The sequence below is a fragment of the Natrinema versiforme JCM 10478 genome (genome assembly GCF_000337195.1).
Classification (GTDB): Archaea; Halobacteriota; Halobacteria; order Halobacteriales; family Natrialbaceae; genus Natrinema; species Natrinema versiforme.
Window position 1 is genome coordinate 1 of sequence record NZ_AOID01000001.1, and the last position, 42,624, is coordinate 42,624.

Below are 42,624 nucleotides of genomic sequence, written 5' to 3' on the forward strand. Positions count from 1 at the left end.
CCCCGTTTCGCCGCCACCACTCATATCGACCAATCCGGTCGAATTTCGATTCCGATAATGGTCTGACGGCGGTTCGATTCCGCCGATCGGCATTACAGCGGCCACAGTGGCGAGGTTCCTCCCGTACCCATCCCGAACACGGAAGATAAGCTCGCCTACGTTACGGTCAGTACTGGAGTGGGCGACCCTCTGGGAAATTCGTTTCGCCGCTTCCACTCATACTTNAACACGGAAGATAAGCTCGCCTACGTTACGGTCAGTACTGGAGTGGGCGACCCTCTGGGAAATTCGTTTCGCCGCTTCCACTCATACTTTCAACCTTCACAGTAGCTACTGTGCGGGTTTTTCGTATTTGTTCCTCACAGCGCTATCTCTACTCGAGTCTAAAAGAAAATGAAAAAGCGAAGTACCGCAGTTAACTGGTTTAGACGAGCTCGAGGATGTTGCCGTTCGAGGTGACGTGGAGATCACGTCCGAGTTTGTATCCTCGGTTGGACGCTAGATCGACGTATCCCGAAAAGCCACTCATGTTCTGGTGGGCAGGAACGATGTGCTCGGGTTGGAGCGCATCGAGCATTTCGTAGTGGCCCTCCTGACAGAGGTGGCCGGAGACGTGGATGTCATCGTAGATGCGTGCGCCCTGCATGCGGAGGAGCTTTTCGGCCTGGTAGCGCTGGCCCTCGTTGGTCGGCTCCGGAATGACTCGTGCCGAGAAGACGACCTTGTCACCTTCCTCCAGTTCGTAGGGGGTTTCGCCGCGGCCCATTCGAGTGAGCGTTGCACGGGGTTCGCCCTGATGACCGGTGACGACGGGGAGGAAGTTCTCCTTCCCTTCGTTCATGATGCGCTCGAACGTCTGCTCGATGGACTGGCGATAGCCGACCATCTCGACGTCGGAGGGGAAGTCGATCCCGATCTGTTTTGCGGTCCCGGAGTAGGTCTCCATCGAGCGGCCGAGGAGGATCGGCTGGCGGCCGATGTCGCGAGCGAACTCGATCAGCGATTTCACGCGCGCGATGTGACTCGAGAAGGTGGTCGCGACGATACCGCCGTCGTAGTCTTCCATGCTGTAGAGGACGTCGCGGAGGTGTTCACGGGCGACGTTCTCGGAAGGGGTGCGCCCCTTCTTGTTCGCGTTGGTACAGTCTTCGATGTAACAGAGGACGCCCTCGCCTTCCCGACCGATCTCGCGGAATCGTTCCATGTCGATCGGGTCGCCGATGACGGGCGTGTGGTCCATCCGTTTGTCCAGTCCGTAGACGACTGCGCCTTCGGGCGTGTGGAGAACGGGGTTGATCGCTTGGACGATCGAGTGGGTGACATTGACGAACTCGAGGTCGACGACGCCGCTGTCGCCGATTGACATGGTTTCGCCGGCCTCCATTTCGACGAGGTCGTTGTCGGTGTTGAACTTCCCTTCTTCTTCGAGTTCGCCTTTGACCAGTTCGAGCGTAAACGGCGTCGCGACGATCGGTGCGTCGTATCGGTGTGCGAGTTTGCTGATCGCACCGATGTGATCAAGGTGGCCGTGGGTCGGCACGATGGCCTTCACGTCGCCCTCGAGGTCGCTCATGATCCGGTCGTCGGGGATGGCACCCATGTCGATCAGGTCGAGACTGTGCATCCCTTCGGTTCGGATATTGTCGTGAATGAGTACTTTCGACAGGTTCAGACCCATGTCGAAGATCACGATGTCGTCACCGGCGCGGACAGCCGTCATCTGTCGGCCGACTTCTTCGTAACCGCCAATTGTCGCAATTTCTATTTCCATTTGTAGGTCCGATCATAGCTGTCCTTCGGACAGTCTCCTGGCCGGAATGGCCACGGGAGCAGAAACGTCCTGCACGTGAGCGAGTTCTCGGTCACGTCCCTGGCGTCGAACGTTCCGTCCCGACTGCGCCAAGGACAGCGCCTATTTCGGTTAGTAGAACAACGACTCTCCCGACGTAAGTAGTTCTGGGTTTTGGAGAGGGAGCATCCGACTCGAGTGACAGTCACGAACAGAACGGGAGTTCCAGCGCAGAGTTGAGACGCGGGGTCTCATCTTCGGTGCCATCGGACCGGGATTGCTGTGTGTCGAGACCCCAAACCGCCGGGAAGAGACCACGACGGAGGGGCAACTCGCTCGAGTGGTCGTGGCTCGAACGGTTCGTTTCGACGAGTGGGGCCGAGGCTACAGATTGGCCGGGATGGGGAGAGCGTCCGAGAGAGTTCGTCGTCACGCCAGAGCTCCGGCAGAGACGAGACTGCGTTCCAGGGGACGGCACAGCCGCTACTGCTTCCGTTCCATCGGCGGAATCGGTAGCGAGCGGTCGATTACAGCGAGTCTCGAGGGGCCAGCATTCCTGTATCCGTCCCTAGAACCGATACTACGCGATAGTGAGAGTGGATATCGCAGGACGAGTCGGACGGTTAGTCCTCGATGTACTGCTGTTCCCATTCGCGGCGCTCTTCGATGGTCTGCTGGCCGCGATCACTGATCTCGTAGTAATTGGTTCGCCGATCGAGCTGGCCTTTCTCGACGAGGTCTTTGTTGACGAGTGTATCGAGGTTGGGATACAACCGCCCGTGATTGATCTCACTGTTGTAATATGTCTCGACTTCGTCTTTTACGTCTTGGCCCGACGGTTGATCGGCTCCTGCGATCACGTACAGCAGGTCGCGTTGAAACCCGGTCAAATCGTCCATTTTGTACTCAGGTGGACGGACGGGAACCCGACTATTTGTTATCGATTTCGTATCAACTGTTTCCAGTACGTTCAGCGAAGCTAACAGAGTCATTCGTGGTACTGTCTGTCGTTTCGTCTGATAACCACAGCCTACATTCGGCAGTTCGCCCCCGTTTGCGCCGTCTCAATACGCCGGTCGACGAAATGAATGTATATCAGATAATATGGCCATGTTATCCGCCTCCACAGGACTCGAGAACCCAGCGAGCAGCGTTGTGACTACGGGCGAACTGTCCTACCCACGATCGGGGTGGGACAGCCGCCGCTAGTCAGGTAGTGCGCTGAAGAATGATAGTTGAAGTGTGAAACCCGTTACCGAACGTAAAAAGCCGTATTACAGGCGGGTGACGTTGGTGGCGCGGGGGCCCTTGGGGGCCTGTTCGATGTCGAATTCGATCTCTGTGCCTTCTTCGAGGTCCGGACCGCCAACGTCTTCCATGTGGAAGAAAACGTCATCGTCTGCGTCGTCCGTCTCAATGAAACCGTAGCCGCCTGTGTCGTTGAAGAAATCAACGTTTCCTTTCGCCATTGCAATTCAATCGAGGCCCGGGATACGTATAACAGTTGTGTTACGCATCGTCTATCGAAACAAACACAATTTCGTTTCGAACTCGACAATCGGCGGTCGAGGCTCTATGAAATCGCGGAATCGGTTCTGCACGTTCTCCGAGAAATCCCAGCGAGAAATCGGCCGTAGATCGTTCGAACCGGAGGTATAGTCGATTCGACGCTGTCGTTGCTCTGTATTTTTCTACGAGAGCCGGCATATACGGATTCAGCTCCGTGCTTCCCTTTGTCCTGAATCGACTGTTTGTCCAGAAGGGGTGGCGAGGGAACCCTGATCGCCGTCCTCGAGCCATGGTAACTCGAAACACGCCGATCGAGCATACTCGAGTCAGGGCAGACACATCGTCGAGTAATCGCCGAATAGCACCGCTTACGTGGATCCGATTGATACGCGGCTGTATGAGTCAGACACGGACCCGCGGTGCGCCGACGATCGCACAGGTCGCGCTGATCGGCCTCTTCGTCACGGCGCTCGTGACCGCACAGTTGACCGCCTCGAAGATACTCGCGTTCGAACTGCCGTTCGCGCTCCCGGTTACGGGCGCGCAACTCGCGTTGCCCGGTGCGGCGCTCGCGTACGCACTGACGTTTCTGGCAAGCGACTGCTACACGGAGCTGTACGGCCGTCGTGCGGCCCAGATCGTCGTCAACGTCGGGTTCGTCCTGAACTTCGTCGTCCTCGCGCTGGTCTGGTCGACGATCGCCGCACCTGCGGCCCCCTCGAGCGTCGATCCCGCGGCGTTCGAGACGGCCCTCGGCGCGTCCACGAACGTCGTCCTCGGGAGCCTGTTAGCGTACATTGTCAGCCAGAACTGGGACGTGCTCGTCTTCCACCGCATTCGATCCTACACCGGCTCGGAGAAACTGTGGCTCCGGAACATCGCGTCGACGGCGAGCAGTCAGGCGATCGATACCGTCATCTTCGTCTCGGTCGCGTTCGCGGTCGCGCCCGCGGTCCTCGGCGTCGGTACCGTCCCCCCGACGAACATCATCCTTTCGCTGATGGTCGGCCAATACGTGCTGAAACTCGCGATCGCGCTCTTGGATACGCCGGTCGTCTACGCGATCGTCTCGCTCGTGCGCTCGCGCGAGGGGCTGGCCGCGGACGACGCCCACGCAGCCTGAGTTTCGCGTTCCGAACGGGGACCGTTTAGTAGCCCGCTCGAGTGGGTGAGATATGGACGAACGCGTACGCGAACATGCCGACGTGCTGGTCGACTGGAGCGCCCGCGTCGAGGCGGGCGACGACGTCGTACTCTCGGTGGGGCCGGACGCTCACGAGCTGGCGGTCGCCGTCGCCGAGAAACTCGGCGAACGGGGCGCGAACCTGCTCGCGACCTACGGCTCCGGCGAGATCACGCGGGCCTATCTCAGGGCCCATGACGGCGACTTCGACGAGGACCCGGCCCACGAACTCGCCCTGGTCGAGAACGCCGACGTTTACCTCTCGCTCGGTGGTGGCCGGAACACGAGCGCGACGGCCGACGTGCCCGGTGACCAACGGCGGGCCTACAACGGTGCCAGAAGCGAGATCCGCGAAACCCGGCTGGGGACCCGGTGGGTGTCGACGGTCCACCCGACGCGGTCGCTCGCCCAGCAAGCCAACATGGCCTACGAGGAGTACCAGAACTTCGCTTACGACGCCATCCTGCGGGACTGGGAGTCGCTGGCCGACGAGATGTCGCAGTTGAAAGAGCTACTCGATGCCGGCTCCGAAGTGCGACTCGTCTCGAGGGACACCGATCTCACGATGCGAATCGAGGACCGGTCGGCGGTCAACAGCGCCGCGTCGGTCGCCTACGACTCGCACAACCTGCCGAGCGGCGAGGTCTTCACCGCGCCCGACGCGACCGAGGGCGAGGTGACCTTCGACGTGCCGATGACGCTCCGGGGCGAGTCCGTCCGGAACGTCCGCCTCGAGTTCGCGGACGGCGAGGTCGTCGACTACGACGCCGAGCAGGGCGCGGACGTGATCGGCGACATCCTCGAGACGGACACCGGCGCGCGTCGGCTCGGCGAACTCGGGATCGGCATGAATCGCGGTATCGACCGCTACACGGACAACATTCTCTTCGACGAGAAGATGGGTGATACCATCCATCTGGCCCTCGGCCGGGCCTACGATGCCTGCCTGCCCGACGGCGAGTCCGGCAACGAGTCGGACGTCCACGTCGATCTGATCACCGACGTCAGCGAGGACTCCCGACTCGAGATAGACGATGAGGTCGTCCAGCGGAACGGGCGGTTCCGCTGGGAGAACAGCTTTGACGGATAGAACGGCGACAAACGGTGTGAGTCGACGGTTTTTCATCGAATCTTTTGCGCGACGGGTTGCCGCCGCAACCCGAGCGGAAACAGTTCGGTGTCGATCGTCCAGCGCAACGGGACCTTCCGGTTCGAGGACGACGGGAGTTGAGTCACGCGGGAGCGGCGGTCTCACAGGCCGGTCGCGTAATAACCCTCTTCACGACCGGCGAATCGTCGATTTGGGTCGGGACACGTGCGACGAATCGATGTCACGGGGACGACAGCACCGGCGTTCGAACGCTGGTAAGAACCGCTTACACCCCGTCGAAGGCGTCCCCAAACTGGGGAAGCAATCGCATACTAATACAGACGGGGCGACATATTCCGAGCACCGCCGAACCGGTGGCGGTCAGTAACCGGTTGGGACTCCCCGTCCCGAGGAACGTCGTCAGTCGTCAGTTGTCTGCTCGCCCTGCCGGACTGCGCGTGCCGTCGGTCGGCCGGCGTCGCGGTCTCGCTCTCCCGGTCGAGACCGCCCGCCGCCGCCCGACGGGATATCCGGCGGTCACCGTTTTCGTCACGCTCTCGAGTCTCGAGCCCCAACCACGGGTATGCGCGATCGGCTCCGGGCGGGCGTCGCCATCTTCAACGACGGCCACTATCACGCCGCCCACGACGCTTGGGAGGACCGCTGGCTCGACCTCGAGTCCGGCAGCGACGACGAGCGCCTGCTCCACGGCCTCATCCAGTACAGCGCCGCGGTGTTCCACGCCCGGGAACACAACTGGCAGGGTGCCGTCGGGCTCGCCGAGAGCGCCGACGGGTATCTCGCGACGTTGCCCGCCGAGTATCGCGACCTTCGACTCGAGCCCGTCCGGTCGTTTCTCGCCCGCCTCGCGGCCGATCCCGAGATCGTCGAGCGCCGGCGGCCGATTCGAATTGAGCACGAGGGCACCGTTCCGACGCTGGCGGCTCTCGAGTTCGCACCGACCGCGATCGCGGCGGTCGTCCTCGCCGAGGAGTTCGGGTACGACGAGGAGCCGATCGTGCGGGCTCGCACGTACGCCCGACGGGACCTCGAGGACGGCGCGGACGACAGCAAGTTCATCACGCTGTTGTTCGATTTCGTCCGCGAAGACGCACACCGCGGGATCATCTTTCAGCGCCTCTCCGATCACGTCGGCAGACGCCGCGCTCGCGAGGAGGACGTGAAAGGGTTGTTCTAATCACGCATCGTCAGAGCCGCAGGCATCACTCGTGGCCCGCCACCGGCAACGGCTCGTAGGGTTCCTCGAGGTAGTCCATGTCCGACTCGGAGAGATCGATCTCGAGCGCCTCGACGGCGTCCTCCAAGTGCTCGACGCTCGTCGTGCCGACGATTGGGGCGTCGACCCAGTCCTTGTGGAGTAGCCACGCGAGGGAAATCTGCCCCATCGAGACCCCCTTCTCGTCGGCGAGTTCCTGTATCCGCTCGTTGATTGCCTCGCCGCCGCCCTGGAGATAGGACATCTGCTCGAGGTACTGGTCGGTTTGACCCCGCGTCGTCGACTCGATCTCCTCGTGGGGGCGAGTCGCGACGCCGCGGGCCAGCGGCGACCACGGGATGACGCCGATGTCTTCCGTGTCACAGAGCGGTAACATCTCGCGTTCCTCCTCGCGGTAGAGGACGTTGTAGTGGTTCTGCATCGTCGCGAACCGCTCGAGTGAGAGGGTGTCGCTGGTGTGTAATGCCTCGGCGAACTGGTGGGCCCACATCGAGGAGGTGCCGACGTAGCGTACCTGTCCGCGGCGGACCGCGTCATCGAGGGCGCGCAGCGTCTCCTCGATCGGCGTGTTGTAGTCCCACCGATGGGTTTGATAGAGGTCGATCGTGTCCATGCCCAGCCGATCGAGGCTCGCCTCGAGTTCCTGTTCGACCGCTTTGCGCGAGAGCCCGCTCGCGTTCGGGTTGTCGGGGTCCATCTCGCCGAAGACCTTCGTCGCGACGACCTGCGAGTCGCGGTCATAGCCCGCGAGTGCGTCGCCGAGAATCTCCTCGGACTCGCCCGTGGAGTAGACGTTGGCCGTATCGAAGAAGTTGATTCCGAGGTCGATCGCGCGCTCGATGAGTTCCTCGCTTTCCTCGGGCTCGAGCATCCACTCCCGACCGGTCCCGAAGCTCATACAGCCCAGACAGATGCGGCTGACTTTCATGCCCGTCGACCCGAGCGTCGTGTACTCCATGGGGCCAGTTGCGACGGCCGGCGACAAAACGTCGTGGCTCGTCCGAGTCGGTTGCCGGCTTTGCGAAAAACGCGCCGCGATCGGTCCCGCTGCCGTCCGCTGCCGTCAGTCGTGGTTCGCGGAGTTGTCCCGTGGCTCGTAGTCCAACACGTCGCGGGCCCGCTCGAGCGAGTAATATTTCCGATCGTTATCGGAGATGCCGTAGACGATTTCGTAGCCGTAGTCGGCGCGGATACAGCGATCGAAGAGGTGTGCACAGTCGCGGTAGGAGAGCCACATTGCCTGCCCGCGCTCGTAGTCGATCGGGGGGTGTCCTTCGGTGAGGTTCCCGATGCGAACGCAGACGACCGAGAGGTCGTGTTCGTCGTGGTAGTAGCGCCCGAGCGATTCGCCGGCGGCCTTCGAGACGCCGTAGAGGTTGCTCGGTCGAGGGAGTTCGGTGCCGTCGAGCAGGTAGTCGTCGTGCTCGCGGTACATCGCGGGGGTCCGATCGTCGGTCTCGTAGTTCCCGACGGCGTGGTTCGACGAGGCGAAGGCGACCTTCTCGACGCCCGCGTCGACGGCGGCCTCGAAGACCGTCTGCGCGCCGTCGATGTTGTTGGTCAGTACGCTGTCCCACGGCGCTTCCGGGCGCGGATCGCCCGCGAGGTGGATCACGACGTCGATCCCCTCCATCGCTTCGCGGACGGCCTCGTCGTCCGTGATGTCCGCGACGACGAACTCGCCCGGGTGGTCGCCCGTCGGCGGATCGCGATCCAGTAACCGCCACTCGTGGTCGTCCGCGAGGCCGCCGAGGATGGCCTCACCGACCCGCCCCGCAGCCCCCGTAAGCAGGACTGACTGTGCCATTCGTTCGGTGTGAGGGAAAGCGTCGATAAGTACCATGCGGTTCCGCCTCGGTGCGGTCGGTGGTGGCACGCATCCCCCGGAGAGCTATCCCCTTCTGCTCCGTCTCGTTCCTAATTGAGGATTCACGCCGCGATGGCGCGCGCTGGATCGCGGTTCGCCGATAACGGCGAACCGCGAGACGACTATGCGCGAGGGATGAGCGAGCGACTACTGGGAGCGAGCGAATCGGTTGGGGAGGCTGTGGTAATTCAGTGCCGCCAGCGTGAGCAGGACACTCGACTCCGCTGGCGCGAGTGACGAAGCATCCTATCCGCCACATCACAACCCCCTTCCCCTCCGCCCGCGAGCACTCGCATATGTCTCCGGACACGACACCCACCGACGCCGAAGCCGCCTGTTTCGAGGCCGGCATCAAATTCGGCACGCTCTACCACCAGTTCGCCGGCACGCCGATTTCGCCCGACAGCGCCGCCAGTCTCGCGACGGCGATGGAGGAATCGATCGAGAACCAGCCCCACTGTACCGAGGTGACCGTCGACGTTCGTCTCGAGGCACTCGAGTCCGAACTCGCCGACTCGACCGCCGACTACACCGAACTCACGGGCCGGTTCCTCGAGGTCGAGATCGTCGTCGACTACGAGGGCTGTGCGGTCCTCACCCGCATGGAAATGGAGGACGGCTATCCGCTGATGCGACTCGAGTCGGTTCGAGACGGCTGAATCCGGGCGATTCGGCGGGGTCGCTATCGGTCGCTCGAGACCGGTCGCGATCCCACGATCACTCGAGAACGGGGACGACGGCGAGTCCTTGTGAGTGCTCGCCAGTGACTTTTCAGTCGGGTCCGCATAGCGCGCTCGATGGGACCGGAACTCTCGATCGACGACGAGTGGAACAACCTCTACATCGACGGCGAATGGACGGCCTCGGACGGCGACGGGGAGATCGCCGTCGAGGATCCGTCGACGCGCGAGGAGGTCGCGCGCGTGCCCGCAGCCGTCGAGTCGGACGTCGACGCCGCCTACGAGGCCGCCGCGGGGGCACAGACGGAGTGGGAAAACGCGCCGCCGGCCGAGCGCGAACGAGTCGCGCAGGCGTTTGCGCGGGCGATTCAGGAGTATAAAGACGAGATTATCGAGCTGTTGGCCTACGAGGCGGGCGGCTCGCAAATCATGGGCGAGACCTCGGTCAGCATCACGACCGATCAGGCCAACGAGGCCGCGACCTTCCCCCGTCGGACGAAAGGCGAGCAGGCCGGCTCCAATATCCCCGGGAAGGAGAACTTCGTCCGCCGGGGGCCCCAGGGCGTGGTCACGGTCATCTCGCCGTGGAACTTTCCTCTCAACCTCTCGGGTCGGGCGATCGCGCCGGCAATCGCGACCGGGAACGCGGTCGTCGTCAAACCGGCCTCGAACACGCCGATCACGGGCGGGCTCCTGATGGCGAAACTCTACGAGGAAGCCGGGCTGCCCGACGGCCTGCTCAACGTCGTTCCCGGCCACGGCTCGGACATCGGCGACGCGGTCGTCGAACACCCCGAGAGCGACGTGGTCGCCTTTACCGGTTCGACGCCCGTGGGCCGCGGCGTCGCCGCGAAGGCCGGCGAGAACCTCTCCGTCGCGGCGATGGAACTCGGCGGCAACAACGCACACATCGTCACCGCCGACGCCGACCTCGAGGCGGCGGTCGACTCCGGGACGTTCGGGTCGTTCGTTCATCAGGGGCAGGTCTGTATCTCGATTAACCGCCACCTCGTCCACGAGGACATCTACGACGAGTACGTCGACTTACTCACGGACCGCGCGGCGTCGCTTCCGGTGGGGAGTGCCCACGACCCGGACACGGTCGTCGGCCCCATCATCGACGAGGGCCAGCGCGACGAGATGCTCGGCTACGTCGAGGAGACCGTCGACGCCGGCGCGACCCNGGACACGGTCGTCGGCCCCATCATCGACGAGGGCCAGCGCGACGAGATGCTCGGCTACGTCGAGGAGACCGTCGACGCCGGCGCGACCCTCGAGACCGGCGGTGAGACGGTCGATATCGAGGGCGTGGACGACTCGCTGGTCGTCGCGCCGACGGTGCTTTCCGACGTGACGAACGACATGTCCGCCGCGTGCAACGAGCACTTCGGCCCGATCGCGCCGGTCGTTCCGTTCTCGGACGTCGAGGAAGCGATCGAGCTTCACGACGATACCGAGTACGGCCTCTCCGGGTCGGTCCACGCGGGCGATGTCGGAACCGGGATGCAGATCGCGGAACGGCTCGACACCGGCATGGTCCACGTCAACGACCAACCGATCAACGACGAGGCCCACGTCCCCTTCAGCGGGACGAAGGCCTCGGGATCCGGCGGCTACAACTCCACCGAAATCCTCGACCGAGTCACCGAGAAGAAGTGGATCTCGGTCCAACACGATCGGCGGGAGTACCCCTTCTGACGGCGTCGACCGTCGGCACCGATTCGATGACCTTCCTTTCGAAATCCCGCCGTCGTTCGCCCGATATCGATCCGCTTCCGACGGATTTCACTTTCACTTTCGGGCTACCTTTTAACCTCGGTGCCCGCAAAGACGGTGACATGAGCCAAGCCACGCTCGGCGACGACGAGGAACTGTTCGGGGAAGCGGCCAACGAGATGCGCGAGGACGTCGAATCCTCGCTCGCGGACGCGTGGGAAGCACTTCCCGCTGCCGACGACGTCTGGGAGACCGACGCCGACAACGTGCTGGGCGTCCTCAACGGGCTCAACTCGGCGCTCGAGGCCGGCGACGCTGAAGACGACCTCCGCGATGCCAAGAAGTGGTTCACGATGGGCCAGCGCGCCGACGCCTTCGACGACGCCGAGGACCTCGAGGAGGAAATCGCGGACCTCGAGGACGCTATCGAAGACATCGCCGAGGCGGGCGAACAGGTCGGCGAACTCACGTCGACGATCCCGGCGCTCCGCGGCACGCTCCAGAACGCCGGTCCCGCGGACACTGCCGAAGACGAGGAGGAGGCCGACGATGCCGCGGACGAGGAAGCGGACGCCGATACCGATGCGGACGCAGCGGAAGACGAGGAGTAATTCGCTTCGATCGACCACTGCGTTCAGCAGTCAAACCGGCCGCGACCTATCGGTGCTCGGGCCGCGAAACGTCGCGCTCGGCGACAGCCTCGAGCAGCCGAGCCAGCGTCTCTGTCGCCAACTCGAGCAGTTCCTCGCCCCGTTCTTTGCTGCCCTCGCTCGGATCGCCGACGACGCCGTTTTCCGTAAACTCCGCCGCGTCGTAGGCCAGATTGACGTAGCTCGTCCAGTCGCCCCAGCCGTCGGCAGCGCCGGCTCGGGCCTCTTCGATCCGTTCCTCGGCGATTAGCTCCGGCTCGATGTGGCGCAGGAGCGCTGTCTCGAGCGGCCCCCCGTGACCCATGTCGGCCGTGTGTTCGCCGACCACCTCGAACCACGTGAAGGGGACGACGTAGGCCTCGCCCGCCCGCGTGAGTCGGCCGCCGACCTCCCGGAGGGCGTCGACGTTCCCGCCGTGGCCGTTGACGAGGACGATGCGGTCGAACCCGTGGTGGGCGAGGCTCGAGACGGCCTCGGCGACGTAGTCCCGGAAGGTGTCTTCGGAGACCCACATGGTTCCAGGGAACTGGCGGTGTTCCTCCGCGACGCCGACCGGAATCGCCGGCGCGCGAACGACCTCGCGGTCGACCCGCTCGACGCCGGCGTCGGCGACCGCCTCCGCGGTCAGCACGTCGGTTCCGAGCGGAGCGTGGGGGCCGTGCTGTTCCGTGCTCCCGACGGGGACGACCGCGAGGTCCGCCTCGAGGTCCCGCACGTCCGTCCACGTCGCCGTTGTGAGATCCATGGCGGAGTATGTCGTCCGTGCGGCCATGAAACCCGCGGTGGCCGAAACTCGGGGCCTCGGGTACCGGCAGTGTACCCTGCAGGTTCCTGCCCGTCCGTTATCTTCGGCGTCGTCGAAGTCGAATCGTATGTACCGCGGTGCGACCGTTCTCGAGGCGATTCATGACCTCGTTCCGGCGTGGGCCGGAGCCATCGCTGCAGCGGTAACACAGCTCGGCGACGGCTGGTTTCTCCTCGCACTCGGGATCGGCGCATCGTGGGCGGTCGCGTGGCAGCGGGCGACGGGAGAAACGACGCCGCTCGAGTGCGACCGACCTGCGCGGCGACCGGACGGTCCGTGGGTCGTCGCCGTTATCGTCGGCGGGCTGGCGGTGATGACCGCCCTGAAACACCTCTTTGCGCTCCCGCGGCCGGACCTCGCGACGCTCGACCCGGCCGCGCTTCCGTCGTCGACCCGGTCGCTCTACGCGTCGATCGTGAACGCCGACGGCTACGGCTTTCCGAGCGGTCACGCGGTCGGCGCGACCGTCACCTACGGCCTGTTCGCGCTGGTGCTCGAGGCCGGGACGCGCCGACTCCGACTCGCGGCCGCCGCGGTGATCGTCGCCGCGGTCTGTCTCACCCGACTGGTCCTCGGCGTCCACTACCCGCTCGACGTCGTCGCGGGAGTCGCCGTCGGCGGCTGCTATCTCGCCGCGGCGTGGCGGCTCCTCGAGCATTCGCCGTTCGATCGGACGCTCACCGCGTTCGCGCTCGCGCTGGGGCTGGCCGGCACGGCGATGATCGCCAGCGGACGCGCGGACAGCGCGGTCGAGTACGTCGCGTTCGCGGCCGGGGGGCTCGCGGGCTGGCTCGCCGGCACGACGGGGACGGCGGTCGAGCCGATCCCACTCGAGCGATCTCCGACGGAGCCGTCGGCAGGTGTGCTGGCGACTGTCTTCATCCCGTTGGCTGCCCTCGTCGGCGTCGGTGCGCTCAGTGGCCGCCCGAAACTGGTCGCGTCGGCCGCGCTCCTCGGGCTCCTGTCGGTGCTGCCGGCGGTGGTATTCCCGCGAGCGACGACCGTCGAGGCGGCGACGCGCTGATGACCGCACCACGGCGAGCGCAGGCCCAATCCGTTTGCGACACTGCCGATTCCGTATACGTATGGCAGAGGATAGTCGCGAACGCGGCGTCGAACTCGGCGACTTACAGGAGACGCTTGAGGCCGAGGAGTACCCGATCGGCCACGACGAACTCCTCGAGAAACACGGCGACGAAACGATCGAGATGAGCGGCAACACGACAACGCTCGAGGATCTCATCGACCCGCTCGGCGAAGACAAGTATCGGGACTACGAGGAGGTCGAGGGGGCGATCATGAACATGGTCGGCGACGAGGCGATCGGACGGAAGAACTACAGCGACCGCACGCCGCCCGCCACGGGTGAAGACCGACAGGACGAGGGCGCACCGGATCAGGGCGGGCAGGAAGAGCAGGAATCCTTCTAAGAAGCCGGCATCGATTGGGTCGAATTCGGTTCGTCGTCAACTGTCCGCTGTCAGCCGTCAGTCGTCGTCCCCGGCGTCGACTTCGGTTCGCGCCTGTCGGCGCTGTGCCCGCTCGATGAATTCCTCCGGCAACTCGTCGATCTCGCCGGCTTGGACCCCCCAGAGGTGGGAGTAGAGACCGCCGTTCGCGAGCAGTTCCTCGTGTGTTCCCCGTTCGACGATCTCGCCGCCCTCGAGGACGAGTACCTGATCGGCGTCCTTGATCGTCGAGAGCCGGTGGGCGATGGCGAACGTGGTCCGGTCTTCCGCGAGGTCGTCGATCGAGCGCTGGATGAGCATCTCCGTCTCGGTGTCGACGTCGCTGGTCGCCTCGTCGAGGACGAGGATGTCGGGGTCCTTGAGGATCGCGCGGGCGATGGAGACCCGCTGGCGCTGGCCGCCCGAGAGTTTGACGCCGCGTTCGCCGACCTCGGTATCGTAGCCGTCGGGCAGGTTCTGGATGAATTCGTGGGCCTCGGCCATCTTCGCGGCCTCGATCACGTCCTCGCGGTCGGCGTCGAAGGTGCCGTATTTGATGTTCTCCTCGACGCTGCCGTAGAAGAGGAAGGTGTCCTGGCTCACGTAGCCGAGCGACTCGCGCAGACTCCGGAGCGTTACGTCTTGGACGCTCTGTCCGTCAACGCGGATCTCGCCCTCGTCGACGTCGTACATCCGCAAGAGGAGTTTCAGGACCGTCGACTTGCCGGCACCGGTCGGGCCGACCAGTGCGAGCGTCTCGCCGCCGTCGACGGTGAAATCGATGTCCTCGAGGATCCGCTCGTCGGCGTCGTAGCCGAAGGACACGTCGTCGTACTCGACGCGGCCTTCGGTCACCGCGAGGTCGGGAGCGTCGGGCTCCTCGCCGACCCGGTTGGGTTCGTCCATCAGGCCGAAGATGCGGGCGCTCGAGGCGCGAGCGCGCTGGTACATGTTGATGATCTGTCCGAACTGGGCCATCGGCCAGATGAAGCGCTGCGTGTAGAGGATGAAGACGACGAACATCCCGTTGCTCAGAGTGCCCGAGAACGGACCCGGCGGGCCCGAGATGACCCAGAGGCCGCCGACGAGGAAGGTGATGACGAAGCCGATCCCCGCGAGCACGCGCAGGCCGGGGAAGAACTTGATCCGGGTACGGATCGCGCCCCAGTTGGCGTCGAAGTACTGCTGTGAGACGTCCTCGACGCGGTCTGACTCGTAGGACTCGGTCGTACTGGACTTGATGACCTGAATTCCGCCGAGGTTGTTCTCGAGCCGGGAGTTGACTTTCCCGACGGTCGAGCGCACCTGCGCGTACTTGGGTTGGATGGTCTGGATGAAGAGATAGGTGAAGACGGCGATCAGCGGGACCGGCAGGAGCGCCACGAGCGCCAGTTGCCAGTTGATCGCGAGCAGCAGGCCGCCGATGCCGAGCACCATCACGAGCAGCCGAAAGAGGGAGTTCATCCCGTCGTTCAAGAACTTCTCGAGGCGGTTGACGTCGTTCGAGAGGATCGACATCATCTCGCCGGTCTGTTTGTCGGCGAAAAAGCCCATGTCCAGGCGCTGCATCTCGTCGTAGGTATCGGTCCGGATGTCGTGCTGGACGTTCTGTGCGAACGTGTTAAAGCCCCAGTTGCGGGTCCAGTGGAAGATCGCCGAGAGGAAAAACGCCCCCGCGATGATGCCGATCGTCAGCCAGAACTGGGCCAGTCGCCCCTCCGGGACGTAAGGGGCGACGAGTCCACCACCGACCGGGAACGCCTCCACGTAGGGAATCTCCTGCCGGATCACGGCGTCGAGTGCGACCCCCAGCATGAGCGCCGGCAGCAGATCCAGCACCCGGGCGAAAATGCTCGCGATAACGCCGACGGCCGCGGCTCCCTTGTAGTTCGATCCGTACTCGAGGAACAGTCGCTTCATCGGGTTCTCGATCTCCTCTCGCTGCTCCTCGAACGGATCGTCCTCGTCCCAGTCGGCACCACTCATTGTCCGCGGTTCGGGGACCGCCAGCAATAAGGATTACCTACGAACCGAAATACGTCGCCGCGGTGGCTGCCGTTGGCGCGGTCACCTCGCGATCAGCCGTCGCGGCAACCCGGTTGAGCGACCCGGATTCGCCATCGGTAATAATCGTCTGCTTCGACTCGAGGTCGATTTCGACCTCGTCGCCGACCTCGATCCCCGTCTCGTTCGCGTAGCCGCGTGGCACCTCGAGGACGAACTGACCACGGCCGGAGTACTCGAGATCGTTTCCGTCCTCGTTGGGCCCGGGAGAGCGGGCGTGGTGAATCGACGTGATCTCGCCATCCGCGTCGATGAAGATGATATCGATATCGAAGTCCATCTCGCGCATCACGTAGGTCAGGTCGGACTCGTCGCCGTGGATGAACAACATCCCGTTACCCGACTCGAGGGAGTCGTGATCGCTCAGCCCAGTGCGGCGTTCTGGACGGGAATCTGCGATTTCGACATCGACGACGGCCTTGGGTTCGCGGTCGCCGTCGGATTCGTTGGCAGTTTCGTTGTCCGCTTCCGCGGCCGATTCTCCGTCCTCGTCGTCGAAGACGCGGACTTCCCCGCTGTCAGGCCCCCACGGAGCCGAGACCACACCTGCCTGAACGAGGACCACGCCGACGATGGAGAGGGCAGCGACCACGAGCAGCCCCTTCCATACGTACTCGAGTGCCATGAACGATACCTGCACCGCGAGAGAGTAAAGGTTATTCGGACGGATCCACTCGTTCCGGGTGCGGGCTCGTGGTCTAGCTGGTCATGACGCGGCCTTTACAAGGCCGAGGTCGGTGGTTCGAACCCGCCCGAGCCCACTATCGCTGTCGCGAACAATCCGTGAGCGACAGCGTCGTGACGGGAGGGCGGTTCGAACCCTATCAGTCGCGCGCAGCGTAGCGAGCACGTCTGATTTCGGTTCGAACCCGCCCGAGCCGCCCTTTCTAGATAGCCACCGTAAGCACCGCCCATTCGCCTCGAGCCCGATCCGAACCAAAGACCGAGAGCGGGTCCACCGTGATCGCAGTTCGAGTCCTTTGAGTCCGAAATTACTCCCCGGCCACGACTTCATAACTCGTCTCGAGCGACCGTGTGCCGCGGGCCTCGAGTACGAATCATGCATGCGAAACAGCGACCGGCCGGAACAGCGCCCTCGAGTCGAACTCGCTACTCAATCAGTTACTAACGCAGCCACGTCCGTCGGGAGTCACTGTTTGAGCCGCGCGACGTTCTCCCGGATCTGTCCGAGGAGGCCGTCGCCCGACTCGGTCTGGAGGGCGGCGTGCAGCGTCGAATTCTCCGGTTCGTCCTCGACGACGATCCGGAGATAGGGCTCGAGTTGCGCGAAGTTGTCCGCGAGGACGACGGTGTGGTTGTCCTCATCGTGGTCGACGACGCCCGCGTCGTCCAGTTTCGGGACGTGGCACTGGACCGACGAGACGTAGACGCTCTTGTACTCGTTTTTCGCGACTTCGTCCGGCGGGACGTCGTGTTCCCACCCCGCGACCGTCTCGGCTAACGTCGAAAGCTCGATGGGGTCTTCCTGCCCGCGGAGCGCGTAGAGGAGGTATCGCCGGCGGCGGTTCGCCAGCAGCTCGAGGATCGTGTCAGCGGAGAGTTCTTTTTGCTCTTGGCTCGAGGTAAGGGCTTCCATAACATGATATTACCCCCCGAGGCGCAAAAGGGTGTCTTGAATATCCGAAATTCCAACAGACGCCAGGTAATCTCGCATAGAGGCTCCCGTATTGTCTCCGTTACTCGGTTTTCGATGCCGTACTCGAATAGTGTGTCCCTCTCCCGGACATCTTGTAACCGGTATGAGACGACGATCTCGATTCGAAATCCTTTTTTATACGATGGACGGAGAACTGGGTAGGCCGCCTTAGCTCAGACTGGGAGAGCACTCGACTGAAGATCGAGCTGTCCCCGGTTCAAATCCGGGAGGCGGCATGTTTCTACGATTCGTTGCGTATTGACCGTATAGCGTCGGATTTCGGCAGTGTTTCCTTTCTATTTCTGGAGAGATTTGAACCGGCTCACGAACGCACCCTTCGCCGTCCGGCGTTTCATTCCATTGTCCGTGCCGAGGCATCTTCCTTCACCTATAGCGGGATGAATTGCGCGAACGTGACCGCTGTACGTAGCGTTTTCAGGGAAATAGCAGGAGAACAGTAGCTGTCGGTCAGGAAAATTTTAGCGAGCGGTGTACTACCGCTGACCAACGATGAACTCCCATGCTCTCGAGCAAATTCTTCGACGAAAGTCGATACCGCGCGGGCAACTCACCCTGCTAAAATATCTCTCTGATCGTGACGAGTGGGTGCCGAGTAGCGAACTCGTTGACCAGATTCGGTGGGGAAGCGACGACGAATTTAGAGGTGTCGTGGGTGCATTCGGGAAGCGAATCAATGCCACATCGGAAATTACGGGCGAACCGGGTTCGAGCGCGTTCGTCGAGCGGACACAGATTGACGGCGAAACGCAGTATCGACTGCGGTCAGAAGCACGCAAGGCGATTGGAGACGTAGACGTCCTTCTCGACACCTTCGATCAGCATTCTCTGGCGGAACTACTCGAGCCGGGAACGGAGATCGAGGCTGAACGGCTTGTGGGTGAGTCGTAATCCCTCTCTTCCACTCGACGAAGAACCACTAATCGCTACTCGTCCGTGGTTGTATCGATACCGAGCGTTTTGTTCAGTCCACAGAAACACGTCGCCGCGTTGAATCCGAACCCGAGTGCCCCGACGAGAGCAAGCAGTCCGGTCTTGCGGTTCCCCTTTCGGAGTGTGGTTACTGCTACGAGAGTCAGCACGGCGGCGAGTAGTGTGCGGACGAGTCGGTCACGGCCGCCAACGTTCTGTTCAACCATATCCGAACAGTGGGTCGCCTCGGGCTTGTCTCTTCCCGAGAATCAGAACCCGATCGAGACTTCGATATTGCACCCTTAGATACGGTCAGGTCTTTGCCGGTGTCTCTCAGTCGAACGCCCAGTCCGCTATTTTCGGTTCCGCAGTCCGTTTGGTACTTTGACTCCCGATCGGACGTCACCACCGCTTGGACCTATTTTGGCTGTCTCTGTGACTCGAGCGACGACTCTTCGAACACGATCGCCACGACACTGATCCACCGTCAACGGAGTTGCAGGCCCGATGGCTCCGCCAATAGATTTGCACCATCATTCCTGACAGTTCGGAGCCGGCACCGGGTATATGCGTACACCAGAATTACCCGAAATCGATGTCCCAAACGCCTGTTGAGGCAATCGATACGATGTTGGCGAGCGTTCAGGAGGAGATCGACGACTCGGACCTTCGGTTCAAACTCCGAACGTCCCGTCAGTTGCTACGGGTACTCCAAGAGCGGAAGAAGCTCGAACAAGACGCGCTGGCAGTCGACGAACTCGACGAGTCGACCCGAGAAAACCTCGAGCGGTTGGGGTATCTCGAATAGCGGCCAGGATGGCGGCTATCGGATCGGACGGACCAGCGCGGTAGTCACTCTCGTGAGGGCTCATCGATGGGCGGGTTCCACAGTGCGACAAGGGTCCGCAACCGCGGCGATGACCGGTTTGACGGTCGCTATCGCAGTTGATACGATTCCTCGTCGTCTAACTCGTCGAGCAGCAGTACCTCGTCTTCCTCGTCCTCGAGTCGGTCCTGCAGGTCGTTGACGTAGCCCTTGTACTCGTCGAGTTGCTCCCGGAGATGCTCGGCCTCGAGTTCGAGTCGCTCGTGCTCGCGGACGAACTGCTTCGGGACTTCGACGGTCGGCGGGAACGAGACGTACTCGCCGTCGTCGCTGGTTCGGGCCTCGAGGTCGTCCTCAGGAACGACTTCGACCTGCCCGTCGTGTTCGACGAGTTGGTCGACGTAGTCTCGGAAGACCGCCGACAGCGAGATGTCGCGCTCTTCGGCGATCGCCTGCAGCGCCTCGAACGCGTCCTCGTTGACCCGAAACGAGATGGTCTTGTTTTTGTTCCCCATCGATACCCCTAGTCGTCGTTCACGACACTTAACCATTTGTCAGACGGCGGGGTCGTTCGGTGAGGCGTGGCCCGCGACCGAACCGACTCGGCACCCTGACCCGGCAGGCTATCCATCTCGAGGCCCAATCGACGGCTAATGCTGTCCGACAGGCCGGGACTCCACCACGTGACGGGGATCGTCGGGGACCCACAGGAGGCGATCGACTTCTACAGCGGCGTCCTCGGTCTGCGACTCGTCACGCAGACGGTCAATTTCGAGGACATCCTGCAACATCACCTCTACTTCGGCGACGCAACCGGGACGCCGGGGACGGTCCTCACGCACTTCCCGGACCCGCACGGCGATCCCGGTCGGCCGGGTAAGCCCCAGATCGAATCGGTTTCGTTCGTCGTCCCGACCGAGTCGCTCGCGTACTGGGACACCCGACTCGCGGATCACGACGTCGCAGTCGAGGGGCCGCTCGAGCGCTTCGACGAGCGAGTACTGCGATTCGAGGACCCCGCAGGCACGCGGATCGAACTCGTGGCTGGCCCGCCGGTACCGACCGATATCGAGCCGTGGACCGCCGGCCCCGTCCCGGCGGACCGCGCACTCTGTGGCCTCCATGGCGTTTCCACGTTGTCGGTCAACCCCTACGCGACCGCTGGGACGCTCGAGACGCTCGGATTCGACCACGAGGGGGAGGACGGCGATCGAATCCGGTACCGCGCGTCCGGATCGCGAGCGACCGTCGTGGACGTGCTCGATCGCGACGCCGGATTCGGTCGCGAAGGGACGGGGACGCTCCACCACGTCGCGGTCCGCGTCGAGCACGAGGACGACCTCCACGAGTGGCGGGAGCTCTTCGACGACCGCGGCTACGACGTCTCCCGGGTCAAGGACCGGCATTTCTTCCACTCGCTGTACGTCCGCGAGCCGGGCGGGATCCTCTTCGAACTGGCGACCGAGACCGACGGCGTCGCGGCAAGCGACGGGGAGAACGAACCCGGCGAGTCGCTCTATCTCCCCGACTGGTTCGAACGAGACCGCGACCTGATCGAAAGTCAGTTGCCGGCGCTGACGGTTCCGACGGGCGGCGGTGACGACGACACGCCATGACGGACTCGAACCACTCGATGGACGCCGTCTCGGGACCCCACGCCGGCCGCCCGCTGCGCACCGCCGGTGCGCCCGCCCTCGCCGCGGAGGCCGCGCTCGTCTGTTGTCACGGCCGCGGCGCGACCGCACAGGGGGTTATCAACCTCATGAAACCGGTCTCCCGGCACGGCGTCGCCGTCCTCGCGCCCCACGCCGAGCGAAGCCGCTGGTATCCGAAGCCGTCGACCGCGCCGCGAGCCGACAACGAACCGTGGCTTACCTCAAGCGTCGACTGCGTCGCGGCCGCACTCGAGCAAGCGCGCGCCATCGACGTGCCGCCCGAACGGACCGTCATCACCGGCTTCTCGCAGGGTGCTTGCGTCGCCACGGAGTTCGTTCGACGCAGCCCGGCCCGCTACGGTGGAGTCGCTATCCTCTCGGGACTGCTCCCCGGCTCGACCGAGGAACTTCGTTCGACTACGATCGACGGCTCGCTCGAGCGGACGCCGGTCCTCGTCGGCTACGGTGCAGACGATCCCCACGTCGACCGCGAGCGGGTCGCCGAGACGGTCCGCGTCTTCGAGCGAGCGGACGCCGCGGTCGACGAGCGGTGCTATCCCGACGTGGGCCACGAGGTCACCGACGACGAGTTCGACGCGATCGGTGCGATGCTCGAGGCCCTGCTCTAGATTCGATATCGCCGTCGCTTACGGTTCGAAAACAAAGAAAACGGCCGGTGGTTCGCGGCCTCAGACTGTCGCTTCTGGGTCGCCGCTCTCCTCGACGGTCTCGAGGCTCTCGAGCGCCTGAATCACGTCGTTGCGGTAGTTGACGACGGGCGAGTCGTAGCGCTCGCGGGCCATCTCGGCGTACTCGTTCGTCGGTGCGGTCGAGCCGCTCTCGGGCGCTTCCTGTTCGGCTTCCCACTCCTCGACGGCCTCGATGCGGTCGAGCGTTTGCTCGGCGGTCTCGACGACCCAGCGGTCGCGGGTGGCGTCGTCGACGACCGCGATGGACTCGGGTCGCAGGGAGACGTTGACGGTGCCGTCGTCGGTCTCGTAGGTGCGGGGTTTGCCGACGATGGAGACGTACGCCGGCGGTTCCGTGTCCCGCAGGACCGAGGCGGCCTCGGGCTGGTACTGGCCGGCGTAGACGAAGAACGTCCCGGTCGGGTCGACGACCCGGCCGCGCCAGTACTCGCTGTCGTCGCCGACGTCTTCGGTTTCGGTGAGGGTGCCGGCGACGAACACGCGATTCGCGCGGTCGCCGGTCGGGAGCAGCGCGTAGTTGGGCGCGCGCTCGTCGTCGCTCTCTTTGAAGGTGTACGTCGAATCGTTGAATTCCGATGCGAAGACGCGGCGGGCGACTTCGCGGGTGAGTTCTGACTGGCTCATTTCACATCGACCTCGCTTTGATCAGCAGTTCCTCCGGATCCGCCGGCCCGTCGAGTTCTTCGACGTCGTCTGCCAGCACGTAGCGGCCGAACGTCGGCCCCTCGATGCGGTAGTAGGTGCCGATGATGTCATCGGCGATTTCGTCGGCGACGACGGTCGTATCGAGCGCGTCCATCGCCATGTCCTTTGCCTCCTCGAGGCTCAGCCCCGTCAGATCCTCGGTGGCGTCCTTGTCGAAGATGACCTCGTGGGCGTCGATACCGTCGTCGACGACGGCCTTGATGCGGAGGTCGAATTCCCCGTCGCCCTCGCCGTGTTCGTTACAGCGGCCGTTCTGGAGAACGCGGGTACAGCCCTCTTCGGGACAGCGCTTGATCAGCCCGCTACCGCTTTGCATGTCGACCAGTGCGCCCTCGATCTCGCTGGTGTCGTTGCCGACTTCGAGGTCCTCGTCGAGTTCCTCGATCACCGTCGTCGAGTTGAGCTTGACCGAGTACCGGCCCTGATACTCGTCGGTGACGACGTTGCGAAGCTCGTAGACCCCGCCTTCCTCGAGTGCGGGGAGATCGGATTTGGCCCACTTGGTGAACTTGATCGTCCCGGTCGGGTCGCCCAGCAGGCCGACCTGCGCGACCGAGTCGCTGCGGGGATCCCAGAGTTCGATGACCTTGGCGGTGAGGTCGATCCACTCCTCGGGCTCGTCGACGTCCTCGACGTTTGCCGCCTCGCTGTCGCCGCTCGAGATGTCCTCGCGCTCTAAGCCGGCCTCCTCGAGGTAGTGGTTGGTGACGCTCCGGCGCGCCTCGTCCATGGGTACTTTGTATTCGTCGACGAGCGTGGTCAGGCGCTCCTCGACGTCCTCGACGCTCACGTCGTCGAGGTGGTCCGAAAACTGCTCGTGGATGTCGTCCGCGTGTTGTCGTACGTCGCTCATTGTGTCTCGCCTCCTCTTTGGTTTCACTGGGAGGCATACGTCCGTTCGCGCCCGATAGTATTTAAATTACGGGGACCGGAGTGAAAGTGAACGTCGGCGGAAGAAACCGACAGACGGCGTCGAGGGGCCGATTCAGGACGCTGATCTCGCGGTGCAGTCGTCGCGATTTGTTCCTACTGCTCGCCGGCCGCGAGCGCCGCCTCGAGCGCGTCGCCGATCGTCTCGGTACCCGCGTCGTCGACGGCGACGAGCGGCGGCCGAACGTCGTCGCTGGGGATGACCCCGCGCTCGGCCAGTGCGGTCTTGGCCGCCGGGGCGAAGCCGTGGGTCGTACACGCCTCGAAGAGCCGCGAGATTGCATCGCGTTGTAGTTCCCGCCCGCGCTCGTCGCCGGCTCGCTCGAACGCCTCCCCCATGATCTCGGGAACGACGTTCGACAAGGCGTTGATCCCGCCATCGGCACCCATCCGCAGCGCGGGCACCAGCAGGGCGTCGTACCCCTGCAGGCACAGGAATTCCTCGGGCGTCCCCTCGAGCACCGACAGGAAGTACGCGAGGTCGCCGCTCGAGTCCTTGATCCCGAGTGCCCGCTCGTGGTCCGCGACGGCAGCGACGGTCTCGGGCTCGATTCGCTGGCCCGTACACTGCGGGATGTTGTACAACAGGAGGGGCAGCGACGCGTCCTCGAGGACGGCCTCGAAGAACTGCTGGTTCCCCTCGGGCGCGTTCGCGGCGGTGAAGTATGGCGCGACGATCGCGGCGGCGTCGGCACCGGCTTCGGCGGCGCGGTCGATCGCCGCGACCGTGTCGGCGACGCTCGTCGCGGCGGCCCCAGCGACGACCGGCACCTCGGCGTGTTCGACGGTGGTCTCGAGAACGTGCTGTTGTTCGTCGGCCGTCAGCGACGGGAACTCGCCGGTCGTTCCGCAGGGGAAGACCGCGTCGATACCGCCCTCGTGGAGGTGCTCGAGCAGGTCGACCAGCGCGTCCTCGTCGATCTCTCCGTCGTCGAACGGTGTCACCAGCGGACAGGTGATCCCTCGAAGCGCATCGCGGATAGCCATATCCGTGGATTCGGCTATCTGGCCAAAACCGTTGTCATCGTTGTCACCGATTCGGCGGCTCGCGATCGGTCCCGGCCAACAGTATATGTGTCCGGCGGGCGAACGATGGCGCAATGGCGGATCGGCGTCAACTCGAGCGGTTCCTCCGTTCGACGCTGCAGGAGGCGGGCGAGCAGTTCGAAGCGCTCCGCAGATCGACCGACGAGCAACTCGAGGAGGCCCGCGATTCCTACGAAGTCGCGAAGAACGCCCGCGGACTGCCCGCGGACGAGGCGGGTCGGGCGAAGATCGTCTGCCGGCGCTACGCCGAACAGCGCGCGGCGAAACTCGATGAGGAGTACCGGCCGGCCTGTTACGAGGCGGGCCATCCCGACTGCGAAGGCTGTGCGGAGGATGTCCGCGCCGGGCGCATCGAGACGTGGTAAGATGGATCGGCCGATCATCGCCTGCGTCCTCGCCGGTGGCATCGGCAGCCGACTCTATCCCGCGAGCCGGGCCACCCGACCGAAACAGTTTCTCGCGCTCGGTGGCGAGCGTTCGCTGCTCTCCCGGACGATGGATCGCACGGCCTTCGCCGACGAGCGCTACGTGCTCACTCGAGACTCCTTCGCCGACGACATCCACGACCACGCGCCCGAAGCGGGCGTGCTGGTCGAACCCGACGGCAAGGACACCGGGCCGGCCCTGGTCTACGCTGCGTGGCGGCTCCGCGAGCGGTTCGAGACGGAGCCGGTGTTGGTCTGTCTCCCCAGCGACCACCACGTCGACGACGAGGCGGCGTTCGCGACGCGGCTCGAGCGGGCCGCCGAAATCGCGGTCGAAACGGACGGGCTGGTCACGCTCGGCGTCGAGCCGACGCGGCCGTCGACGGGCTACGGGTACGTCGTCCCCTCAGGGAGCAACTTCGACGGCGACTCCGGCGCTGACTACGCCGCGGTCGAGCGCTTCACCGAGAAACCCGACCGCGAGGACGCGGCGCGACTCCTCGAGTCCGGCGCGTACTGGAACGCCGGCGTCTTCGCGTGGACGCCCGGCGCGCTGTTGGAAGCGGCTCGGGACTCGCCGCTCGCCCCGCTGGTCGCGGCGCTCGAGGCCGGAGACCCGGCCCGCGGCTTCGACGCGGTCGACCCCGTCAGCATGGATTACGCGATCATGGAGCACGCGACGGACGTCTTCGTCACCCCGCTATCGGTCGAATGGGACGATCTCGGAACGTGGGACGCCGTCGGGCGAACCCTCGAGACCGACATCGATGCCGACGCCGACGACCCGGGAGCCGCGGCGAACGACGCTGTCGCTGGGGATATCCTCTCGATCGACGCCGCGAACAACGTCGTCGCGGCACCCGATTCCCACGTCTCGCTGCTCGAGGTGGAGGACCTGATCGTGGCCGCCTACGACGACCGCATCCTCGTCGCGCCGCGGGACTCCTCACAGCGGGTCCGCGACGCGGTCGCTCGACTGCGTGAGCGCGATCTGTTCTGATCCGAGCGCCCGATTCGGCTGCTGACGCCGACCCGGTCGATTCGGCCACGAGACGTCTGCATCGGTCACAGCTTCGAGTGCAGATACTCGAAGCCGCCTCTGTAACTGAGGAGATACGAGAGACCGGGCGCGAGAACCAATAGTGGAACCGTGTACAGCAGTTGCGTAAACGGATCCGGCGGGGCAACGATCGCCGAGAGCACAACCGCGAGTATCCAGAGTACGACTGTTGTCCGCAAAAATCGGACGTGGCTTCCGTCGCTCATACTATGAGCACTCTCTCGCCATATATTTGTATTTTGTATAATGGTTCCGTCCCTATGACAAACCCCTCTTTCAGTGAGAATAGACGCAAGTTCCTGATTACGAACGATTCCGAGTGTCCCCAGACAAAACGCGAGTCGGTGGTTCCGCTAGTTCGAGTCAGCCGATCCCATCTCGCCACCGTTCTGGGGCCACATCGCCCAGACCAGCAGGCCGAGGACGAGCACACCGGCGAGCGCGACCGACTCGAGGACGGATAGTTCGACCCCGAACCACGAGAGCGCCGTCCGGAACTCGACGACGAACGGGACGAGGACGGCGATGACGACTAGCAACGCGCCCGGTGAGATACGCATCTAGGGCATCACCTCTCGGACGGACTCGAGGACGATCGCGGGGTCGATTCCGATGGTCAGCTGGAAGCCCTCGATGCCGGGGCCGAACAGGCCGCCGGCGTCGATGATGCTGGCGAGCGGGAGCGTGTACGCGAAGACCACGAGGACGGTGGCGATCGCGGTCCAGAGCTTGAGGTTGTCGAGGACGACCGGCGCGTCCTCGGGACCCGACAGCGTCCCGGCGTAGGTGTTGTCCGGGATGGCGTCGCTTTCGCCGCCGATGGTGGTCATGACCATGTTCAGGAGGAACAGGGCCAGCGCGATGGTCAGCAGCGCCGCGCCCAGCGCGACCTGTGCGTTGATCTCGCCGACGGTCCCGGCGGCGGGCTCGAAGTTGAAGCCCTGATACTGCGGTTCGGCGGTCCGCCGAGGCATGCCGAACAGCCCGGAGCGGTGCATCGCGTTCGACATGAACGTCATACCGACGAACCAGAGCAGCACCTGTCCCAGCGCGAGCGAGCGGTTCCACAGCTGTTTGCCGGTCACCTGTGGGACGAACCAGTAGGCCGCGGCCATGAACGTCAACGCGACGGCGGTCCCGACGGTGAGGTGGAAGTGACCGACGATCCACCACGTGTTGTGGACGAGGTAGTTGATGTTCATCCCGGCGTTGATCATGCCGGAGAAGCCGGCCGCGGCGAACATCAGGCCCGCAAGCGCCATGCCGGTAAAGACCGGGTCGCGCCACGGCAGGGCCTTGAGCCAGCCCAGATAGCCCGTCCCGCCGCGCTGGCGTGCGCCGTGTTCCATGCTGGCGACGACGGTAAAGGCCGTCAGCAGGCTGGGCAGCAGGAGGAACATCGTGTTCGTCATCGCGATGAACTTGTACCCTTCCGCGATGCCGGGGTCCAGGTACTGGTGGTGGATCCCGGTCGGCGTCGACAGCAGGAGGAAGAGCACGAAGACGACCCGCGCGAGCGGATCGCTGAACAGCTTTCCGCCGGAGAGCTTCGGTAACATGATATACCACATCATGTACGCCGGCATCAGCCAGAAGTAGACGACGGCGTGGCCGAAGTACCAGAACAGCGTTCGGCTCAGCAGCGGGTTGACCGAGTCGACGATCCCCATCGACCACGGCAACAGGAGCACGAGAATCGACAGCGCGACGCCGAGCGTACACAGGTACCAGAACAGCGTCGTCGTCAGCGTCATGAACGTCGGCAACGGGATCCGCTCGTCGGGGTTCTCCCCGCGCCACGCCCACCACGTCCGGAACCAGTCGGCCCCGGCGAGCCACGTCCCGACGACGAACAGCACCAGCCCCACGTAGAACGCCGGATGGGCCTGCAGCGGCGCGTAGAACGTAAAGAGCACGTCCGCCTGCATATCGATCGAATCCACGACGCCGCCGAGGATTGAGACCCCGACCAGCACCGTTCCGACCACCATCATCGCGTACCACGCCCAGCTAAAGCGCAGGTCCTCGAGGCCGCGATCGAGGCTGGTCGTCACCGCCCACGTGAAGATGCCCACGAGGAAGAAGATCGTGAACGTGATCGCCAGCAACACGCCGTGGGCGGTGAGGACGGTGTAGTAGTCGACCGAGTCGATAAAGCGGAGGTAATCGGTTCGGTGGAGCGCCTGCACGAGGCCAAGCGAGCCGCCGATCGCGAGTGCGAGGAAGGAACTCCAGAACGCCGCCGAGATCAGTCGCGCTTCGGAGGGGAACTGGTCGACGTAGGCGTTACGCATCGCCATCACCTCCGTCGGCCGACGCGTTCCCGTCGTCCGCCACGACCGAGAGCGTCCCGCTTTCCTCGTAGTCGTCGACGGTCACGGTCCAGTCGTGGTCGCCCTCGCCGAGGTCGGCGGTGTCGACGGTAAACTCGACTTGCTCGGTGCTGTCGCCGGCCACCGTAACGTCTCGTTCGGACTGTTGTTCGCCGATTTCGAGCGTGGCCGTCGTCTCGAGGTCTTCCTGCATGCCGTTGCTCACGTTCGCGGTGATCGTCGTCTCGTTGCCCGCGTCGACCTCGTCGGGAGCCTCGACGGATAGCTCGGTCAGGTCGAATTCGTCCTCGGGGACGACGTTCAGTTTCCCTTCCATCGTGTGGTGATACTCACCGCAGTACTCGTTACAGAGGATACCGTACTCGCCCGGTTCGTCGAACTGGACGGTCATCTCCGAGACCTGCCCGGGGATGACCATCGTATTGACGTTCGTTCCGACGACCGAGAAGCTGTGTGTCACGTCCCGACTCGTCACGTAGAAGGTTACTTCGCTGTTCGCCGGCACCTCGATTTCCGCCGGACTGTACGACCACGCCTGCGCGACGACGGTGACCTCGTACTCGTTGCCGCCGACGTGTTCGACGCCGGGCTCGGCGAAGCGTTCGTCGTCGTTGATCTCGGCGGGATCGATGCTGCCGGCCTCGTCGTCGATCATCGCGATGCCGGGGCCGACCGCACCGTAGGTAATCGTCGCGATGAAGCCGACGATCAACACCATCGCCGCGGCTAACCACACTTTTTCGTACGTGTGGATATTCATGCCAGCCCCACCCCCAACAGAACGGGCTGGAGCGCCCCGACCACGGTCGGCCCGTTGCCGAGGAACTCCACGAAGTACATGAACAGCCACAGCAGTACCAGTATCAAGAAGTAGATCCCGATAAGGATCGCCGTCCCGACGGGATCATACTCGTCGTGACCGATCTCCCGAACTCGATCGGTCTCCTGCTTTTCTGTTGCCGAAGCCATACGAGTGGGTACGGAAGGGTGTGGACTTACGACCGGTCGTATTTCCCGCCGATTGGGAAATCCGTGGGGTATTAAGCTGTCAGCACGCCCAGTGGAGCGTATGACTCTCGAGTCTGTCACGCCGCGACACGCGGCTGCCATCGGACTGGTCGCCTTCGTTCCGGTACTGGTCTATGCAGTTACGAACTCGGTGCTCGCCGGCGTCGTCAGCGGGATCAACCTCCTGCTCATTTACGGATCGCTGTACGTCGCCATGTCCCCGGTCGAGGGCGGGCACGGTCACGACCACGACGGGAGCGGCACGGCGAGTTGACGGCCGCGCTCTCGATGACAGCCGTTCCCCTCGCGCTCTCATCCGCCGGCCTCGAGAACGCGGACCTGCTCGTCCTCGTCGTCGTCGGCCTGTTCGCGGGCGCACACTGTCTGGGCATGTGCGGCCCGCTGGTGACGACCTATGCCGATCGGATCGGGGCCGCAAGCGAGAAGCGCCGCGAGGACGCCCTTTCGGCCTTCGAAGTCCGCCAGCACGCGCTGTTCAACCTCGGGCGAACGGCGAGTTACGCGGCTATCGGCGGCCTGTTCGGCCTGCTCGGCGCAGCGACCATCGCCTCGAGCGAGACCGTCGGCGCGGTCGGCAACGGCGTCAGGGGGGCGATCGGCATTCTCGTCGGTTTCGCGATTATCGTGAGCGGGAGCTACTACCTGCGGGGGAAAACCTCCGTTCCCGGTCACGGCCTCCCCTTGGTCGGCTCGCTGTTTCGCCGCGTCTCCGGGGCGCTCTCGAGCCGAATCGATCGCCTCGCGACGTCGCCCGGGATCGTCGCGCTCGGCGCGGTTCACGGGTTCATGCCGTGTCCGATCATCTACCCGGCCTACCTCTACGCGTTCGCGCTCGGGTCGCCGACCCGCGGCGCGCTCTCGCTGGCCGCGCTCGGAGTCGGGACGGTACCGACGCTGTTCGCGTACGGCACGATCTTGACCGCGCTCGAGCCCGACACGCGCGTGCGACTTCATCGCGGGCTGGGCGCGGCGTTCATCGTCCTCGGCTACATTCCCCTCTCACACGGACTGATGCTGTACGGGGTTCACCTGCCCCATCCGCCGATCCCGTTCGCACAACTCTAACATGAGCAGAGACCCGCAGCCGACCGCGAACTCGTCTGCACCGACGCCGGAGCCCGCCGTCTCGGCGCGCCCGGCTCCCGAGACGGACCCGGGGGCGGCGACCGACGCCGATACCTGCGACCTCTGTGACCTGCCGACCCCCGCCGATCCGGTCACCGACCCCGACGCCGACGGCTCGTTTTGCTGTCGGGGCTGTCTCGAGGTCGCTCGGACCCTCGAGACGGCCGACAACGCGCCGGACGAATCCGCGTTACAATCTCGGATCGGCCAGCCGGACGGGGACAAGGATCGCAGCCCCGACCTCGCCGATCTCGACGGCGAGGATGCTTTCCTTTCGGTGGAGGGAATGCACTGCTCGACGTGTGAAGCCTTCCTCGAGGCGACCGCGGAGCGCGAGGCGGGAATCCTCGGCGCGACGGCCAGCTACGCGACGGACACGATTCGGATCGCCTACGACCCCGACCGGATTACGGCCGCAGACCTCCCCGACCTCGTCTCCGGCCACGGCTACACCGCGACCGACCGCTCTGCCGACGCCGACGCCGAGGGGACGGACGACAGCGTTGCCGCGCTCTTGCTCGGCGCGTTCTTCGGGATGATGGTGATGGTGTGGTACGTCCTCTTTCTCTACCCGACCTACTTCGGCTACGATCCCGTCGCCGACTTCGGCGGCTACGACGGCGCGTTCCTCGCGGCGAACATCTGGTTGATGACGTCCGTTATCCTGTTCTATACCGGATTCCCCATCCTCCGCGGCGCATTCGTCAGCCTCCGTGCCGGCCGGCCGAACATGGACCTGCTCGTCGCGACGGCCGCGCTGGGATCGTACAGCTACAGCGCGGTCGCGACGGTGCTCGGCCAGTCACACCTCTACTTCGACGTCACCGTCGCGATCGTCCTCGTCGTGACCGCCGGCGGCCACTACGAACGGGCGGTCAAGCGCCGGGCGACCGGTCTCCTCTCCGAGCTGACCGAACGGCAGGTCGACGAGGCCCGACTCGAGGACGGCGAGACGGTGCCACTCGAGGCCGTCGAGCCCGGCGACCGGCTCCTCGTGCGACCGGGCGAGCGGGTGCCCCTCGACGGCGAGATCGCCGAGGGGACCGCCGCGATCGACGAGTCGCTCGTGACCGGCGAGTCCCTCCCCGTCGAGAAGGCGTCCGGCGACTTCGTCCGCGGCGGGACCGTCGTCACCGACGCGCCGATCGTCGTCGAAGTCGGCGCGGAGGCCGAGAGCACGCTCGACCGACTCGTCTCCCTGCTCTGGTCGATCCAGAGCGCCCGGCCCGGCGTCCAGCGGCTCGCGGACAAGCTCGCGACGGTCTTCGTCCCGCTCGTCGTCGCCCTCGCCGTCGGGACCGCGACCGTCTTGCTCGCGACCGGCTCGAGCGCGTCGACGGCCCTGCTGGTCGGCCTGACAGTTATCATCGTCTCCTGTCCCTGCGCGCTCGGGCTGGCGACCCCGCTGGCGATCGCCGCGGGGATTCGGACCGCCGCGGAGCGCGGGATCGTCGTCGCCGCGGAGACGATCTTCGAGGACGCACCGGATGTCGACACTGTCGTCCTCGACAAGACGGGAACGCTCACGACCGGTGCGATGGCCGTCGACGCCGTCCACCCCGTCGATGCGGACGAGACCGGTGCCGACGAACTGCTCTCCTGCGCCGGCGCGGTTGAGGCGCTCTCCGAGCACCCGATCGCGGAAGCCGTCGCCGACGCCGCCTCGGCGTCCGCGCGCGAAGACGCTGCGGCCGATGCCCCCGCAGCCGACAGCCCGACCGCGAGCGACGTCGAAAGCTTCGAGCGCGCTGACCGGGGCGTCAGCGGACTCGTCGACGGCGAGCGTGTCGCCGTCGGCCACCCCGACTTCTGCCGCGAGCGCGGGCTGGCGGTTCCCGCCGCCCTCGAGTCCCGAGTCGACGACATTCGCGCCGCCGGCCGCGTTCCGGTCGCCGTCGGGTGGGACGGGCGGGTCCGCGGCGCGATCGCCGTCGGCGACTCGCGGCGCGAGGACCTCGAAGACGCGCTCGAGACACTGTCCGCGGGCCGCGAGATCGTCGTCCTCACCGGCGACGAGGGGCCGGCGGCCGAGCGGGTCCGCGACCTCGAGGGCGTCGACGAGGTCTTCGCCGGCGTTCCGCCGGAGGCGAAGGCGGAAACCGTCGACCGGCTTCGAGCGCGCGGAACGGTTGCGATGGTCGGCGACGGGAGCAACGACGCGCCCGCGCTGGCCGCCGCGGATGTCGGCATCGCGATGGGTGGCGGGACGAAACTGGCGACGGAGGCGGCCGACGCGGTGATCGTCGACGACGACCTCGCGGCCGTCGCCGAGACGCTCGCTATCGCGACGGGGACCCACCGCCGGATCCGACAGAACCTCGGCTGGGCGTTCGCCTACAACGCGGTCGCGATCCCGCTCGCGGTCGCCGGACTGTTGAACCCGCTCTTTGCCGCCATCGCGATGGCGGCGAGCAGTGCACTCGTCGTCTGTAACTCGGCGCGGTCGATCTGATCGGTCGACCGCCGACCGCGATTTCGTCGGCTGGTCGACGACCGCGGCTTCGGTTCGATCTAGTCGTCCGCCGCGTCGGTCGCGTCCGTCGTATCCGCGCCATCGCCGTCGTCGCTCGTCACGACTCGCTCGACTTCCCGCCGCTCGCCGTTCTCGTAGACGTACGTCGTTCCCTCGTCCTCGTCGTGGGTCCGCCGGTGGCTCCCGTCACAGAACGGAAACGAGTCCGATAGCCCGCACCGACAGACCGCGATATCTCCCTTCTCGTCGTCGATATCCGACGGCTCGAGTTTGCGCGGTCCCGTCTCCTCGAGTTCGACCAGTCGTGTCATCGGGCGTCTCTCCGGTCGCCGACTGTAAAACCGTTCGCTCGCGGCCACGAACGGCCCGCACCGGCCTTTCGAGCGGATCGGTGACACGCACCACCCCTTTCGGGAACGGCAAGGTTCTTGGTTCGGGTCTCGGATATCGAAACGAGAACAGAGATGTCGTTCCACGCCGCGGCAATGCCGACGGCGATCGCGCTCGCGGTCGTCAAGACGCTCGTGCTCATGGTCGGCGGCGTGATCACGTTCTTCGCGTACAAGGCCTACCAGCGCACGCGACAGCCGGCGCTTGGCTACCTCTCGCTCGGATTCGGTCTCGTCACGCTCGGACTGGTACTGGCCGGCATGCTGTACGAACTCCTCGACGTGCCGCTGATGACCGGCGTCTTGCTCGAGAGCCTGTTAGTGCTCGCCGGCTTCCTCGTGATCGCGCGCTCGCTGTATGTCACGTGAGTCGCGCCGGCGACCTCGAGTGAGACCGGGACTGCGGTGCTCCTCGCTTCGATCGGGCCCGTCGGGACGCCTCGACGCGGGATCGCGGGTGACCCAAATCGTTTTGGGAACAGTCGTATGGGTCCGACCGTGATTTATCGGACTACGGCAGGACAGACGGCACTGAACCATGGAGCTCGTCCCTGCCGTCGTACCCCCTTCCCCCTTCCTTCCGTCCTCCTGACGACTGCGCGGCCGATGGCCAGTCATCGTCGTCCGACTCTCGAGTCGACCAGACTCGGCCCGAGCCGCGGCAGTACATTCCGCACCGTAACCACCCACAGGTAAGTAGGCCCCGGCTCGAGTTGGGACTATGCACGCCGATGCCGACGACGCGAGGACGCCCAGCGGTCGCGTTTTGAGTCGCTCCCACCGATCCGCTCCGGCGGGTGATCGGCCATGAGCGGGTCCGACGAGCCCGAGATGGTCGTCGGCGCGGACGCCTTCACTGATCGGGGTGCGGGCCTCGAGGTGGCGGTCGTCGGCGCGGGGGCCGTCGGCGCGACCGCGGCCTACGACCTCGCACGCGAGGGCGCGGACGTGACCCTCTACGATCGCGACACCGTCGCGAGCGGCGCGTCCGGGCGGGCGGCGGGGATCTGCTACGACGCCTTCGCGGACGGACTCGACGCCGAGATCGCCAGCGACGCGATCGAGCGGTTCCGCGCGTTCTCGGGCGACGACACGTTCCCGTTCGTCGAGTGTCCCTACGTCTGGCTCGCCCGCGAGGGCGATGCGGACCGGGCCGACGCCATCCGCGAACAGGTCCGTCGCATGCAGGACAACGAGATCGTCGCCCTCGAGATGGACGCCGACGCGCTCGCCGACCGCTTCCCCGCGTTGCGAACCGACGATGTCGCCGTGGCAGGTATCGCCGGCGCGGCGGGTTACACCGATCCCGCGAAATACACGGCCTGTCTCGCGGCTGCAGCGACCGGTGCCGGTGGGACCCTCGAGACCGAGACGCCGGTCGCGGTGCGGACCGATCCCGCGCGGGTCGTCCACCCCAACGGCGAGGTCCGCGAGGTCGACGCGGTGCTCGTGGCCGCCGGTGCGCGCACGAAGGCGCTGCTCGCGGACGCGGGCATCTCCCTCGCGATGAAACCCTACCGCGTACAGGCGCTCGTCGCGGACGCCACCCTTGCAGAACCGATGTGTTACGACGCGAGCGGTGACTTCTACCTGCGACCCCACGCCGACGGCGTCCTCGCCGGCGACGGCACCGAGGAACGCGAGGCCGATCCCGACGCGTACGATCGCGACGCGGACCCGACGTTCGCCGACGATCTCCTCGAGCGGGTCACACACCGGGTACCGAGGGTCGCGGACGGGGACCTCGAGCGGGCGTGGGCCGGCCTCTGTACGGCGACGCCGGATCGGGATCCGCTGGTCGGGCAGATCGACGAGGGGCTGTACGTCGCGACCGGCTTCCAGGGCCACGGGTTCATGCGCTCGCCGGCGATCGGCGCGCGACTCGCGGAAGAAATACTCGGCGGGGCGGGGATCGACGCTTTCGATCCGACGCGGTTCGACGGCGACGAGTCGTTCGACGTCGTCGAGGGGATGGCCCTCGACCGGGACTGAGCGGTTCGAGTCAGTCCTCGACGGTGACCGGTTCCGTGTCCGTCTCCGTTTCTTGCTCGATAGTTGCGTCGGTCCGACCTTTCGTCTTAGCCTCGGAGTCCGAGTCAGCGTCGCCGTCCGCCTCGAGTCCGTCCGGCGTTCCGGTTCGGCCGGCGTCGTCGACCGCCGAGTCTTTCGGGAGTTCAACGCTCAACGTCCCCGTTTCGCTGAGTCGAGCCGTTCCGGCGTCGGGGTCGACGACGGCGTCGGTCGGGAGTTCGGCTTCGCCGTTCAGTGACATGCCGCGGCCGGGGAACCGCATCTCGTAGCCCTCGCGGAACTGGCGGAACCGGTCGATGCGGATCTTGATGTTCCCCTCGAGATAGCGGACCTGCACGTCGTCCGGTTCGGCACCGGGCGCGTCGAAGACGACGCGATACGAGGTGTCGGTCTCGAGGATATCGACGGGGAGCGATCGGTGGTTCTGGACGCGACCGTTCGCGCGGCCGATCTGACGGTAGAGTGTGCTGCCGACCGATTTTCCGATATCTTTGAGACTCACGGGGTTTCACCTCGGGCGGCGTGTGCGACGCGGGCGGCGGTCGTGGGGACCGAGAGAAGGGCGTGACAGTACATGGCAGAGATGGCCGTACAGACGGCTATGTCAGCCCTGTTCATATCCCTTTCGCCGGGTTCAAAAGAAACGTCTGACGAAGTCGTCAGTTCCCAGTTGGGTCCCGACGGTGTGAGAACGGAGACGGGCACCGGTCAGAGTTCGACCCGCTCGAGACAGTCGGTCCCCCCACAGACCGGACACGACAGTTCCGAGACGCTGAAATCGTCGGGGACGTCGTACGTGTAGTGGTTCTCGAAGATGTCGAGAAAACAGTCCTCGTCGGTACAGACGATTTCTTCCGTCGGCGGCATATCGGCTCTTGGGGGGCCGAACTAATCAACATTGGCTTCACCCACGACGACTGCAGGGACCGACCGCGGTCCGGGTATCCGTCTGCCGACCGGTTGTTTGGACGCGTTTGTCCCTACCCATATGGCGCGCTCGGCTAACCTCTTCGACATGTCCGACTCAGTTAGCCCGCCACTCGAGCGAAACCCGGCCGACGGAACGTATCACGTTTCCCGGGAGTGGACGGCGTCGCAATCGACGACGGTCGCCATCGTCACCGTCATCGACGCCATCCCCGCTCTCGAGTTCGCCGAAACCGAGACCGTCCACGATCGGGTCGACCCGGACGCGCTAGATGCGCTGTTCGAACCGACCGCTGCCGGCCCGCGCCCGGCCGGTAGTTGCATTCGGATCCCCTTCCGGAGCTTCACCGTCGTCGTCCACAGCGACGGCGAACTCGTCGTTCGGCCGGCATCGCTCGAGACGGCGGAGCAGTGACACGCTCAGTCCGCGGACGCCGACTCTCGGCGCTCGAGACTGCGTTCGACGCCGGGGACGAGCCGGGTGATGACCGCCGACCCGTCGCGGTCCCTGACGACGAGTCCGTTGTCCGCGAGCGTCGAGAGGTGGTGGGTCACCGTACTCGGGTCCCGGTCGAGTTCGTCCGCCAGCGCCGTCGTCTGTGCCGGCCCGTGCTCGGCCAGCGTCTCGAGTATCCGACGGGTCGCCGGCTTCTCGAGCGCCGTCCGGAGTGCGATATCGATCTCGTCGGTCGTATCCGCGCGACGGTAACAGCGCTTCCCACGGACTTTCTCCGAGTCGATCAGACCCTCCTCCTCGAGAATCCGGAGGTGGTGTCGGACCGTCGACAGCGACGCGTCGGTCGCCGCCGCGACCGCGGAGAGGTTGATCCCCGGCTCGTCCGCGATCGTTCGATAGAGCTCCCGCCGGGAGTCGTGCTCAAGCGGATCGGAGTCGTCGAACCGGCTGTAGCGGAACAGCCCGCCGAGGTATCGCCACCCGCCGTCGGAGCCCGCCCGCTCGAGGGTGGTCGCCGCCATGCGAACCGTCCCCTGCAGCGACGATGACTGCCCGACGACGACCGTCGCGGTGCCGACCGACGACGCGTTGGCGGCCGCCGCAGTGAGCAGGGTCGCGAGCGCGATGCTGGCACCTTCACCCGGCCCTGACGACTCGTCGGGGTCGGATTCGGTCTCAGCGTCGGTCGCGTCCCCGCCGTCCGCGGTCACGGCAGTGCCGTTTCCACCCCCATCACCCGCCGTCGGCCCCCCGCGGCCGTTGTCGGGATCGGATTCGGTCCCGTCACTCGAGTTGGCCGAATCCGCGGGCTCGGTGGCGTTTGCCGAGTCATCGGCGCCGTCCGGCGTGTCCGAGTGATCGGAATCGTCAGGGTCGTCCGGATCATCCGGATCGTCGGAATCATCAGCGTCGTTCGGATCGTCAGGGTCGTCAGGGTCATCCGGATCGTCGGGATCATCAGCGTCGTCAGGATCGTCCGTATCGGCTGGATCGTTCGAGTCACTGGTATCGCTCGTATCAGCCGGGTCGTCCGAGTCACTGGTATCGCTCGTATCCGCGGGGTCGGTAGAGTCGTCCGTGTCGTTCGGGTCGTCGGGATCATCCTGACTGCCGGAACTGGTCGTATTGTCCGTCTCGGTTGTCCCATCAGAACCGTCGGAACCGGTCGTCTCGTTCGTCTCGGTCGTCCCATCCGTATCATCGAGATCATCCGGGTCGTCGGGGTCGTCGGGATCGTCAGGGTCGTCAGGGTCATCGGGATCGTCCGGGTCATCGGAGTCGTTCTGTACTGCGAGTACCGACTGGGTTGCACTCGAGTCGGCTGTCACTGTCTCATGTTCGGGACCGGTGGTGACCGTTGCCGCGGCTCCGGCGGTGAACGCCGTCGCGACGAGTGCGACGACGAGACTCGCACACAGCATCGTGCGCACGGTCGTCTTCCGGGTCATGAGCTCGAGGTATCGATCGTGACGGACTCGCGATCGTCAGTGCAGCAGGCCGGGTTGTCTGGGATCGACCGACCGAGCGCTGTGGCTCGGCGCGTACCAGTCGGAGGGCCGGATTGACGCGGTTTCTCGCAGCTATTCACGATAATTGAAGGCTTCATCCATTAAATTACTGCAGTCGCTCCCACGAGTCGGCGGGCCGGCAGCGTCGGACTCGCAGCGATCGATCGACGGCGTGTAGTCACCGTTTTATCGCTCGAGGCGCTACCGGGAGCCATGACTGACCCCGAGACGCTGTCGGTGACGATCGTCGACGGCTACGTCGACGAGCCCGCTCACTTCGGGGTGCCGCCGTACATCTCGACGTATCCGCGGTACGCGGCGGGTGCGCTCGTCGACGCGGGCGTCCCGCGCGAACAGATCACGTATCACACGATCGATCGGCTCCGCGACGAGCCCGACTACTGGCGGGATGTCGACGAGGCCGACCTTATGATCTATCTCGGCGGCATGACCGTTCCCGGCAAGTACGTCGGCGGGACGCCCGCCGAACCCGACGAGGTCCGCAAACTCGCGTGGACCGCCAACGGCACGAGCCTGATGGGCGGCCCCGTCAAGTTCGGTGTCGGCGACGAAAACGCCGGCGCGACGGAGACCGAACGGCAGGATCTGGACTTCGATTTCGTCGCCAAAGGCGACGTCGAGGCCGCCGTCTACGATCTGGTCGAGAGCGGCCTCGAGGGCTTCAACAACCGGATGCGTGACCTCGACGAGGTGTCGCGGTGGGCCCGAGAAGGCGCGTTCATCGTCGAACAGCATCCCAACCACCCGGAGTATCTCATCTGCGAACTCGAGACCTCCCGCGGTTGCGCGTATCGCTGCTCGTTCTGTACGGAACCGCTCTACGGCAACCCAGAGTTCCGGCCGCCGCCGACGGTCGTCGGCGAGGTCGACGCCCTCTCGAACTACGGGGTGAAACACTTCCGAATCGGTCGGCAGGCCGACATCCTCGCTTACGGTGGCGATGGCGAGGCCCCCAATCCCGACGCCCTGCGCCAGCTCTACAGCGGCATCCGCGAGGTCGCGCCCGATCTCGAGACGTTGCACCTGGACAATATGAACCCCATCACGATCGTGGAGTGGCCCGAGCAGAGCCGCGAGGGGATCCGGATCATCGCCGAGCACAACACGCCCGGCGACACGGCCGCCTTCGGCCTCGAGTCGGCAGACCCGGTCGTCCAGGAGGAGAACAACCTGAACGTCACCGCCGAGGAGTGTTTCGAGGCGGTTCGAATCGTCAACGAGGAAGCGGGGTGGCGACCTGACGGCGACAGGGACTCGGCACCGAACTTCGGCGACGATACATCGCGTCGCCTGCCGAAGCTCCTCCCCGGAATCAATCTCCTCCACGGGCTCAAAGGCGAGCGCGAGGAGACCTACGAACGCAACCGCAAGTTCCTCCAGCGGGTCTACGACGAGGGCTACATGCTCCGCCGGATCAACATCCGGCAGGTGATGGCCTTCGACGGCACCGACATGTCCGACACCGGGGCCGAGATCGCCAGAGACCACAAGAAGCTGTTCAAACAGTACAAACAGCAGGTCCGCGAGGAGATCGACAACCCGATGCTCGAGCGGGTCGCCCCGCCCGGGACCGTTCTCCGAAACGTCCACCTCGAGTACCATCAGGACGGTAAGACATTCGGCCGCCAGCTCGGCACCTACCCGCTGCTGGTCGGCATCCCGGGCGAGCGCGAACTCGGCCGGACGATCGATGTCGCCGTCGTCGACCACGGCTACCGCTCGGTGACCGGCGTCCCTTACCCGCTCGATCTCAACGCGGCTTCGATGGACGAACTCACAGCCATCCCCGGCATCGGCGACAGCACGGCCGGCGACATCGTCGTCAACCGGCCCTACGAGGCAATCGCCGATGCCGATCTCGGGACCGAGTTCGATCTCTCCCAGTTCATGACGACGCGGCCGCTCGAGCCGGCAGACTAAGCCCAACATCTAATCGGACGGCTACCCCGTAACCGACCGTGGCGGTGCCCGTTCGCGCGATCCCAAGAGGATTTCCCCGTCAATCGACGGCTCGGTGTCGGTAGTTCTATTATGGAGGGGAATCAGAGGTGAAATCGAGGGTCTGCCTGTGGAAATATCTGAAAAGCTGCTGTGTCTGTTCAGTACGGACGTTTCGGAAGAGGAGGATCGATACGTCATCGAGGTACCCCGCCAAGAGGTCGAGACCGGCGACATCGACCCGGGCGAGGTCTACCGCGTCGCGCTCATCTCGCGCGAGGATGAGGTCGCAAGCGACGACGACGCCTCGACGACGGCCACACCCCAGAGCGCGCCATCGGAGCCGCAGCCGCCGGTCGACGTCGGCGAAACGCGCTATGTCGAGATCGAAGATATCGGCAAACAGGGCGATGGCATCGCCCGCGTCGAACGCGGCTACGTCATCATCGTTCCCGGTGCCGATGTCGGCGAGCGTGTCAAGATCGAAGTCACCGAGGTCAAGTCGAACTTCGCCGTCGGCGAGATCATCGAAGACACGTTCTAGAAACGACCTTTTTTGCCGGGGACATCGGCCGGCGTCGAAGACGCCGGCCTCAATCCCCAGCAAAAAATCTCGACCAAAAAAGGCCGAGCGCTCGCTCCGCTCGCGCTCGGTGAAACGGCGCGCTCCGCGCGCCGTACAGGACCGCCACTAAGAGTTTTCATCGCTTGAACCACGGCGATTCCGCCCCGGTTCACTCCTCGAGCGGCGTCCCGTCGATCCGCTTTGGGCCTTCGGAGTCGTGGACGACGACCTCGCCGGGGGCCGGACTGGCGGGTTCGTACTCGTCTCGAACGGCGATGGCCTCCTCGAGTTCTCGGACCGCCCGCTCTTTCAGCGCTCGAGCTAAGTCCTCGGCGTCGTCGCGCGAGATGTCGCGCCCGAGTCCCTCGCACTCGTGGGCGCGAACCACGCCCGCCTCGTCGACCGCTTCGCCCATCGGCTGGCTGGTGCCCGAAAGCGCCACGCTGAACGGATAGGTCTGACAGATCAGCGGCCGGTCACCGTGTGCGGTACACGCACCCGTGCCCGAGTCGTCTTCCTCGTAGAAGGTACAGTCGCCGCAGTCGTCGGTCTGGAGGGCCCACTCGAAGGTCTCGCCCTCGAGGTCGCCGGCCTCGTTCTCCGAGAGTCCGTAGGGCATGGGCCGGGCGATGTCGCGCCAGTCGTAGTCGCCGTCGTACTCGTCGCTTTCCTCGAGGTCACGCACTTCGTCCGGGAACACCGTCGCGGTGTGGTCGTCCTCGGCCTCGCCCGTACAGCAGGCTCCACAGCGGGTACACTCGAAGCCGATCGACTCGATTGCGTCCGCGAGGTCGTCGATGGCGAGTCGGCGGGCGTCCTCGAGTTCGGCGTCGAGCGATTGCACACCACAGTGGACGCGGTCGACGCGGAAAAGTCAGTCGTCCGCGCCCGCAGCCGCTTTCGCTGTCGCTCGCTCGCCGTCCCACTCGACCCGCCCCTCGACGGCGAGTTTCTCGAGGTGGGCGGCGACCGTCGCTTGCGCCAGGTCGCGCACCCCCGAGAGGTCCTTTTCGTAGGCCGCTTCGAGGATCTCCTCGAGGGTCTCGGATCCGTCGGTGACGGCCTCGAGCACCCGCGCTTCGCGCTCGGCGCGATGAGAGAGCAGGCGCTCGAGGGTTGCACGGGGTGCGTCGATTTCGGGGCCGTGGCCGGGAGACAGTGTGGGCGGATTGATCGCCCACAGTCGTCGCAGGGTCGTCACGTACGCGCGCATATCACCCTCGGGCGCGCCGACGACGACGCTCCCCTCGCGGACGGCGCAGTCGCCACAGCAGATCGGGCCGCCGCGGCCGGCCTCGAGTGCGACGTGGTCCGGAGCGTGGCCCGGCGCGTCGAGGACGCGAACGCGCTCGTCGCCGAGCGGAATCGTCGTCCCCGGGGTGAACGTGCGGTCCGGCTCACAGCCCGTCGCGTCGCGAAACCGGTCGGTCCGACCGTAGCGGGCCCAGACCGTCGCGTCGGTTTCCGCGGCGTAGGCGGCGACGGCACCGACGTGGTCGGGATGGGTATGGGTGACGAGGATGTGTTCGACGGCGTGGTCGCGGACCAGCCGGTCGAGGCCGTCGGTGCGCGCCGCGGGATCGACGAGAACTGCCGGCTCGGGATCGGAGTCGGAGCGTTGGCGTCCTCCGTCGGGAGTCGTCGCCGTCGATGGTCGGAGCAGATAGGCGTTGGTTTCGCCGCCGGGGGCGCGCGTCGCGACTGGGAGCGACCGGGAAACGAGATCCATACGTCGACATGCGACCGAGCGAAAAAGTGAATATCGACGGCCCCGGTCCCCCCGTGACCGTGACGACTGCGTCGCACCCGCCGCGAGACGCGATCGATTCGTCGCTGAATCGGTTC

46 protein-coding genes, 2 tRNA genes and 1 rRNA gene are annotated in these 42,624 nt (G+C 65.1%); 24 read left to right on the plus strand and 25 right to left on the minus strand.

The window, feature by feature from the left end:
* The first annotated feature begins 93 nt into the window (after positions 1 to 93).
* A 5S ribosomal RNA gene (rrf, locus tag C489_RS00005) occupies positions 94 to 215 on the plus strand.
* Between the two features lie 209 nt (positions 216 to 424).
* On the opposite strand, the gene C489_RS00010 is transcribed toward rrf, so the two are convergent.
* The 3 genes from C489_RS00010 to C489_RS00020 all read right to left on the minus strand — a co-directional run bounded on the left by C489_RS00010 (position 425) and on the right by C489_RS00020 (position 3,258).
* Positions 425 to 1,771: an RNase J family beta-CASP ribonuclease gene (locus tag C489_RS00010; RefSeq protein ID WP_006429018.1), complete on the minus strand. Its 1,347-nt coding sequence runs from the start codon at positions 1,769 to 1,771 to the stop codon at positions 425 to 427.
* Between the two features lie 641 nt (positions 1,772 to 2,412).
* Positions 2,413 to 2,688: a PadR family transcriptional regulator gene (locus C489_RS00015; RefSeq protein WP_006429019.1), complete on the minus strand. Its 276-nt coding sequence runs from the start codon at positions 2,686 to 2,688 to the stop codon at positions 2,413 to 2,415.
* 375 nt (positions 2,689 to 3,063) lie between these two features.
* Complete coding sequence (locus C489_RS00020; RefSeq protein ID WP_006182670.1) at positions 3,064 to 3,258, minus strand: cold-shock protein; 195 nt, start codon at positions 3,256 to 3,258, stop codon at positions 3,064 to 3,066.
* 437 nt (positions 3,259 to 3,695) lie between these two features.
* On the opposite strand from C489_RS00020, the gene C489_RS00025 reads away from it, so the two are divergent.
* The 3 genes from C489_RS00025 (at position 3,696) to C489_RS00035 (ending at position 6,769) form a co-directional block, all read left to right on the plus strand.
* On the plus strand, positions 3,696 to 4,421 hold the full coding sequence (locus tag C489_RS00025; protein WP_006429020.1) for a queuosine precursor transporter: 726 nt from the start codon (positions 3,696 to 3,698) through the stop codon (positions 4,419 to 4,421).
* A 52-nt stretch (positions 4,422 to 4,473) separates the two neighbouring features.
* Positions 4,474 to 5,571, plus strand: coding sequence for an aminopeptidase (locus tag C489_RS00030; protein WP_006429021.1), 1,098 nt, complete (start codon positions 4,474 to 4,476; stop codon positions 5,569 to 5,571).
* A 583-nt stretch (positions 5,572 to 6,154) separates the two neighbouring features.
* The gene (locus tag C489_RS00035) at positions 6,155 to 6,769 is read left to right on the plus strand and encodes a DUF309 domain-containing protein (protein ID WP_006429022.1); all 615 of its coding nucleotides are present in this window, start codon (positions 6,155 to 6,157) and stop codon (positions 6,767 to 6,769) included.
* 25 nt (positions 6,770 to 6,794) lie between these two features.
* Here the strand turns inward: C489_RS00035 and C489_RS00040 are convergent, their stop codons facing one another.
* On the minus strand, positions 6,795 to 7,766 hold the full coding sequence (locus C489_RS00040) for an aldo/keto reductase (protein WP_006429023.1): 972 nt from the start codon (positions 7,764 to 7,766) through the stop codon (positions 6,795 to 6,797).
* 105 nt (positions 7,767 to 7,871) lie between these two features.
* Positions 7,872 to 8,615, minus strand: coding sequence for an NAD-dependent glucose-6-phosphate dehydrogenase Azf (azf, locus tag C489_RS00045; protein WP_006429024.1), 744 nt, complete (start codon positions 8,613 to 8,615; stop codon positions 7,872 to 7,874).
* A gap of 356 nt (positions 8,616 to 8,971) precedes the next feature.
* Here azf and C489_RS00050 point away from each other — a divergent pair, with 356 nt between their 5' ends.
* From C489_RS00050 to C489_RS00060, 3 genes are all read left to right on the plus strand, one after another.
* Positions 8,972 to 9,334: a dihydroneopterin aldolase family protein gene (locus C489_RS00050; RefSeq protein WP_006429025.1), complete on the plus strand. Its 363-nt coding sequence runs from the start codon at positions 8,972 to 8,974 to the stop codon at positions 9,332 to 9,334.
* Between the two features lie 138 nt (positions 9,335 to 9,472).
* Entirely contained in the window at positions 9,473 to 11,053 is a 1,581-nt protein-coding gene (locus tag C489_RS00055; RefSeq protein ID WP_006429026.1) for an aldehyde dehydrogenase family protein, read from the plus strand.
* A gap of 140 nt (positions 11,054 to 11,193) precedes the next feature.
* Positions 11,194 to 11,682 carry a DUF5790 family protein gene (locus C489_RS00060; protein ID WP_006429027.1) on the plus strand — a complete coding sequence of 163 codons (489 nt, stop codon included), beginning with the start codon at positions 11,194 to 11,196 and terminating at the stop codon, positions 11,680 to 11,682.
* A gap of 46 nt (positions 11,683 to 11,728) precedes the next feature.
* On the opposite strand, the gene C489_RS00065 is transcribed toward C489_RS00060, so the two are convergent.
* Positions 11,729 to 12,466, minus strand: coding sequence for a creatininase family protein (locus tag C489_RS00065; protein WP_006429028.1), 738 nt, complete (start codon positions 12,464 to 12,466; stop codon positions 11,729 to 11,731).
* A gap of 127 nt (positions 12,467 to 12,593) precedes the next feature.
* Here C489_RS00065 and C489_RS00070 point away from each other — a divergent pair, with 127 nt between their 5' ends.
* Both C489_RS00070 and C489_RS00075 read left to right on the plus strand, forming a co-directional pair.
* Complete coding sequence (locus C489_RS00070) at positions 12,594 to 13,550, plus strand: phosphatase PAP2 family protein (RefSeq protein ID WP_006429029.1); 957 nt, start codon at positions 12,594 to 12,596, stop codon at positions 13,548 to 13,550.
* Positions 13,551 to 13,611: 61 nt separating this feature from the next.
* A complete protein-coding gene (locus C489_RS00075) occupies positions 13,612 to 13,956 on the plus strand; it encodes a DUF5789 family protein (protein WP_006429030.1) in 345 nt (114 codons plus the stop codon).
* A gap of 57 nt (positions 13,957 to 14,013) precedes the next feature.
* On the opposite strand, the gene C489_RS00080 is transcribed toward C489_RS00075, so the two are convergent.
* The gene (locus C489_RS00080; protein WP_006429031.1) at positions 14,014 to 15,960 is read right to left on the minus strand and encodes an ABC transporter ATP-binding protein; all 1,947 of its coding nucleotides are present in this window, start codon (positions 15,958 to 15,960) and stop codon (positions 14,014 to 14,016) included.
* Between the two features lie 37 nt (positions 15,961 to 15,997).
* The gene (locus C489_RS00085; RefSeq protein WP_006429032.1) at positions 15,998 to 16,663 is read right to left on the minus strand and encodes a DUF192 domain-containing protein; all 666 of its coding nucleotides are present in this window, start codon (positions 16,661 to 16,663) and stop codon (positions 15,998 to 16,000) included.
* A gap of 62 nt (positions 16,664 to 16,725) precedes the next feature.
* Between C489_RS00085 and C489_RS00090 the strand changes: the two genes are divergently transcribed.
* Positions 16,726 to 16,799: transfer RNA gene (locus tag C489_RS00090), tRNA-Val, on the plus strand.
* Positions 16,800 to 17,188: 389 nt separating this feature from the next.
* Here C489_RS00090 and C489_RS00095 read toward each other — a convergent pair.
* On the minus strand, positions 17,189 to 17,635 hold the full coding sequence (locus C489_RS00095; RefSeq protein ID WP_006429033.1) for a DUF7344 domain-containing protein: 447 nt from the start codon (positions 17,633 to 17,635) through the stop codon (positions 17,189 to 17,191).
* A 222-nt stretch (positions 17,636 to 17,857) separates the two neighbouring features.
* Between C489_RS00095 and C489_RS00100 the strand changes: the two genes are divergently transcribed.
* A tRNA-Phe gene (locus C489_RS00100) sits at positions 17,858 to 17,931 on the plus strand.
* A gap of 708 nt (positions 17,932 to 18,639) precedes the next feature.
* On the opposite strand, the gene C489_RS00110 is transcribed toward C489_RS00100, so the two are convergent.
* Positions 18,640 to 18,852: a YgaP family membrane protein gene (locus C489_RS00110; RefSeq protein ID WP_006429035.1), complete on the minus strand. Its 213-nt coding sequence runs from the start codon at positions 18,850 to 18,852 to the stop codon at positions 18,640 to 18,642.
* 368 nt (positions 18,853 to 19,220) lie between these two features.
* Here C489_RS00110 and C489_RS00115 point away from each other — a divergent pair, with 368 nt between their 5' ends.
* Entirely contained in the window at positions 19,221 to 19,433 is a 213-nt protein-coding gene (locus tag C489_RS00115) for a hypothetical protein (protein WP_049890463.1), read from the plus strand.
* Between the two features lie 128 nt (positions 19,434 to 19,561).
* Here the strand turns inward: C489_RS00115 and C489_RS00120 are convergent, their stop codons facing one another.
* Entirely contained in the window at positions 19,562 to 19,966 is a 405-nt protein-coding gene (locus C489_RS00120) for a ribbon-helix-helix protein, CopG family (protein ID WP_006429036.1), read from the minus strand.
* Positions 19,967 to 20,104: 138 nt separating this feature from the next.
* Between C489_RS00120 and C489_RS00125 the strand changes: the two genes are divergently transcribed.
* Together C489_RS00125 and C489_RS00130 are read left to right on the plus strand one after the other, a co-directional pair.
* A complete protein-coding gene (locus tag C489_RS00125; protein WP_006429037.1) occupies positions 20,105 to 21,067 on the plus strand; it encodes a VOC family protein in 963 nt (320 codons plus the stop codon).
* Positions 21,064 to 21,735 (plus strand): alpha/beta hydrolase, encoded by a 672-nt coding sequence (locus C489_RS00130; RefSeq protein ID WP_006429038.1) that lies wholly within the window; start codon positions 21,064 to 21,066, stop codon positions 21,733 to 21,735. The genes C489_RS00125 and C489_RS00130 overlap by 4 nt, the downstream gene beginning before the upstream one ends.
* A gap of 60 nt (positions 21,736 to 21,795) precedes the next feature.
* Here the strand turns inward: C489_RS00130 and C489_RS00135 are convergent, their stop codons facing one another.
* From C489_RS00135 to C489_RS00145, 3 genes are all read right to left on the minus strand, one after another.
* Positions 21,796 to 22,440: an RPA family protein gene (locus C489_RS00135; protein WP_006429039.1), complete on the minus strand. Its 645-nt coding sequence runs from the start codon at positions 22,438 to 22,440 to the stop codon at positions 21,796 to 21,798.
* A 1-nt stretch (position 22,441) separates the two neighbouring features.
* Positions 22,442 to 23,374 (minus strand): hypothetical protein, encoded by a 933-nt coding sequence (locus C489_RS00140; RefSeq protein ID WP_006429040.1) that lies wholly within the window; start codon positions 23,372 to 23,374, stop codon positions 22,442 to 22,444.
* 173 nt (positions 23,375 to 23,547) lie between these two features.
* Positions 23,548 to 24,438, minus strand: coding sequence for a dihydrodipicolinate synthase family protein (locus C489_RS00145; protein ID WP_006429041.1), 891 nt, complete (start codon positions 24,436 to 24,438; stop codon positions 23,548 to 23,550).
* Between the two features lie 113 nt (positions 24,439 to 24,551).
* Between C489_RS00145 and C489_RS00150 the strand changes: the two genes are divergently transcribed.
* Both C489_RS00150 and C489_RS00155 read left to right on the plus strand, forming a co-directional pair.
* The gene (locus C489_RS00150; RefSeq protein WP_006429042.1) at positions 24,552 to 24,863 is read left to right on the plus strand and encodes a DUF7091 family protein; all 312 of its coding nucleotides are present in this window, start codon (positions 24,552 to 24,554) and stop codon (positions 24,861 to 24,863) included.
* A 1-nt stretch (position 24,864) separates the two neighbouring features.
* On the plus strand, positions 24,865 to 25,923 hold the full coding sequence (locus C489_RS00155; RefSeq protein ID WP_006429043.1) for a mannose-1-phosphate guanylyltransferase: 1,059 nt from the start codon (positions 24,865 to 24,867) through the stop codon (positions 25,921 to 25,923).
* A gap of 65 nt (positions 25,924 to 25,988) precedes the next feature.
* Here C489_RS00155 and C489_RS00160 read toward each other — a convergent pair whose 3' ends face one another.
* The 5 genes from C489_RS00160 to C489_RS00180 all read right to left on the minus strand — a co-directional run bounded on the left by C489_RS00160 (position 25,989) and on the right by C489_RS00180 (position 29,285).
* The gene (locus tag C489_RS00160) at positions 25,989 to 26,189 is read right to left on the minus strand and encodes a DUF7534 family protein (protein WP_006429044.1); all 201 of its coding nucleotides are present in this window, start codon (positions 26,187 to 26,189) and stop codon (positions 25,989 to 25,991) included.
* Positions 26,190 to 26,336: 147 nt separating this feature from the next.
* Complete coding sequence (locus C489_RS00165) at positions 26,337 to 26,543, minus strand: hypothetical protein (protein ID WP_006429045.1); 207 nt, start codon at positions 26,541 to 26,543, stop codon at positions 26,337 to 26,339.
* Positions 26,544 to 28,283 (minus strand): b(o/a)3-type cytochrome-c oxidase subunit 1, encoded by a 1,740-nt coding sequence (locus C489_RS00170; RefSeq protein ID WP_006429046.1) that lies wholly within the window; start codon positions 28,281 to 28,283, stop codon positions 26,544 to 26,546.
* Entirely contained in the window at positions 28,270 to 29,076 is an 807-nt protein-coding gene (locus C489_RS00175; RefSeq protein WP_006429047.1) for a cytochrome c oxidase subunit II, read from the minus strand. The genes C489_RS00170 and C489_RS00175 overlap by 14 nt, the downstream gene beginning before the upstream one ends.
* Entirely contained in the window at positions 29,073 to 29,285 is a 213-nt protein-coding gene (locus C489_RS00180) for a hypothetical protein (protein ID WP_006429048.1), read from the minus strand. The genes C489_RS00175 and C489_RS00180 overlap by 4 nt, the downstream gene beginning before the upstream one ends.
* A gap of 100 nt (positions 29,286 to 29,385) precedes the next feature.
* Between C489_RS00180 and C489_RS00185 the strand changes: the two genes are divergently transcribed.
* From C489_RS00185 to C489_RS00195, 3 genes are read left to right on the plus strand one after another with little or no spacing between them, the layout of a single operon-like run.
* Complete coding sequence (locus C489_RS00185; protein WP_006429049.1) at positions 29,386 to 29,598, plus strand: hypothetical protein; 213 nt, start codon at positions 29,386 to 29,388, stop codon at positions 29,596 to 29,598.
* Positions 29,599 to 29,612: 14 nt separating this feature from the next.
* Positions 29,613 to 30,410 carry a sulfite exporter TauE/SafE family protein gene (locus C489_RS00190; protein ID WP_049890465.1) on the plus strand — a complete coding sequence of 266 codons (798 nt, stop codon included), beginning with the start codon at positions 29,613 to 29,615 and terminating at the stop codon, positions 30,408 to 30,410.
* 1 nt (position 30,411) lies between these two features.
* Complete coding sequence (locus C489_RS00195; RefSeq protein WP_006429051.1) at positions 30,412 to 32,922, plus strand: heavy metal translocating P-type ATPase; 2,511 nt, start codon at positions 30,412 to 30,414, stop codon at positions 32,920 to 32,922.
* 59 nt (positions 32,923 to 32,981) lie between these two features.
* On the opposite strand, the gene C489_RS00200 is transcribed toward C489_RS00195, so the two are convergent.
* The gene (locus C489_RS00200) at positions 32,982 to 33,254 is read right to left on the minus strand and encodes a CDGSH iron-sulfur domain-containing protein (RefSeq protein ID WP_006429052.1); all 273 of its coding nucleotides are present in this window, start codon (positions 33,252 to 33,254) and stop codon (positions 32,982 to 32,984) included.
* A gap of 153 nt (positions 33,255 to 33,407) precedes the next feature.
* On the opposite strand from C489_RS00200, the gene C489_RS00205 reads away from it, so the two are divergent.
* Both C489_RS00205 and C489_RS00210 read left to right on the plus strand, forming a co-directional pair.
* Positions 33,408 to 33,701 carry a DUF7521 family protein gene (locus tag C489_RS00205; protein WP_006429053.1) on the plus strand — a complete coding sequence of 98 codons (294 nt, stop codon included), beginning with the start codon at positions 33,408 to 33,410 and terminating at the stop codon, positions 33,699 to 33,701.
* Between the two features lie 438 nt (positions 33,702 to 34,139).
* Positions 34,140 to 35,324: an NAD(P)/FAD-dependent oxidoreductase gene (locus C489_RS00210; protein WP_006429054.1), complete on the plus strand. Its 1,185-nt coding sequence runs from the start codon at positions 34,140 to 34,142 to the stop codon at positions 35,322 to 35,324.
* 10 nt (positions 35,325 to 35,334) lie between these two features.
* Here C489_RS00210 and C489_RS00215 read toward each other — a convergent pair whose 3' ends face one another.
* Positions 35,335 to 35,865: an Hsp20/alpha crystallin family protein gene (locus C489_RS00215; protein ID WP_006429055.1), complete on the minus strand. Its 531-nt coding sequence runs from the start codon at positions 35,863 to 35,865 to the stop codon at positions 35,335 to 35,337.
* Positions 35,866 to 36,071: 206 nt separating this feature from the next.
* A complete protein-coding gene (locus tag C489_RS21995; protein WP_006429056.1) occupies positions 36,072 to 36,230 on the minus strand; it encodes a DUF7559 family protein in 159 nt (52 codons plus the stop codon).
* Between the two features lie 148 nt (positions 36,231 to 36,378).
* On the opposite strand from C489_RS21995, the gene C489_RS00220 reads away from it, so the two are divergent.
* Entirely contained in the window at positions 36,379 to 36,705 is a 327-nt protein-coding gene (locus tag C489_RS00220) for a HalOD1 output domain-containing protein (RefSeq protein WP_152423076.1), read from the plus strand.
* A 5-nt stretch (positions 36,706 to 36,710) separates the two neighbouring features.
* On the opposite strand, the gene C489_RS00225 is transcribed toward C489_RS00220, so the two are convergent.
* The gene (locus C489_RS00225) at positions 36,711 to 38,195 is read right to left on the minus strand and encodes a winged helix-turn-helix transcriptional regulator (RefSeq protein ID WP_006429058.1); all 1,485 of its coding nucleotides are present in this window, start codon (positions 38,193 to 38,195) and stop codon (positions 36,711 to 36,713) included.
* 273 nt (positions 38,196 to 38,468) lie between these two features.
* Here C489_RS00225 and C489_RS00230 point away from each other — a divergent pair, with 273 nt between their 5' ends.
* Positions 38,469 to 40,196, plus strand: coding sequence for a radical SAM protein (locus C489_RS00230; RefSeq protein WP_006429059.1), 1,728 nt, complete (start codon positions 38,469 to 38,471; stop codon positions 40,194 to 40,196).
* Between the two features lie 148 nt (positions 40,197 to 40,344).
* Positions 40,345 to 40,758, plus strand: coding sequence for a TRAM domain-containing protein (locus C489_RS00235; protein ID WP_006429060.1), 414 nt, complete (start codon positions 40,345 to 40,347; stop codon positions 40,756 to 40,758).
* 190 nt (positions 40,759 to 40,948) lie between these two features.
* Here C489_RS00235 and C489_RS00240 read toward each other — a convergent pair whose 3' ends face one another.
* Positions 40,949 to 41,623, minus strand: a complete 675-nt coding sequence (locus C489_RS00240; protein ID WP_006429061.1) for a YkgJ family cysteine cluster protein — start codon at positions 41,621 to 41,623, stop codon at positions 40,949 to 40,951.
* Between the two features lie 30 nt (positions 41,624 to 41,653).
* The gene (locus C489_RS00245) at positions 41,654 to 42,508 is read right to left on the minus strand and encodes an MBL fold metallo-hydrolase (protein WP_006429062.1); all 855 of its coding nucleotides are present in this window, start codon (positions 42,506 to 42,508) and stop codon (positions 41,654 to 41,656) included.
* Positions 42,509 to 42,624 lie beyond the last annotated feature (116 nt).

Coding starts and splice junctions, on each gene's coding strand:
- C489_RS00085 (WP_006429032.1), bottom strand. CDS start 16,663: ATGGCACTCGAGTACGTATGGAAGGGGCTGCTCGTGGTCGCTGCCCTC.
- C489_RS00220 (WP_152423076.1), top strand. CDS start 36,379: ATGTCCGACTCAGTTAGCCCGCCACTCGAGCGAAACCCGGCCGACGGA.
- C489_RS00070 (WP_006429029.1), top strand. CDS start 12,594: ATGTACCGCGGTGCGACCGTTCTCGAGGCGATTCATGACCTCGTTCCG.
- C489_RS21995 (WP_006429056.1), bottom strand. CDS start 36,230: ATGCCGCCGACGGAAGAAATCGTCTGTACCGACGAGGACTGTTTTCTC.
- C489_RS00015 (WP_006429019.1), bottom strand. CDS start 2,688: ATGGACGATTTGACCGGGTTTCAACGCGACCTGCTGTACGTGATCGCA.
- C489_RS00180 (WP_006429048.1), bottom strand. CDS start 29,285: ATGGCTTCGGCAACAGAAAAGCAGGAGACCGATCGAGTTCGGGAGATC.
- C489_RS00065 (WP_006429028.1), bottom strand. CDS start 12,466: ATGGATCTCACAACGGCGACGTGGACGGACGTGCGGGACCTCGAGGCG.
- C489_RS00210 (WP_006429054.1), top strand. CDS start 34,140: ATGAGCGGGTCCGACGAGCCCGAGATGGTCGTCGGCGCGGACGCCTTC.
- C489_RS00035 (WP_006429022.1), top strand. CDS start 6,155: ATGCGCGATCGGCTCCGGGCGGGCGTCGCCATCTTCAACGACGGCCAC.
- C489_RS00245 (WP_006429062.1), bottom strand. CDS start 42,508: ATGGATCTCGTTTCCCGGTCGCTCCCAGTCGCGACGCGCGCCCCCGGC.
- C489_RS00040 (WP_006429023.1), bottom strand. CDS start 7,766: ATGGAGTACACGACGCTCGGGTCGACGGGCATGAAAGTCAGCCGCATC.
- C489_RS00115 (WP_049890463.1), top strand. CDS start 19,221: ATGTCCCAAACGCCTGTTGAGGCAATCGATACGATGTTGGCGAGCGTT.
- C489_RS00195 (WP_006429051.1), top strand. CDS start 30,412: ATGAGCAGAGACCCGCAGCCGACCGCGAACTCGTCTGCACCGACGCCG.
- C489_RS00230 (WP_006429059.1), top strand. CDS start 38,469: ATGACTGACCCCGAGACGCTGTCGGTGACGATCGTCGACGGCTACGTC.
- C489_RS00080 (WP_006429031.1), bottom strand. CDS start 15,960: ATGAGTGGTGCCGACTGGGACGAGGACGATCCGTTCGAGGAGCAGCGA.
- C489_RS00010 (WP_006429018.1), bottom strand. CDS start 1,771: ATGGAAATAGAAATTGCGACAATTGGCGGTTACGAAGAAGTCGGCCGA.
- C489_RS00175 (WP_006429047.1), bottom strand. CDS start 29,076: ATGAATATCCACACGTACGAAAAAGTGTGGTTAGCCGCGGCGATGGTG.
- C489_RS00140 (WP_006429040.1), bottom strand. CDS start 23,374: ATGAGCGACGTACGACAACACGCGGACGACATCCACGAGCAGTTTTCG.
- C489_RS00020 (WP_006182670.1), bottom strand. CDS start 3,258: ATGGCGAAAGGAAACGTTGATTTCTTCAACGACACAGGCGGCTACGGT.
- C489_RS00120 (WP_006429036.1), bottom strand. CDS start 19,966: ATGGGGAACAAAAACAAGACCATCTCGTTTCGGGTCAACGAGGACGCG.
- C489_RS00155 (WP_006429043.1), top strand. CDS start 24,865: ATGGATCGGCCGATCATCGCCTGCGTCCTCGCCGGTGGCATCGGCAGC.
- C489_RS00050 (WP_006429025.1), top strand. CDS start 8,972: ATGTCTCCGGACACGACACCCACCGACGCCGAAGCCGCCTGTTTCGAG.
- C489_RS00095 (WP_006429033.1), bottom strand. CDS start 17,635: ATGGAAGCCCTTACCTCGAGCCAAGAGCAAAAAGAACTCTCCGCTGAC.
- C489_RS00225 (WP_006429058.1), bottom strand. CDS start 38,195: ATGACCCGGAAGACGACCGTGCGCACGATGCTGTGTGCGAGTCTCGTC.
- C489_RS00190 (WP_049890465.1), top strand. CDS start 29,613: ATGACAGCCGTTCCCCTCGCGCTCTCATCCGCCGGCCTCGAGAACGCG.
- C489_RS00170 (WP_006429046.1), bottom strand. CDS start 28,283: ATGGCGATGCGTAACGCCTACGTCGACCAGTTCCCCTCCGAAGCGCGA.
- C489_RS00165 (WP_006429045.1), bottom strand. CDS start 26,543: ATGCGTATCTCACCGGGCGCGTTGCTAGTCGTCATCGCCGTCCTCGTC.
- C489_RS00185 (WP_006429049.1), top strand. CDS start 29,386: ATGACTCTCGAGTCTGTCACGCCGCGACACGCGGCTGCCATCGGACTG.
- C489_RS00200 (WP_006429052.1), bottom strand. CDS start 33,254: ATGACACGACTGGTCGAACTCGAGGAGACGGGACCGCGCAAACTCGAG.
- C489_RS00030 (WP_006429021.1), top strand. CDS start 4,474: ATGGACGAACGCGTACGCGAACATGCCGACGTGCTGGTCGACTGGAGC.
- C489_RS00135 (WP_006429039.1), bottom strand. CDS start 22,440: ATGAGCCAGTCAGAACTCACCCGCGAAGTCGCCCGCCGCGTCTTCGCA.
- C489_RS00160 (WP_006429044.1), bottom strand. CDS start 26,189: ATGAGCGACGGAAGCCACGTCCGATTTTTGCGGACAACAGTCGTACTC.
- C489_RS00075 (WP_006429030.1), top strand. CDS start 13,612: ATGGCAGAGGATAGTCGCGAACGCGGCGTCGAACTCGGCGACTTACAG.
- C489_RS00205 (WP_006429053.1), top strand. CDS start 33,408: ATGTCGTTCCACGCCGCGGCAATGCCGACGGCGATCGCGCTCGCGGTC.
- azf (WP_006429024.1), bottom strand. CDS start 8,615: ATGGCACAGTCAGTCCTGCTTACGGGGGCTGCGGGGCGGGTCGGTGAG.
- C489_RS00150 (WP_006429042.1), top strand. CDS start 24,552: ATGGCGGATCGGCGTCAACTCGAGCGGTTCCTCCGTTCGACGCTGCAG.
- C489_RS00130 (WP_006429038.1), top strand. CDS start 21,064: ATGACGGACTCGAACCACTCGATGGACGCCGTCTCGGGACCCCACGCC.
- C489_RS00145 (WP_006429041.1), bottom strand. CDS start 24,438: ATGGCTATCCGCGATGCGCTTCGAGGGATCACCTGTCCGCTGGTGACA.
- C489_RS00110 (WP_006429035.1), bottom strand. CDS start 18,852: ATGGTTGAACAGAACGTTGGCGGCCGTGACCGACTCGTCCGCACACTA.
- C489_RS00125 (WP_006429037.1), top strand. CDS start 20,105: ATGCTGTCCGACAGGCCGGGACTCCACCACGTGACGGGGATCGTCGGG.
- C489_RS00025 (WP_006429020.1), top strand. CDS start 3,696: ATGAGTCAGACACGGACCCGCGGTGCGCCGACGATCGCACAGGTCGCG.
- C489_RS00060 (WP_006429027.1), top strand. CDS start 11,194: ATGAGCCAAGCCACGCTCGGCGACGACGAGGAACTGTTCGGGGAAGCG.